The following is a 57,671-nucleotide window of genomic DNA, read 5'->3' on the forward strand; positions in this document are numbered from 1 at the left end:
ACCGAGAGGTCGACGATGGTCGGCGCTGGCAGGTGATCGGTGGTGGCGGCGCTCATGTCTTCCGTCGGTCGGGGGCGGCCGACGGACCTGCGCCTGCCCGCGGGATCGCGGATCCGGTCGACATGTCGGTGGCTCGCTCTATAGTCGGTGGCAATGGAATTGTTCGAATGCCTGTTCGATCTGCTGTCCATCCGGGCTGCTGCTCAGCCCCTGTCAGCACGATAGTCCAGGTGCGCGACTGTGGAGGGACCGCTGATGTCCGACGGCAATCGAACCGCCTCCGGCATGGGTGCTTCGGCCAGGGCCCGGGCCGGGATGGGGCCGCCCACCGGTGATTCGTCCGCGCGGCGCGGCCGGGCGGGCAGCCTGCTGCGGAAGGCCGACGGCCTGCTCATGGCCGCGGCGGGCGAGCCGGACCCGAGGGAGTGCTTCCGCACCGCCTACCTGGCCGCGCTGCGTGGCGCGGGCGCGGTACTCGCTTACACCGGCGCCGACACCGCGCCGCGGGCCCGCTCCCGCAATGCCTGGGTGCTGCTGCAGCGCGCCGCCCCCGAGTTCGTCATGTGGGCCGATTACTTCAGCGCGCACTCCGAACTGCGGGCCGCACTCGAGGCCGGGCTCGACCGCGAGATCGGCAGGCAGGAGGCGGTCGAGTTCCATTCCCGGGTCGGCGCCTTCCTGCACGACGTGGAAGATCTGCTGGCCAGCGCGGCCCGGCTGCGCCCCGCTCCGGGCTGGACCGGGGGAATGTCGGCCTGACCCGCCGCGGTGGTTGTGGCCGACACCCTGTGGTTATGGCCGAGTAGGTGGTACGCCCCTGATCGAACTCGTATCATGGGTAGCGGACAGCCGCCAAGGTCGGCTATCTGTCGCCTACGCACCGTCCGGGTAGGCGACCGCCACGCCCTAGTGCCGGGGGAGGTACCGTGCCACTCTCCGAGCACGAGCAGCGCATGCTCGAACAGATCGAGAGCGCGCTCTATGCTGAGGATCCGAAATTCGCGTCGTCCGTCCGCGGCGGGCGCCTCCGCACAACGACGAGCCGCCGCAGACTGCAGGCCGGAGCGCTCTTCGTGCTCGGGCTCGTCCTGCTGATCGCCGGCATCGCCATTCCGGTCCGGCCGGGCGGGTTCCCCGTCATCAGCCTGGTCGGTTTCATCGTCATGTTCGGCGCGGGTGTCCTGCTGCTGGTCGGGGGCTCCCGGGCGGCAGCGCGGGCCGAGGGAACGGAGGCGGGCGGCGGTGCCGCCGGTGGCCGCGCCCAGCCCCGCGGCGGTCGGCAGCAGCGCCGCTCCGGCGGCTTCTCCGAGCGCATGGAGGACCGCTTCCGCAAGCGCTTCGAACAGGACTGACGCTCCGCCCCTCCGCGCACATCGAACGATGACGGCGGCGCCGCACCCCCCGGGTTGCGGCGCCGCCGTCATCGACGTGTCCGCGGCGCGCCGACATTTGCCGCCTGATCCGGAGCGCCCCCGGCCTGCCCCGCGCGCCATCTCCCACTCCGCTCCACGGGCCGCCCCACCCGTCCCCACCGGCGCGCCCGGCGATCTTCGCAACCCTCGCACCAGGGCGTTTGCTGAGCGTTTCCCGGCCATAGCCGAAAGGAATCGCCGGGCCGGGTCGAACACGTATTGCACCCCCCACTCCGGTGATAGCTGGAGTGACCTGCGCGAACCGTTTTCCGGGGAGCCAGATCACCTCCGGTTTCGATTGAAAGTGGGGGAAAGTGGGGTAATGTGGAGCGCGCACTACAGGAGGCCATCCGGTTGCTTCGGTAGGGAGGTGTCGAAGTGTTCTTCGGTACCTACACCCCGCGGCTGGACGACAAGGGGCGACTCACGTTGCCCGCGAAATTTCGAGACGATCTGGCGGGAGGGTTGATGGTCACGAAGGGTCAGGACCACAGCCTTGCCGTCTATCCGCGGGAGGCGTTCGCGGAACTCGCGCAGCGCGCCGCGGCGGCGTCCCGCACCGATCCGCAGGCGCGCGCCTTCGTGCGCGCACTGGCGGCGGGCACCGACGAGCAGCGTCCGGATGCCCAGGGTCGCATCACCCTCTCGGTCGATCATCGCCGCTACGCCAACCTCAGCAGGGACTGCGTGGTGAACGGGTCGATCGAATTCCTGGAGATCTGGGACAAGCAGGCGTGGGAGTCCTACCTCGCCGATCACGAGGAGGACTACGCGCAAGGGAGCAACGAGTCGCTGGGCACGATCTTCTAGCCCCCGGAGCAGGCGAGTGCGCCGCGGCCTCTGCCCGGACGTGGACCCTGACGTACTTCCCCGACGCCAGGTGCCGCGCCTCGGTCAGAGACCACGGCGCATTCGCCGCCGACAGCGCTTCTCAGCCGGAATCCAGGAGGTCGAGGTGCACGACGCACAGCCAGGCCCCCGGCACGTGCCGGTGCTGCTCCGGCGGTGTGATTCCCTCCTCGGCCCCGCGCTCGACGCCCCCGGCGCCGTCTACCTGGACGCCACCCTCGGCCTCGGCGGGCACGCCGAGCACTTCCTGCGCGAGTACCCGGAGCTCCGGCTGGTCGGGCTGGACCGGGACACCACCGCGCTGGAACTCGCGGGCGCCCGGCTCGCGCCCTACGCCGACCGGGTCACCCTGGTGCACACCCGCTACGACGGCATCCCGGAGGCGCTGGAGCGCGCCGGGGTCGGCAGCGGCGGTGTCTCCGGAATCCTGATGGACCTCGGCGTCTCGTCCATGCAGCTCGATCTGGCCGAGCGCGGTTTCGCCTACTCCATCGACGCGCCGCTCGACATGCGGATGGACCCGACCACCGGCCCCACCGCCGCCGACGTGCTCAACACCTACAGCCACGGCGACCTGGCCCGGGTGCTGAAGACCTACGGCGAGGAGCGCTTCGCGGGCAAGATCGCCTCCGAGGTGCTGCGCCGCAGGCAGCAGCGGCCGTTCCGGACCAGCGCCGAACTCGTCGAACTGCTCTACGCCACCATCCCCGCCGCCACCCGCCGCACCGGCGGGCACCCGGCCAAGCGCACCTTCCAGGCCCTGCGGGTGGAGGTGAACGCCGAACTCGACTCGCTGCGGGCCGCGCTGCCCGCCGCGCTCGACGCGCTGCGGGTCGGCGGGCGGCTCGTCGTGCTCGCCTACCAGTCGCTGGAAGACCGCGTGGTCAAACAGGAACTGGCGAAGCACACGGTCTCCCGCACCCCGGCCGGGCTCCCGATGGAGCTGCCCGGCATGGGCCCGACCTTCCGGCTGCTCACCCGCGGTGCGGAGAAGGCCACCGACGCGGAGATCGAGGAGAATCCGCGCGCCGCCCCGGTGCGGCTGCGTGCGGTGGAGCGGATCGAGGAGGGGCCCATCTCATGAGTGTGCGGGCGCGGGCGGCGGAGGCGCCGGGGCGGCTCGCCCGCCGGGTGCAGGCGGCCGAGCGGGTGAAATCCGGTGCGGCGCAGCGGGCGTACACGCGCAGGCGGCTGCGGGCCGAGCAGCTCGGGCTGCTGCCCGCCGCCTCGGCGGTGCGCAGCGCGGCGGCGACCGGGCGGATTCCGTTCGTGATCGTCATCCTCGTGCTGCTCGGCTGCGGGCTCGCCTGCACGCTGCTGCTCACCACCCGCGCCGCGGAGGACAGTTACCAGCTCAGCGATCTGCGCGCGGCGAACCAGAAGCTGCTCGACGAGCGGGCCGCGCTGCTGCGCGAGGTCGAGGCGGCGGATTCGGCGCCCGAACTCGCCAATCGCGCACGGGAACTCGGCATGATTCCGGCGATCGATCCGGCTCGGTTGGTGCTCGCGCCGGACGGGACGGTCACCGTGGTCGGTGAGCCGACGGCCGCGCAGGGTGCTTCGGTGCCGCCGCTGAACAACAACCGCGGTGAGCGGGTGGTCCCGGTGACCGCGCTGCCGCTCCCGGGTTCGGGGCCCGCCCCCGCTCCCGCGCCCACCGCGGCGCAGCCGGGTGCCGCGCCCGGCGCCGGGGTCGGCACGCTCGGCGTCCCGATCGACCCCGCCACCGGCGGCCCGGTCCCCGAGGGCGCGAACGGAACCGGCGCGACGGCTCCCGGGGCGACCGCTCCCGGGGCGACGGCTCCCGGCGCGGCGGCTCCCGGTGCGGCGGCTCCCGGTGCGACGGCTCCCGGTGCGACGGCCCCCGGCGCGAGCGCGCCTGCGCCCGGCACCGTGCCGGATCCGGCGATCTCCCCGCTTCCCGGCGCGGGCGACCCCGCCGCGCCCGGCCCAGGTACTCCTGCCGCGGGCGACGCCACCGCGCCCGGCCCCGGTACTCCCGCCGCGCCCGGCGGTGCTGCCGCGCCCGGCGCGGGCGATCCCGCCGCAACCGACCCCGTCGCCCCCGGAACCGGCGACATCGCCGCTCCGGGCACCGTGGTCCCCGCCCCCGGCGCCACCGGCCTCACCCGCCCCGATGCGGACGACCGGTGAGGGAGAACAGGGGCGGCCGCTCGCCGCGGGCCCGGACCCCGTCCGGCCCGCAGCGCCGCTCCGGCTCGGCCGCCTCCCGCCCCTCCGGCTCCGCCGCCGCCCGCCCCACCGGCGCCCCGCGCGACGCCACCAGCGGTGCCACCCGGCTCGGCGCCGACCGCTCCTCCCGGCTGCGGCTCGGCGCGGGCCGGATCGCCATGCTGGTGGCGCTCGCCGTGGTCGCGCTGCAGCTGCTCTGGGTGCAGAGCATCGCCGCGCCCGGACTTTCCGCGCAGGCCGCGAGCCAGCGCACCACCAGGCAGATCGAGCCCGCCACCCGCGGCCCGATCGTGGACCGCAACGGGAAGCCGCTCGCCTTCACCGTGACCGCGAAGGCGCTCACCTTCCAGCCGGTCCGGGTGCGCCAGGAGCTCGCCGCCGCGCGCGAGAAGGACGACACCGCCCCGGAGCCGGACAAGCGGCTGCTCGAGATCGCGGACACCGTCAACGCCAAGCTCGGCCCCGCGGGCCCATCGGAGAAGGAGCTGCTGGCCAAGCTGCGCGGCGACGAGACCTTCGTCTACCTGGCGCGCGGCGTCGACCCGCGGATCGCCGCCGAGCTCAAGCTGAAGTTCCCCGAGGTCGGCACCGAGCGGCAGGACCTGCGCGAATATCCGGGCGGGGCGCTCGCCGCCAACCTGCTCGGCGCCACCGGGTGGGACGGCCACGGCCAGATCGGGCTGGAGTCGTCGATGGACTCGCTGCTGGCCGGCACCGACGGCTCGCACACCTACGACCGCGGCTCGGACGGCGCGGTGATCCCGGGCAGCTGGCGCGACCGGCAGCCCGCGGTGAACGGCAACACCGTCGAGCTGACCCTTGACCAGGATCTGCAGTACTACGTGCAGCAGCAGGTGCAGCAGGCCAAGGAGCTCTCCGGCGCGCAGGGCGCCTCCGCGGTGGTGCTGGACGCGCGCACCGGCCAGGTGCTCGCCATGGCCAACGACAACACCTTCAACCCCGCGCTCGGCCCGCAGTTCTGGTCGAACGCGGACATGAGCAACCCCTCGGTGACCGAGCCCTTCGAGCCCGGCTCGGTGAACAAGATCATCACCGCGGCCGCGGCCATCGAGTACGGGCTGACGACCCCGGACGAGGTGCTGCAGGTGCCCGGCGAGATCCGGATGGCCGGGGTCACCGTGAACGACGCCTGGGAGCACGGCGTCGCGCCGTACACCACCACCGGAATCTTCGGGAAGTCGTCCAATGTCGGCACGCTCATGCTGGCGCAGCGAGTCGGCGAGGACCGCTTCGCCGACCTGGTGGGCCGGTTCGGGCTCGGCAGGCGCAGCGGCGTCGGGCTGCCCGGCGAGAGCGCGGGGCAGGTGCCCGCGCGGGACCAGTGGTCCGGCGGCACCTTCGCCAACCTGCCGATCGGCCAGGGCCTCTCGATGACCACGCTGCAGATGACCGGCATGTACCAGGCCATCGCCAACGACGGCGTGCGGATTCCGCCGCGCGTCGTCAGGGCCACCATCGGGCCGGACGGCGCGCGCACCGACGAGCCGCAGCCGGACGGGGTGCGGGTGGTGAGCCCGGCGACCGCGGCCACGCTGCGCACCATGTTCCAGTCGGTGGTGCAGCGCGACCCGCGCGGCGTGCAGATGGGCACCGGTGCCTCCGGCGCCGTCACCGGGTACCAGATCGCGGGCAAGACCGGCACCGCGCAGCAGATCGACCAGCAGTGCAAGTGCTACTCCAGCTCCAGCTACTGGATCACCTTCGCCGGGATCGCGCCCGCCGACGACCCGCGCTACGTCGTCGGGATCATGCTGGACAATCCGCAGCGCAGCTCGGACGGCGGCGGCGGGCAGTCGGCGGCGCCGCTCTTCCACAACATCGCCTCCTGGGCGCTGCAGCGCGACGCGGTCCCGCCGTCGCCCGCGCCGCCGGGGCCGTTCGTCCTGCAGGCGTCCTGAAGCGGTGGGAACCCCGGGTGATCTGCGACGACCAGCGGGTTCGGCGACGGCGGGCGGCCGGTCGCGGCGGGCGCGCGGCCGGGCCGGAGCGGTAACCAGAGGCGCGTTGCTCGGGCCGGGGCGCGCGTCGGTAACCTGACTCCCCGTCCCAGTCGTGTTCGTACGCGGCATGTTCGATCGGACATGTCCGCCCCGAGAGAAGGAGCAAGGTGGCTGCGCAGTCCAGCCCGCAGACGCTCCGGCCGGCCCAGCCGCCGTCGACGCCGTTGCCCGTCCTGCTGGAAGCCACCGGAGCACGTTCGGCGGACCCGACCGCCGATGTCGATCGGGCCACGCCGACGGGGGTGACCGTCACCGGTATCGAGCAGCGCTCGAACGCGGTGCTGGCCGGTGATCTGTTCGCCGCGCTGCCCGGCGCCCGCGCGCACGGCGCCCGGTTCGCCGCGGACGCGGTGGCGCGCGGCGCAGTCGCGATCTTCACCGACCCGGCGGGCGCCGCCGAACTGGGCGACCTCGGGGTGCCGGTGCTGGTGCGCGAGGAGCCGCGCGCGGTGCTCGGCGAGCTCTCCGCGCTGATCTACGGCCACCCGTCTCAGCGGCTGACGATCGTCGGCATCACCGGCACCTCCGGCAAGACCACCACGTCGTACCTGGTCGAGGCGGGGCTGGCCGCGGCCGGGCTCGCCACCGGGCTGATCGGCACCATCGAGACGCGGATCGGCGGGCGGCGGGTGCCGAGCGCGCTGACCACGCCGGAGGCGCCGCAGCTGCACGCCATGTTCGCGGCCATGGTCGAGCAGGGGGTGGATGCCGTGGTGATGGAGGTGTCCAGCCACGCGCTCGCGCTCGGCCGGGTGGACGGGGTGCGCTTCGACGTCGGCGCCTTCACCAACCTCTCCCAGGACCACCTGGACTTCCACGCCGACTTCGAGGACTACTTCGCCGCCAAGCGCAGGCTCTTCGAGGTGGGTTCGCCGATCGCGGCGCGGACCGCCGTGGTCTGCGTGGACCAGGAGTGGGGTCGGCGCCTCGCCGCCGCCCTGCCGAACCCCGTCACGGTCCGCACCGAGCCCGCATCCCCGGCCGGGGCGGAGGCAGCGAAGCCTGCCGCCGCTGCCGCGACGGACTCCGCTCGGCCGACCGAAGATCCGGCCGCTGTGGCGGCCGACTGGACTGTCGCCGGTGACGTCACCACGATCGCCGGCGGCGAGCAGGAGTTCGTCGCCGCGGGGCCGGACGGCCGGATCCCGGTGCGGCTGCGCCTGCCCGGCCGCTACAACGTGGCGAACGGACTGCTCGCCGTCGCGGTGTGCGCCGCCGCTGGCGTGGACGCGGCACAGGCCGCCGCCGCGCTGGCATCGGTCGACGTCCCCGGCCGCATGCAGAGGGTAACGCGCGGCCAAAACTTCCTCGCCGTCGTCGACTACGCGCACAAGCCTGCCGCGGTGGAGTCGGTCCTCGCCACGCTGCGCGCCCAGACCTCCGGCCGGGTGGCCGTCGTGGTCGGCGCCGGTGGCGACCGGGACGCGGGCAAGCGCCCGCTGATGGGCGCGGCCGCCGCGCGCGGCGCCGACCTGACCGTGATCACCGACGACAACCCGCGCAGCGAGGACCCGGCCACCATCAGGGCCGCGCTGCGCGCGGGCGCGCTCGCCGTGCCGGAGGCCGAGCGCGGCGAGGTGCGCGAGGTCGGCGACCGCGCCGCCGCCGTCGCCGCCGCGGTGCGCTGGGCGCGCGCGGGCGACGTGGTGCTGATCGCGGGCAAGGGGCACGAGACCGGCCAGGAGATCGCCGGGGTCAAGCACCCCTTCGACGACCGCGAGGTGCTCGCCGCCGCGCTGGCGGCGATCGGCTCGACGACAGAGGACTCGAGAGTTCCATGATCGTGATGACACTGCGGGAGATCGCGGAGATCGTCGGCGGCACGCTGCACGACGTCCCCGACCCCGAGGCGGCGGTGACCGGCGGCGTCGAGTTCGACTCGCGCAGGATCGGCACCGGCGATCTCTTCCTCGCCCTCCCCGGCGCCAGGTCGGACGGCCACGACTTCGCGGCGGGCGCCGTCGCGGACGGCGCGGTCGCGGTGCTCGCGGCCCGCCCGGTCGGCGTTCCCGCCGTCGTGGTCGAGCCGCGGCCGGGTCAGGTCTCCGCGGGCGCGATGGTGGTCGAGCACGACACCGACGGCTCCGGCGCCGCGGTGCTGGCCGCGCTCGGCGCCCTGGCCAGGGCCGTCGTGCAGCGGCTCAGCGCGGCGGGCTCGCTCACGGTGGTCGGCGTGACCGGCTCCTCCGGCAAGACCTCGACCAAGGATCTGCTCGCCGCCGTGCTGCGCCCGCTCGGCAGCGTGGTGGCCCCGCCCGGCTCGTTCAACAACGAGCTCGGCCACCCCTGGACGGCGCTGCGCGCCACCGCCGACACCCGCTTCCTTGTCCTCGAGCTCTCCGCGCGCGGCCCCGGCCACATCGCCGCGCTGGCCGAGATCGCCCCGCCCGCCATCGGCGTGGTGCTCAATGTCGGCACCGCGCACCTCGGCGAGTTCGGCAGCCGCGAGGCCATCGCGAAGACCAAGGGCGAGCTGGTGGAGGCGCTGCCCGCCACCGGGCTCGCCGTGCTGAACGCCGACGACCCGCAGGTCGCCGCCATGGCGGCGCGCACCGCGGCGCGGGTGGTCACCGTCGGGCAGGCGAGCACCGCCGCGATCCGGGCCACCGAGGTCAGGCTGGACGAGCACGCGCGCGCCGCCTTCACCCTGCACACCCCCGGCGGGGAGGTGCCGGTGCGGCTGGCCGTGCACGGCGAGCACCAGGTGGGCAACGCGCTCGCCGCCGCCGCCGTCGCGCTGGAGTGCGGCGCCGACCTGAATACCGTCGCCGCCGCGCTCGGCGGCGCCGCCGCCGCCTCCGCGCGCCGGATGGACGTGCGGACGACGGCGACCGGCGTCACCGTCGTCAACGACTCCTACAACGCCAACCCCGATTCCGTGCGGGCCGCGCTCAAGGCCCTGGTCACCATGGCCAGGACCGACGACCGGCGGCGGCGCAGCTGGGCCGTGCTCGGTGAGATGGGCGAGCTCGGCCCGGAGTCGGTGGTGGAACACGATGCGATCGGACGGCTCGCGGTGCGGCTGGATGTGGACCGGCTCGTCGTGGTCGGGACCGGAAGGCCGCCCCGGGCCATGCACCAGGGAGCGGTGATGGAAGGCTCGTGGGGCGAGGAATCGATCCTCGTACCCGATATCGGTGCGGCGATCGCCCTGCTCGACGCGGAGGTCGAACCGGGTGACGTGGTACTGGTGAAGGCGTCGCAATCGGTCGGCCTCTGGGAGGTCGCCGACCATTTGACAGGGGGATCGGCAGTGCCGCCGGACGCACCTGCGGGAAGCACGGAGGCAACCCGATGAGACAGATCCTGTTCGCGGCGGCCATCGCGCTGACCGTATCGATCCTGCTCACACCGCTGCTGATCTCGATCTTCGCGAAGCGCGGCTTCGGCCAGGAGATCCGGGTCGACGGCCCGGCCAGCCACCAGGCCAAGCGCGGGACGCCGACCATGGGTGGCATCGCCATCGTGATCGGCATCTGGGCCGGATACCTCGGCTCGCACCTGATCGGCATCGGCTACGACGCCGAGGGGCCCTCGGCCTCGGCGCTGCTGGTGCTCGGGCTGGCCACCGCGCTCGGCCTGGTCGGCTTCCTGGACGACATGATCAAGCTGCGCAAGCAGCGCAACCTCGGCCTCACCGCCGCGGGCAAGTACATCGGGCAGATCTCCGCCGCGATCCTCTTCGGCATCCTCGCGTTGCAGTTCAAGGGCGCGAACGGGCTCACCCCGGCGAGCAGGCACCTCTCCTACGTCCGCGACATCACCACCGTCTCGATGGGCGTCGTGGTGTTCCTGGTGTTCGTCTGCCTGGTGGTGGTGGCCTGGTCCAACGCGGTCAACCTGACCGACGGGCTGGACGGGCTCGCCGCCGGGTCGATGAGCCTGGTGCTCGGCGGCTACGTGGTGATCACCTTCTGGCAGTACTACCACGCCTGCTCGACCAAGCCGGAGACCGGCTGCTACAACGTCCGCGACCCGCTGGACCTGGCCCTGGTCTGTGCCGCGGGCGGCGCGGCCTGCGTCGGCTTCCTCTGGTGGAACGCGGCGCCCGCCAAGATCTTCATGGGCGACACCGGCTCGCTGGCGCTCGGCGGGCTGATCGCCGGGCTCTCCGTCGTCACCCGCACCGAGCTGCTCATGATCGTCATCGGCGCGCTCTTCGTCGCCGAGGCCATGTCGGTGATCCTGCAGGTGGTCGTCTTCCGGACCACGCGGAACCGGCTGTTCAAGATGGCGCCCTTCCATCACCACTTCGAGTTGAGCAAATGGGCGGAGACCACCGTCATCATCCGGTTCTGGCTGCTCGCCGCGATGGCCTCGGCCTTCGGGCTCGGGCTGTTCTACAGCGAATACCTCTCCCAGGTCGGCTGAGCGGAATGGTCGAGCACTCTCCGCGCGCCCTGCGCTCACCCGGCCCCATGCTGGAATTCCTGCGCGGCCGCGACGTCCTCGTCGCAGGCTGGGGCGTCTCCGGCCGCTCGCTGGTCGAGCCGCTGCGCGACATCGGCGCGCACCCGGTGGTCACCGACGCGGGCGCGGCCGCGCTCGCCGAGGCGGCCGGACTCGGCCTGGAGGTGGCAACCAGCGTCGAGCTGGAGACCGCCGACCTGAGCCGGTACGCCCTGGTGATCACCTCGCCGGGCTGGCGCCCGGACTCGCCGGTGCTGGTCAACGCCGTCACCGCGGGCATCCCCGTCTGGGGCGACGTCGAGTTCGCCTGGTGGGTGGACCAGGCCAGGCTGTACGGGCCGGTGCGCAAATGGCTGGTGATCACCGGCACCAACGGCAAGACCACCACGACCAACATGACGCACGCCATCCTGCGCGCCGCCGGGATCCCCAGCGTGGCCTGCGGCAATATCGGGCTGCCGATCCTGGACGCGCTGCGCCGCAACCCGGGCCCGCAGGTGCTCGCCGTCGAGCTCTCCTCGTTCCAGCTGCACTGGGCGCCGTCGGTGCGGCCGGAGGCGGGCGTGGTGCTGAACGTCGCCGAGGACCACCTGGACTGGCACGGCGGGCTGGACGCCTACGCAGCCGCCAAGGCCCGCGCGCTGGTCGGGCGGGTCGGGGTGGTCGGGCTGGACGACCCGGTGGCCGCCGCGCTCGCCCGCAAATCGAAGGCGCGGCGCACCGTCGGCTTCCGGATCGGCGTCCCCGCCGACGGTGAGCTCGGCGTGGTCGACGGCAAGCTGCTGGACCGGGCCTTCACCAAGGCCGCCATCCTGGCCGAGGTGGGCGACATCAGCCCGCCCGGGCCGTCCGGGGTGGCCGACGCGCTGGCCGCGGCGGCGCTCACCCGCTCGATCGACGTGGCGCCGCAGTTCGTGCGCGAGGGGCTGGTCGAGCACCGGGTCGGGCCGCATCGGGCCGCGTTCGTCCGGGAGCTGGCCGGGGTCGAGTTCGTCGACGACTCCAAGGCCACCAACCCGCACGCCGCGCGGTCGTCGATCCTGGCGCACGCCTCGGTGGTGTGGGTCGCGGGCGGGCAGCTCAAGGGCGCCGCCGTCGAGGATCTGGTCGAAGAGGTCGCCGAGCGGCTCGTCGGGGCGGTGCTGATCGGGGTGGACGCGCCGGTCATCGCGGCCGCGCTGGCGCGACACGCCCCGGAAGTCCCCGTGGTCGAGGTGCAGGCGCGAGACGATGCCACCATGAAGGCGGATGCGGTGATGGCCGAGGCGGTGCGGCTGGCCGCCGGGCTCGCCGACTCGGGCGACGCCGTGCTGCTCGCCCCCGCCGCCGCCTCGCTGGACATGTTCGCCGACTACACGCACCGCGGCCGCAGCTTCGCCGAGGCCGTCAACGCACTGCAGGAGAGCGATATCGGGCGGCGCTCGTGACCACGGCGACCCGGCGGGCGGAGAGCACGGCGACGCGCTTCGGCGCCTGGCTGGCGCGCCCGCTGGCGTCGTTCCACCTGATCGTCACGATCGCCACCCTGCTCACCGTGCTCGGGCTGGTCATGGTGCTCTCGGCCTCCAGCGTCGAGGCGTACGCCGACGGCGGCTCGGCCTACTCGCTCTTCGCGCAGCAGGCCATGTTCGCCGGGATCGGGCTCGTCCTGTTCTACCTGGCGCTCCGGATTCCGCTGCGCAGGCTGCGGCAGTGGTCCTTCCCGGTCTTCGCGCTCTCGGTGCTGGCGCTGCTGCTGGTGCTGCTGCCCGGGATCGGCTCCGAGGTGCAGGGCGCGCGGCGCTGGCTGGTGATCGGGCCGATCTCCATCCAGCCCTCCGAGGTGATCAAGGTCAGCCTGGTGGTGTGGGGCGCGCACCTGCTCGCCTCGCGCCGCTCCGAGCGCGCCACGCTCAAGGAGCTGCTGGTCCCGCTGGTCCCGGCCGGGCTGCTGGTCTGCCTGCTCGTCGTGCTGCAGCCCAACCTCTCCACCACCATCGCGCTCGGCATCGTGCTGATGGCGCTGCTCTGGTTCGGCGGGCTGCCCGCCCGGCTCTTCGTCACCATCGCCGCCTCCGGCGTGGTGGCGGCGGTCGTGCTCGCGCTCTCGGCCGGCTACCGCTCCGACCGCATGCGCGCCTTCTTCAACCCCGGCGACGACCCGCAGGGCATCGGCTACCAGGCCCGCCAGGCCATGTACTCGCTGGCCGACGGCGGCATCTGGGGGCGCGGGCTCGGCCAGAGCCGGGCCAAGTGGAGCTACCTGCCGAACTCGCACAACGACTTCATCTTCGCCATCATCGGCGAGGAGCTCGGCTTCCTCGGCTGCATGCTGGTCCTCGGGCTCTTCGCGCTCTTCGTCTACACCGGGCTGCGGATCGCGACCCGCTCGGCCGACCCCTTCCTCAAGATCCTGATCGCCACCGCGACCACCTGGATCACCAGCCAGGCGCTGATCAACATCGGCTACGTGGTCGGGCTGCTCCCGGTCACCGGGTTGCAGCTGCCGCTGGTCTCCGCGGGCGGGTCGTCGCTGGCCATCACGCTGTTCATGTTCGGCATCATCGCCAATGCCGCCAGGCACGAACCCGAGGCCGTCTCCGCGCTGAACGCCGGGCAGGACGGCCGGGTGAGCAGGCTGCTCCGGCTGCCGAAGCCCGAGGTGTACTCGCCGGTGCGGGCCGAGCAGGCGCGGGCCCGGTCGGTGAACCGCCGCGGCCCCGGCCGTCCGCCCAACGGCCGCGGCGGCGCCGAGGGCGGCCGCAAGGGCCGCGGCAGGCCCGCCGACCTTCCGGAGCCGCCGCGCAGGCGCTCCGGGGAATCCCGTGGCACCGGGTCGCTCCGCGCGACCAGGGCCTGGGAGCCGAGCTATCCCATGCCCCATGCGAGAGAACGAGGTAGATCCAGGTGAGTGACGTGCGACCCGCGCGGCGATCCGGGCTTTCGGTGATCGTGGCGGGAGGTGGCACCGCCGGCCACATCGAGCCGGCACTCGCGGTCGCCGACGCGCTGCGCAGGCAGGACGAGACCGTGCGGATCACCGCACTCGGCACCGAGCGCGGCCTGGAGACCAGGCTGGTGCCGGAGCGCGGCTACCGGCTCGAGCTCATCCCGCCGGTGCCGCTGCCGCGCAAGCCGACCGCCGACCTGCTCCGGCTGCCCGGCCGGGTGCGCGCGTCGGTGGCCCGCACCCGCGCGGTGATCGACGAGGTCGGCGCGGATGTGATCGTCGGGTTCGGCGGCTACGTCGCGCTCCCCGCCTACCTGGCGGCCGGGCGCGGGGTGCTCGGCAGGCGCCGGGTGGTGCCGGTGGTGGTGCACGAGGCCAACGCCAAGGCGGGTATCGCCAACAAGATCGGCGCGCGCCTGGCGACCCGGGTGCTGGCGGCGGTGCCCGGCTCCGGGCTCGACGCCGAGGTGCTCGGCATCCCGGTGCGCACCTCGATCACCTCGCTGGACCGCGCCGCGCTGCGCGCCGAGGCGCGGGCGCACTTCGGGCTGCCCGCGGACGGGCCGGTGCTGCTGGTCTTCGGCGGGTCGCAGGGCGCGCGGACGCTGAACGAGGGCGTCTCCGGCGCGGCCGCGCAGCTCGCCGCCGCCGGCATCGCGGTGCTGCACGCGCACGGCCCGAAGAACACCGTGGACGTGTCCGAGCCCGGGTATGTGGCCGTGCCGTACCTGAGCCGGATGGACCTCGCCTACGCCGCCGCCGACGCGGTGGTCTGCCGCTCCGGCGCCATGACGGTGGCCGAGGTCTCCGCGGTCGGGCTGCCCGCCTTCTACGTGCCGCTGCCGCACGGCAACGGGGAGCAGGAGCTCAACGCGCGCCCCGTCGTCGCCGCCGGTGGTGGCAGAATTGTCCCCGATTCGGAGTTGACGCCGAAGTACGTGATCGACGAGGTGATTCCGCTGCTCCAGGACCCCGCACGCCTGACCGGGATGGGCCGCGCCGCGGCCGGCGCCGGACATCGCGACGCCGCCGACGAGGTCGCGCGCATCGTCCGCGAGGTGGCGGCCCGATGACCGAGCCGGAAGCCGCGCGCTCCGCGCTACCCGCGGAACTCGAGCGGGTGCACATGGTCGGCATCGGCGGTGCCGGGATGTCCGGCATCGCGCGCATCCTGCTCGCCCGCGGCGGCGCCGTCTCCGGCTCGGACGCCAAGGAGAGCCGCGGCGTGCTCGCGCTCCGGGCGCGCGGCGCCGAGGTGCGGATCGGGCACGACGCGAACGCGCTCGACCTGCTGCCCGGCGGCCCGACCGCCGTCGTCACCACCTTCGCCGCCATCCCCAAGACCAACCCCGAGCTGGTCGAGGCGCGCCGCCGCGAGATCCCGGTGCTGCTGCGCCCCGCCGTGCTCGCCGCGCTCATGCGCGGGCACCGCACGCTGCTGGTCTCCGGCACGCACGGCAAGACCTCGACCACCTCCATGCTCATCGTGGCGCTGCAGCACTGCGGCTTCGACCCGTCCTTCGCGGTCGGCGGCGAGCTGAACGAGGCGGGTACCAACGCGCACCACGGCACCGGCGGCATCTTCGTCGCCGAGGCGGACGAGAGCGACGGCTCGCTGCTGCAGTACGACCCGGACGTCGCGGTGGTCACCAACGTGGAATCCGACCACCTCGACTTCTTCGGCACCCCGGAGGCCTACACCCAGGTCTTCGACGACTTCGCCGACCGCCTCGCCCCCGGCGGGCTGCTCGTGGTCTGCCTGGACGACCCCGGCTCGCGCGCGCTGGCCGAGCGGGTCGCCCCCCGGCTGGCCGAGCGCGGCATCGCGGTGCTCGGCTACGGCTCCGGCGAGCTCGCCGACGCCCCGATCCCGGTCGGGGCCAGACTGCAGAGCTGGGAGCCGCGCGACGTCGGCGGGCTCGCCCAGTTCCAGCTGGACGACGAGCCGACGCCGCGCGCGCTGCGGCTCGCGGTGCCAGGTAGGCACATGGCGGCCAACGCGCTGGCCGCGCTGCTGGCGGGCCGGGCGGCAGGCGCCGACGTGGACGAGCTGATCCAGGGGCTGGAGGGGTTCGGCGGGGTGCACCGTCGGTTCCAGTTCGCCGGCAGGGAGAACGGCGTCCGGGTCTTCGACGACTACGCGCACCACCCGACCGAGGTGCGCGCCGTGCTCGGCGCCGCCGCCGAGCTGGTGCGGCAGGAGGCCGCCGACGGCGCGCGGGCGCGGCCGGGCCGGGTGATCGTGGTCTTCCAGCCGCACCTCTACAGCCGCACCGCCGCCTTCGCCGCCGAGTTCGGCACCGCGCTCAGCCTGGCCGACGAGGTGGTCGTGCTCGACGTGTACGGGGCTCGGGAGGAGCCGCTGCCGGGGGTGAACGGCGCGCTGGTGGCGCAGTCGGTCACCGTCCCGGTGCACTACCAGCCGGACATGTCCCGGGTCGGCAGGCAGGTGGCCGCGCTGGCGCTGCCCGGCGACGTGGTGATCACCATGGGCGCGGGCGACGTCACCATGCTCGGCGGGCAGATCCTCGACGGGCTGCGGGCGCGCCCGCACGCCGGACGGTGAGGTGGGTGCCCGCGTGGCCCGGCCGGTTCGCCCGGCCGGGCGGGCGGCGGCCGGGCGATCCGCGCCCGGCGGGCCGCCGCGGGCTGCCGGGGGTGCCGGTCCGGGTCGCGCTCGGGGTCGCGGTGCTGGTCACCGCCGTCGCCGTCGCGTACTTCACACCGGTCTTCGCGGTGCGGACGGTCCGGGTGGACGGCGCGGCCGCGGTGCCGGAGGACCAGGTGCGGGCGGCGCTCGGGGTGCCGGAGGGCCGCTCGATGCTGCGCATCGATACCACGGCCATGGCCGCGCGGGTGGCGAGCATCCCGAAGATCAGCACCGCCAGGGTGCAGCGGGTCTTCCCCGGGACCGTCCGGGTGACGGTGCGGGAGCGCACGCCGGTGCTCTGGTTCACCGGCCAGGGCGGCGCGCACCTGGTGGACGCCGAATCGGTCGAGTACGCGGTCGAGCCCGCGCCACCGGGTGTCCCGGAGCTGGCCGCTGCCGGTGCGGCGCCTGCGATCCGTCGAGTGGCCGTGACGGTGCTGACCGCGCTGCCGCCCGCACTCACCGCCGAGGTGGCGAAGGTGGAGGCGCGCACGGCATCGGACATCGTGCTGACCCTCCGGGACGGCCGTACCGTATTGTGGGGCGGCGCCGACGACGCCGCCCGCAAGGCGGCCGTGGTCGGGCCGCTGCTCACCCGGGACGGCACGATCTTCGACGTCTCCAGCCCGAACCTGGTGACCGTTCGATGACGCGGGCGCCCGGTACCGAGCCTGCTCCACGCTCCGGACCTGCGCTGTCTGCCCGGCCCGAGCGTCGGGGGCATGGCGCGGGATACGGTGTGGGGTGCGCCGCGGCCGGTGGGATCGCGACACAATCCGGATCCGGAACCGGCGCGCCTGCGAGCGGATCGCGAGCACGGCGAATAGCGTTCCGTACCAGTCGGAGACTTGACATAACGCTAACCCTATGGTTCAGCTTTATGGTTTGCCCGGAGGGCGGCCCGTCCTCCGGGACGGCCCGCTTGCCGGGTGCCCGGACAGCGCCGCCCCACGTCCGGGATCCGTACCAGACAGGCTCGAGATCGAAGGAAGGCGAGAGCTCATGACGCCCCCGCACAACTACCTTGCTGTGATCAAGGTCGTCGGCATCGGTGGCGGCGGCGTGAACGCCGTCAACCGAATGATCGAACAGGGACTCAAGGGAGTCGAGTTCATCGCGGTCAACACCGACGCGCAGGCGCTGCTGATGAGCGACGCCGACGTGAAGCTCGACGTGGGCCGCGAGCTCACCCGCGGGCTCGGTGCGGGCGCCGATCCCGAGGTGGGCCGCCGGGCCGCCGAGGACCACAAGGACGAGATCGAAGAGGTGCTCAAGGGCGCCGACATGGTCTTCGTGACCGCGGGCGAGGGCGGTGGTACCGGCACCGGCGGCGCCCCGGTCGTGGCGAGCATCGCGCGCAAGCTCGGCGCGCTGACCATCGGCGTCGTCACCCGGCCGTTCTCCTTCGAGGGCAAGCGCCGCGGCAACCAGGCCGAGACCGGCATCGCCGCGCTGCGCGAGTCCTGCGACACCCTGATCGTCATCCCGAACGACCGGCTGCTGCAGCTCGGCGACGCGGCGGTCAGCCTGATGGACGCCTTCCGCTCGGCGGACGAGGTGCTGCTCAACGGTGTCCAGGGCATCACCGACCTGATCACCACCCCCGGGCTGATCAACGTCGACTTCGCGGACGTCAAGAGCGTCATGTCCGGCGCGGGCAGCGCGCTCATGGGCATCGGCTCGGCGCGCGGCGAGGGCCGCTCGGTCAAGGCGGCGGAGTCGGCGATCAACTCGCCGCTGCTGGAGGCGTCGATGGACGGCGCGCACGGCGTGCTGCTCTCGATCGCGGGCGGCTCCGACCTCGGGCTCTTCGAGATCAACGAGGCGGCCTCGCTGGTGCAGGAGGCCGCGCACATCGAGGCCAACATCATCTTCGGCACGGTGATCGACGACTCGCTCGGCGACGAGGTCAGGGTCACGGTGATCGCCGCAGGCTTCGACAGCGGCGGCCCGACCAAGCGGGTCTTCGACCCGGGGTCGGTGCGCGGCACCATCGGCTCCGGCCGGGCCGGCGAGATCGGCCAGCGCGGCAGCAGCGATTCGCCCGCGCGCGGGGTCGACCCGCCGTCCTACGACAGTGGCCGCGGCGCGGTGCCGAACTACCGGGAACCCGACCGGCTCCGCCCGGCCGCCGAGCCGAGCCTGCGGGACAGCTCGCGCACCCGCATCGACCCGCCGGACGACGACGACGTCGACGTGCCCGACTTCATGCGGCACTGACCACGCCCGCGGCCCCCGCCTCCGCCCCCGGAGCCGGGGGCCGCGCGCGTCCGGCGCACCGATCGCCCCGCGCGGGCGCGGATTAAGCTCGGAGCCATGACTTCCGCTCCCGCGCTCACCGTCCGCCGGGTCACCACGACGCGCACCGGCGGATTCTCGGCCGCGCCCTACGACAGCTTCAACCTCGGTGACCACGTCGGCGACGATCCGGCGGCGGTGCGGCGGAACCGGGAGCGGCTGGCCGACGGCATCGGCCTCGCCCCGGAGCGGCTGGTCTGGATGGAGCAGATCCACGGCCGCTCGGTCGAGATCGTCGACGGCCCGCGCGCCGAGCCGGTGCCCGCCACCGACGCGCTGGTGACGACGGTGCCGAACCTGGCGCTGGTGGTGCTCACCGCCGACTGCGTCCCGCTGCTGCTCTCCGACGACGAGGCGGGCGTGATCGCCGCCGTGCACGCGGGCCGGGTCGGCGCCAGGATCGGCATCGTGCCCCGGGTGCTGGCCGCCATGACCTCGGTGGGCGCGCGGGTCGAGCGGATCGGCGCCTTCCTCGGCCCGGCCGCCTCCGGCAGGCAGTACGAGGTGCCCGCCGCCATGCGCGCCGATGTCGAGGCGCACCTGCCGGGCAGCGCGGCCACCACCGTGCGCGGCACCCCCTCGCTCGACCTGCGGGCAGGCATTCGCAGGCAGCTGACGGCCGCCGGGGTCGCCGGGGTCGCGGTCGACCCGCGCTGCACCATCGAGGACAGGGCGCTCTTCAGCCACCGGCGCGGAGCGCCGACCGGCCGCATCGCCGGAGTGATCTGGATGCAGGCGGGCTCGTGAGCGGCAAGGGCCCCGAAACGGCACCCGCGCGCGATGCCGGCCGCACGGCGACGGCGGGCACCGCCCGCGCCGACGAGCTCGCCACCCGGCTCGCGGCCGTCACGGCCAGGATCGAAACCGCCCGTCTCGCCGCCGGCCGCGAACCGGGCGCGGTGCGGCTGCTGCCGGTGACCAAGTTCCACCCGGCCACCGACATCGCCCTCCTCTACGACCTCGGCTGCCGCGCCTTCGGCGAATCCCGCGAACAGGAGGCCACCGCCAAGGTCGCCGAGCTGACACCGGAGCTCGCCGAGCCGGTGGCCTGGCACATGATCGGCCGGCTGCAGCGCAACAAGGCGAAGACCGTGGCCCGCTGGGCGCACACCGTGCAATCGGTGGACAGCGAACGGCTCGCCGCCGCGCTGGAGACCGCCGCGGCCGCCGCGCTGGACGCGGGGGAGCGCACCGCCCCGCTGCGGGTGCTGCTCCAGGTGAGCCTGGACACCGACCCGGGAAGGGGTGGCGTCGCCCCCGCGGATCTGTCCGCACTCGCCGACCGCGTCGCGGCCGCCCCGGCGCTGGAACTCGCTGGGCTGATGGCGATTCCGCCGCTCGACGCCGAGCCGGAGGCGGCCTTCGCGCGGCTGGCGGGGCTGCACGCCGGGGTGCGGGCCGACCACCCGGGCGCGAGCGAACTCTCGGCCGGCATGTCGGGCGATCTGGAATCAGCTGTGGCACACGGTTCCACCTGTGTGCGTGTCGGTACCGCGCTCCTGGGTACACGCCCGATAACCTCGGGCTAGCAAAGAAACCTCATCAGTCACATTCGACACATATGCTGGGGACTGACGAGGGGTGCTGAGCAAGACTTCAACACCCGGCCGCCACCGGGGCCGAAGGAAGGTCGACCAGATGAGCACGCTGCACAAGTTCAAGGCGTACTTCGGCATGGTTCCACTCGACGAGTACGAGGACGACTATGTCGACGACCGGGCCCCGCACGGCATCGACGACCGCGGCCCCCGGCGCTCTCGCGCGCGTGAATTCGACCGGGAGTACGGCGCGTACAGCCGCTACGGCTCCCCCTCCGACGGCTACGGCGACGAGCACTACGCCGCCGACTCCGACTACCCCGAGCCCGCCTACAAATCGCCCTACTCCGGCGGCTACCCGCCGCTGCCCCGGCGCGAGGAGTACGCCGACGAGGGGTACTCCGACGACCGGTACGAGCCGCCACCGCGCCGCCCGACGAGGATCGACTCCGCGGCGGCGGGGCGGTTCCGCGCGGCGGGCGGCGGCGCTCCGATGATGCGGGGGGCCACCCGCGGCGCGCTCGCCGTCGATCCCGAGGCGGAGGAGCGCCGGCTCGAGGAGCGCATGCGCCCCGAGCCGGTCGCCGCCAGGCGGCCGGGGATCTTCGAGGACGGAGGTCCCTTGTCCAAGATCACCACCCTGCGCCCGCGGGACTACAGCGAGGCGCGCATCATCGGCGAGCGCTTCCGCGAGGGCAACCCGGTGATCATGGACCTGGTCGACCTGAGCAACGCCGACGCCAAGCGGCTGGTCGACTTCGCCGCCGGGCTGGCGTTCGCGCTGCGTGGCTCGTTCGACAAGGTGGCCACCAAGGTGTTCCTGCTCTCACCGGCGGACGTCGACGTCTCGGCGGAGGAGCGTCGCCGGATCGCGGAAACCGGCTTCTACAACCAGAAGTAACGGCGTTGCCAGCGGGCACCGCGCCGGTCCGGCCGAGCCGGACCGGCGCGGTCGTTTTGCGCGTCGCCGATTTTCGGGCAGAGTGATGTCGTGGTGGTCTTCGCGGTGCTCTACTTCGTCCTGTTCATCTTCTGGTTGCTGCTGATCAGCCGGGTGATCGTGGAGTTCATCCGCAGCTTCGCCCGTGACTGGCGCCCGACCGGGTTCGTGGTGGTCGTGCTCGAGGTGATCTTCACGATCACGGATCCGCCCGTGAAACTGCTGAGGCGCTTGATACCACCGGTGTCGCTGGGGGGAATTCGGCTCGATCTCTCGATTATGGTCCTGCTATTCATCGTGTTCATCCTGATGTCCATCGTGGGCAGGCTCGGGCAGCCCGTAGCTCCCGTGTGACAGAATGGTCCGGGAACGAGATGACAGATCTGCCAGATCTCCAAAAGACGCGTGAAGGGATCCTTCGATGCCGCTGACCCCAGCTGATGTGCACAACGTCGCGTTCAGCAAACCGCCGATCGGGAAGCGCGGCTACAACGAGGACGAGGTCGACGCGTTCCTGGATCTGGTGGAGCAGGAGCTGTCGCGGCTGATCGAGGAGAACGCCGATCTGCGGCAGCGGGTCGCCGAGCTGGACGCCGAGCTGACGGACGCCAAGAAGAACCGCGGCCCCGGCCCCGGCATCGCGAAACCCCCGGTCCAGCAGGTGCCGCCGCCAGAACCGATCAAACAGCCGGTGCCACCCGCCCCGCAGCCGCCGATGCCCGCGGTACCGGCTGCGGAGAGCCAGGGCGTCGACGCGAACCTGCAGGCGGCGAAGGTGCTGAGCCTGGCCCAGGAGATGGCCGACCGGCTCACCAGCGACGCGAAGAGCGAGGCGGAGAACCTGCTCTCCAATGCGCGAGCGAACTCCGAGCGACTCGTCGCCGACGCCCGCAACCGCTCCGACTCGATGATCGCGGACGCGCGGCAGAAGTCCGACGCCATGCTCTCCGACGCGCAGACCCGTTCGGACAACCAGCTCCGCCAGGCCAAGGAGAAGGCGGACGCGCTGCAGTCCGACGCCGAGCGCAAGCACACCGAGATCATGGCCACCATCACCCAGCAGCGCAGCGTGCTGGAGAGCCGGATCGAGCAGCTCAAGACCTTCGAGCGGGAGTACCGGGTGCGGCTGAAGTCCTACCTGGAGTCGCAGCTGGAGGAGCTGGAGAACCGCGGCTCGGCGGTCCCGGTGGACGACGGCGGCTTCGACACCGGTGCCAACGGCCTCGCGCCCGCCTCCTTCGCCAAGGGTGGCAAGTAGACTTGTAGCAGGGTCCGTTCGGTAGTTGCCGAGCGGTAGCGCGTCCTGTCGAGTCTCCACTGGGGGTCACCGTGCTGGTATTGACGCTGGTGCTCGCGGCGATCGGCTTCGCCCTGCTCGTGACGGCCCTGACCACCGGCTCGGTGCTCTGGGCCTGGGGCTGCATCGTGGTGTGCGTGCTCGGCGCGGTGCTGTTGCTGGCGAGTGCGCTCGCGGGCGGGCGGCCCGAAGAGGGCGATCGCGAACCCGCTCCCAAAAGAGTTGACCGCCGCCGATAGACTGAAACCTGTACGGCATCGATCCGGCCATCACCGGGGAGCCTTCGGAAGAACGGCGCGCTCCGCGCGCCAAGTAGAACCGAACGGGTGAGCCCGTCACAGCTCGCAACGAGAGGTCCGGCCGCAGCGCGGCCAGGGCAAGCGGGGTGGTACCGCGGTCTCGGCGCATCCGCGCCGTGGTCGTCCCCGTGCCAGCGAACCGCGCCGATGGGCGCGGCGGCACGGAGGAGACCCGACACCGCCATGGCGGACGACACTTCCCGCAGCGCGTACCCGCGCGTCGACCTCGCCGCGGGCGCGGGCTCGGCGTTCCCGGAGCTGGAGCGCCGCGTGCTCGACGCGTGGGCGGCCGACGACACCTTCCGGGCGAGTATCGAAAACCGTTCCGGGGCACCGGAGTTCGTCTTCTACGACGGACCGCCGTTTGCCAATGGGCTGCCGCATTACGGCCATTTGCTCACCGGATACGTGAAAGACCTCGTTCCGCGTTTCCGGACGATGCGCGGAAACCGCGTCGACCGGCGCTTCGGATGGGACTGTCACGGGCTGCCCGCGGAAATCGAAGCGGAAAAGCAGCTCGGTATCACGGACAAATCACAGATCGATGCCATGGGGCTCGCCGAATTCAATGCGGCGTGCAAGTCCTCGGTGCTGCGCTATACCGGGGAATGGCGCGACTACGTCACCCGCCAGGCCCGCTGGGTCGACTTCGACAACGACTACAAGACGCTCGATCTCGACTTCATGGAGTCGGTCATGTGGGCGTTCAAGACGCTGTACGACAAGGGGCTGATCTACCAGGGCTTCCGGGTGCTGCCGTACAGCTGGTACGAGCAGACGCCGCTGTCGAACCAGGAGACCCGGCTCGACGACGCCTACAAGATGCGCCAGGATCCGGCGGTCACCGTCGACATGGTGCTGCGGGTGCCGGACGACCATCCGCTGCGCGAACTCGACGGCGCCGCCGCGGTCATCTGGACGACGACGCCGTGGACGCTGCCCTCGAACCTGGCGATCGCGGTGCACCCCGACCTCACCTACGTGCACCTGCGCGGCGCCGACGGCAAGCGCTACGTGCTGGCCGCGGAGCGGGTTTCGCACTACGCGCGCGAGCTGGGCGAGGAGCCGGAGGTGCTCTCCGAGCACGTCGGCGCCGCGCTGGTCGACCTCGCCTACACCCCGGCCTTCGACTTCTTCGCCGGCCATCCGAACGCGCACCGGGTGCTCGCCGCGGACTACGTGACCACCGATTCCGGCACGGGCGTCGTGCATCTCGCGCCCGCGTTCGGCGAGGAGGACATGGACGTCTGCGTCGCCAACGGCATCGAGCTGGTGCAGCCGCTCGACCAGGGCGGCAAGTTCACCTCGATGGTGCCGCCGTACGAGGGGCTGATGGTCTTCGACGCCAACCCGGTGATCATCAAGGATCTCAGGGCGGCCGGAAAGCTGCTGCGGCACGAGACGATCGAGCACTCCTACCCGCACAGCTGGCGCTCCGGGCAGCCGCTCATCTACATGGCGGTGCCGTCCTGGTTCGTCGCGGTGACGAAGTTCCGGGACCGGATGGTCGAGCTGAACAAGCAGATCACCTGGGTGCCCGAGCACATCAGGGACGGCCAGTTCGGCAAGTGGCTGGAGGGCGCGCGGGACTGGAACATCAGCCGGAACCGCTACTGGGGCAGCCCGATCCCGGTCTGGAGCTCGGACGACCCGGCCTACCCGCGGCTCGACGTCTACGGCTCGCTGGACGAGCTGGAGCGCGACTTCGGCGTGCGCCCGGACGACCTGCACCGGCCGATGATCGACGAGCTGACCCGGCCCAACCCGGACGACCCGACGGGGAAGTCCACCATGCGCCGGGTGCCGGAGGTGCTCGACTGCTGGTTCGAGTCCGGCTCCATGCCGTACGCGCAGGTGCACTACCCGTTCGAGAACAAGGAGTGGTTCGACGGCCACTTCCCCGGCGACTTCATCGTCGAGTACAACGGGCAGACCCGCGGCTGGTTCTACACGCTGCACGTGCTGGCCACCGCGCTCTTCGACAGCCCGGCCTTCGCCACCGTCGCGGCGCACGGCATCGTGCTCGGCGACGACGGGCTCAAGATGAGCAAGTCCAAGGGCAACTACCCGGACGTCAAGGAGGTGTTCGACCGGGACGGCTCGGATGCCATGCGCTGGTTCCTGATGAGCTCGCCGATCCTGCGCGGCGGCAACCTCATCGTCACCGAGCGCGGGATCCGCGAGGGGGTCTCGCACGCGCTGCGGCCGCTCTGGAACGCCTGGACCTTCCTGCAGCTCTACGCCACCGAGCCGGGCACCTGGCGCACCGACTCGCCGCACGTGCTCGATCGGTACATCCTGGCCAAGCTCGCGGCCACCCGCGACGCGGTCACCACGGCGCTGGAGGAGTACGACATCGCCGGCGCCTGCGACGAGCTGCGCACCTTCGCCGACGCGCTCACCAACTGGTACGTGCGCCGGAGCCGGAACCGGTTCTGGAGCGAGGACCGCGATGCCGTCGACACCCTGCACACCGTGCTCGAGGTGGTGACCAGGCTGGCCGCGCCGCTGCTGCCGCTGATCACCGAGGTGATCTGGCGCGGGCTCACCGGCGGGCGCTCGGTGCACCTCACCGACTGGCCCGCCGCCGGCGAGCTGCCGCACGACGCCGAGCTGGTCGCCACCATGGACGAGGTGCGGGTGGTCTGCTCCACCGTGCTGAGCCTGCGCAAGGCGAAGAAGCTGCGGGTGCGGCTGCCGCTCTCCGAGGTGACGATCGCGGCCGCCGACGCCGAGCGGCTGCGGGACTACGCCGACGTGATCGCGGACGAGGTGAACGTCAAGCAGGTGACGCTCACCACGGACGTGGACGCGCACGGGCGCTTCGAGCTCACCGTGAACGCGCGGGTCGCCGGGCCCCGGCTCGGCAAGCGGGTGCAGACGGTGATCAAGGCGGTCAAGGCGGGCGACTGGGCCGAGGACGCCGACGGTGTGGTGTGCGCGGCCGATGTCGCGCTGCTGCCGGAGGAGTACAGCAGGCGGCTGGTCGCGGCCTCGCCGGAGTCGACGGCGGCGCTGCCGGGGAATGCCGGGCTCGTCGTGCTGGACGACACCGTCACCGAGGAGCTGGAAGCCGAGGGGTGGGCGCGGGATCTGATCCGCGATCTGCAGGAGACGCGGAAGTCGCTCGGGCTCGAGGTCTCCGATCGGATCAGCGTGACGCTGGATGTGCCCGCCGAGCAGCGGGCGTGGGCCGAGCGGCATGCCGCGTTGATCGGCGGCGAGATCCTCGCCACCTCGCTCGACTTCGGTCCGGCCGGGGATGACGCGCCCGTCGTCTGCGGTGGGGTCCGGGTGGCTGTCGCCAAGGTGTAGAAGGGGGTTTCCGGGGGGACCGACGTCCCCCCGGACCCCTGCTCAGTCCTGCGGGACGCAGAGGTCGCGCAGCAGCGCACCGTACTCGGGGTGCGCCAACGCGGAGGCGAACTGCGCGACCAGGTAGTCGGCCGGGTTCCCGGTGTCGTACCAGCGCCCCGAGATCACCTGGCCGAACACCGGATTCGCCGCGGCGTAGGTATTGATGGCATCGGTCAGGTAGATCTCCCCGGTCCGGTGCTGATACCAATCCCTGGTCTGCGCCCGCAGCTCGTCGACGATCCCCGGCGTCACCACGTACCCGCCGATCGCGGCGAACGAGGAGGGCGCGTCCGCGGACTTCGGCTTCTCCCGCAGCCCGGTGATCCGGAGCAGCCCGGCCCCCCGATCCTCGGCGACCACCGGAACCCCGTAGCGCTGCGAATCCGCCGGATCCATCGGCAGCAGCGCGAGCACCGGCGCCCCGGTGCTCTCGTAGGCGTCGATGAGCTGCTGCGCCCGCGGCACCTCGGCGACGAAGACGTCGTCCGGCCAGAGCACGAGCATGGGCTCGTCGCCCGCGTGCCGCGCGGCGTTCAGCACCGGCGTCCCGTTGCCGTACGGCCCGTGCTGGTCCAGGTAGGTGATATGCCCGTGCCGGGAGAGCTCCCCGACCTCCTCGACGGCGTCGGCGAACGCGGTCTTCCCGTCCGAGCGGAGCTGCGCGACGAGCGCGGGGTTGGGGCGGAAGTGGTCCTGGATCAGCGACTTCCCACCGCTGACCACGATGGTGATGTCGGTGATGCCCGAGGCGACCAGCTCGCGCACGGTGTGCTCGATGACCGGCTTGTCGCCGACCGGGAGCATCTCCTTGGGGATGGCCTTGGTCAGCGGCAGCAGCCGGGAGCCGATTCCGGCGGCCGGAATCACGGCCTTGCGGATCTTCATGCGCCGATCATCACACAGCGACCGCCGGTCGGGGCGGAGCCCCCGATCCGGGCGGGGATTCGGCCCCCGCCCCCGTTTTCCGGCCTGGTCACGGCGTTCGCTGTCGGTGGGCGGGCGTAGATTCCGGCGGGTGAGTACCGTCCCCGCGCGCGCGGCCGCCGGGCCGCAGGGGCAGTCGGCCCGGCGCTGGGTGCTGCACATCGATATGGACGCCTTCTTCGCGTCGGTCGAGCAGCTCACCCGGCCGACGCTGCGCGGGCGCCCGGTGCTGGTCGGCGGGGTCGGGCAGCGCGGGGTGGTGGCGGGCGCCAGCTACGAGTCCCGGGTCTTCGGCGCGCGCTCGGCCATGCCCATGCACCAGGCCCGCAGGCTGGTCGGCGGCGCCGCGGTGGTGCTTCCGCCGCGCGGTGCGGTGTACGGCACCGTGAGCGGGCAGGTCTTCGACGCGCTGCGCTCCCGGATCCCGGTGCTGGAGACGCTCTCCTTCGACGAGGCGTTCGGCGAGCCGGCCGAGCTGGCCGGCGCGAGCGCCGCCGCGGTGACGGAGTTCTGCGCGGAGCTGCGCGCGCTGGTCCGCGAGCGCACCGGGCTGGTCGCCTCGGTCGGCGTCGGCACCGGCAAGCAGCTGGCGAAGATCGCCTCCGGGCTGGCCAAGCCGGACGGCATCCGGGTGATCGCCCCCGCCGAGCAGGACGCGCTGCTCGCCGCGCTGCCGGTGCGCAAGCTGTGGGGGATCGGGCCGGTGGCGGACGGCAGGCTGCGCGCGGCCGGGATCGAGACGGTCGGCGCCTTCGCGGCGCTGCCCGAGCAGGAGGCGGCCGCGCTGCTCGGCGGCAGCGTCGGCGCCGCGCTGCACCGGCTGGCCCGCGGCATCGACGACCGCCCGGTCGCCGAGCGCGCCGAGGCCAAGCAGATCAGCGCCGAGACCACCTACGAGCACGACCTGGTGACGCTCGCCCAGCTGCGCCCGGCCATCGACACCATGGCCGCGGCCGCCTACAAGCGGCTGACCAGGGACGGCAGGGCCGCGCGGACCGTCGTGCTCAAGCTGCGGAAGGCGGACATGAGCATCGTGACCCGCTCGGTCACGCTGCCCTACGCCACCACCGATGCCGCCACCCTGGCCACCGCCGCGCAGCGCTCGGCCATCGATCCGATGGAGCTGGGGGCGGTCCGGCTGGTGGGGGTCGGGTACGCCGGGCTCTCCACGGTGCGGCAGGAGTCGCTCTTTCCCGAGCTGGACCGCGACCTGCCCGCGTCGGCGGCGCCGGACGACGCCGAGCCCGGGTACTTCCCCGGTGGTGCTGTGCCGCAACCCCTTCCGGTCGCGGCGCGGGACCCGGCGGCGAACGCCGCGCTGCCGCACTGGTACCCGGGGCTGGACGTGGCGCACCCCGAGCACGGGCACGGCTGGGTGCAGGGGGCGGGGCACGGGCGGGTGACGGTGCGGTTCGAGACCCGCTCGACAGGCCCCGGCCCGGCGCGTACGTTCGCTGCCGACGACCCGAGGCTGTCCCGAGCCGACCCGCTCGGCAGCCTCCGCTGACCGGTAGCCTGGGTGGCTCGTGCAGCGAACTCCCCGAGATGTGAAGGACGAGCAGTTGAAGCTTCGTAAGACCGGAAGAATCGCGATCGCGGGTCTCGCCATCGTCGCGTCGCTCGGCCTGACGGCCTGCGGCGGCGACGACAACGAGAGCAAGCCCGCCACCACGACCAGCAAGAGCGCCGCGGCGAGCACCTCCGCGTCGGACGCCGCGCTGCCCCCGGTCCCGACCGTCGAGCAGCTGAACTCCCAGCTCGGCACCGCGCTCGATCCGTCGATCCCGAGCTCGGAGAAGCTGGAGCTGGTGCAGGGCATCGAGGCCGATCCGGAGCTGCCGAACCGGCTCGCCGAGGCCGCCAAGGCCGCCGGTGTCGCGGTCACCGTGACCGACGTGACCTCGTTCGGCGAGAGCGTCAACGCCAAGGCCAACTTCGTGCTCAACGGCCAGGCCAACGTGGTCGACGTGCCGTTCGTCGCCGAGAACGGCACCTGGAAGGTCCAGAAGCAGTGGGCCTGCCTGATGCTGACCAACCTGGGCCAGCAGTCGGTCGCCTGCACCGCCTGATCGCCGTCGTGACCCGTTCGGCCGGTCACCCCGTTTCCCCGGGGTGACCGGCCGAACGGCGTTTCGGAGCCGGACCCGGGGCCGGGGCGGCGGATCGCGCGTGGCACGATCGAGCCCCGTGGCCGAAACGATGGTGCGGGCCGGGCGTGCGCCCTCCGTGAACGATCCGGACCCCGCGCGGTCTCCCGGCAGCGCCCGTCGATGGGCCGCTCCGGTCGCCCTGATCGCCGGATTGTTCGGCATGCTCTGCGCCGTCGCGGTTCCGCTGCTGCCGGTGCGGGTGGACGTCACCACGCTGGAGTGGCCGCAGGCCGGAACGCCGGGTTCGGTGGAGGCGCCGCTGGTGGCCTACGCCCCGCTGACCTTCGACGCCACCATCCCGTGCGCCGCCGTCGAGCAGCTGCCCGAAGGCGGGGTGCTCGCGGCGACCGCGCCGGTCGGGGCGCCCGATCTGGAGCGCTACGGCTTCATCGCCCAGGTGCGGCCCGGCCCGACCCCGCCCGGCGCCGCGACGCCCGGCGGTGCCGACACCTCGGCGCCCGGCGCCGACACCTCGGTGCCCGGTGTGGACGGTTCCGGTGCGAACGGGGCGGACGGTTCCGGCGCGACAGCGAACCCGGCGGGTGCACCGGCGCCCGCCCGGCTCGATGTCGTCCTGCGCAACCAGGCCCTGCTGAGCACCCCGGTCACCGAGCTGCCGCCGGGCTGCGTGCTCACCCTGCACGCGGACGGCTCCGCCGCCACCTTCACCGGCGCGGGCGGCACCGAGGCCACGCTCGCCGGTGACTTCCGCCCGCAGGTGGCCGGGCTCTTCAGCGATCTCCCCGACCCGGCGGGGGCGAGCATGCGCGCCGAGGTCGACTCCCGCTTCTCCTCCACCCCGGGCACGCTCAAGCTGCTCGCCATCTGGGGCGCCGCGCTGAGCACGGTGCTCGCGCTGGCCGCGCTCTCCGTCCTGGACCGGCGCGACGGCCTGCGCCCGCGCCGGGTGCTGCCCGCCCGCTGGTGGCGGTGCACCCCGCTGGACGGCTTCGTCGCCGCGGTCATGGTGCTCTGGTACTTCATCGGCTCCACCACCTCGGACGACGGCTACCAGTTCGGCATGGCCCGCACCTCGGGCACCTCGGGGTACATGGCGAACTACTTCCGCTACTTCGGGGTGCCGGAGAACCCGGTCGGCACGCCGTACTACGACCTGATCCGGATCCTGGCCGAGATCAGCACCGCGAGCCCGTTCGTCCGGCTGCCCGCGCTCCTCGCCGGGCTGCTGATCTGGCTGCTGATCAGCCGCGAGGTGATCCCGCGGTTCGGGGTCGCGGTGCGGCACCACCGGGTCGCGCGCTGGACCGGCGCGCTCGCCTTCCTCGCCGTCTGGCTGCCCTACGACAACGGCCTGCGCCCGGAGCCGGTGGTCGCGCTCGGCATCGTGCTCACCTGGTGCTCGATGGAGCGCGCGATCGCCACCCGGCGGCTGCTGCCCGCGGCGATCGCGGTGCTGGTGGCGGCCTTCGCCTGCACCGCGGGGCCGTCCGGGGTGCTCTGCGTCGCCGCGCTGCTGGCCGGGCTGCGGCCGCTGGCGCAGATCGTCCGGCGCCGGGCGGCCGGGCCGCGCCGCTTCCTTGCCGGGCTCTCCCTGGCCGCGCCGATCGGCGCCGCGGGCACGCTGGTGCTCGCGGTGGCCTTCGCCGACCAGCCGCTGAGCGCCATGCGCGAGATGCAGCGGGTGCACGCGATCGCCGGCCCGGACGTCAAGTGGTTCCAGGAGTACCTGCGCTACCAGTACCTGCTGCAACCGGAGGTGGACGGCTCCTTCGCCCGCCGCGCCGGGATCTTCCTGCTCTTCGCCGGGGTGCTCACCTGCGTGCTGGTCCTGCTGCGCAAGGGCGGGCGGATCCCGAGCACGGCCGCGGGGCCGACGCGCCGCGCGCTCGGCACCGCGGTCGGCACGCTGCTGCTGGTGATGGTCACGCCGACCAAGTGGACGCACCACTTCGGCGTCTTCGCCGGGGTCGCGGGCATGGTGGCGGTGCTGGCCGCGGTGGCGGTGGCGCCCGCGGTCATGAAGGCGCCGCGCAACCGGGCGCTCTTCGCCGCCGTCGTCGCCTTCCTACTCGCGCTGGCCTTCACCGGCGACAACGGCTGGTGGTACGTCTCCTCGTACGGGATCCCGTGGTGGGACAAGCCGGTCTCGCTCGCAGGCATCCAGCTCAGCACGGTGTTCCTGCTGCTCGCGGCCGGGTTGCTCGCGGTGGCCGCGTGGTGGCAGGTGCGGGCCCCGGAGCCGGGGACGCCGCACCACATCTCCGGGTTCGCGCGGCGGCTGTCGGCGACGCCGGTGCTCGCGCTGGCGCTGGCGCTGGCGGTGCTGCTGGAGGTGGCCTCGTTCGGCAAGGCGACGATCAGCCGGTATCCGGCGTTCACGCTCGGCAGCTCGAATATCTCGGCGGTGCTGGGCGAGCCGTGCGGGCTGGCGAACGAGGTGCTGGTGGAGACCGATCCGAACGGGTCCGTCCTGCCGCCGCTCACCGGCGACGCGGCGGCCGCGCTGGCGGGGACCGGGGCCGGGTTCGTGCCCGGCGGGGTCGCCGCCGACCTGCGCCCGGACGACGAGAGCAGCGCCTCCGGGAGTATCGCGGACGCGCTCAGCGGTACCACCAACTCCGACACCGCCAACGGCACCCGCTCCGCCGCGCTGCCCTTCGGGCTCGACCCGGCGCGGGTGCCGATGCTCGGCAGTTACGGCTCCGGTGACGCGGGCCCGGCCGAGCTGACCACCGGCTGGTACCGGCTGCCCGCGGAGCGGGACGGGATCGTCGCCATCGGCGCGGCCGGGCGGATCCGCTCGGTGGACAGCGACGGGGTGGTGACGCCGGGGCAGACCGTGGAGCTGGAGTGGGGGACCGCCGACGGGGTTCCCGGCGGGCGGGTGCTGCCGATCGATGTCGGGCCCGCGCCGTCGTGGCGGAATCTGCGGGTGCCGCTCGCGGATATCCCGGCCGAGGCCGCTGTCGTCCGGATCGTCGCCGCCGACCGGGACCGCAATCCGGCCCAGTGGATCGCCCTGACGCCGCCCCGGGTGCCGCGCACCTCGACGTTGAACGAGGTGGTCGGGTCCGAGGCGCCGGTGCTGCTCGACTGGATGGTCGGGTTGCAGTTCCCCTGCCAGCGGCCGTTCGACCACCGGCACGGGATCGCCGAGGTGCCCGAGTACCGGGTGCTGCCGGATCGGCCCGGTGCCGAGATCACCAGTCTCTGGCAGAACCACGATGGCGGGGGGCCGCTCGGGTGGACCGGGCTGCTGCTGCGGGCCGAGACGTTGCCGACCTATCTCGCGCACGACTGGCGGCGGGACTGGGGTGAGTTGCAGCGGTTCGGCCGGATCGATCCGGGTGCTGTTCCGGCTCGGGCGCAGGTGGTGCAGGAGAGTCGGTCCGGGCTCTGGAGCCCGGGGCCAATCCTCACCGGTTACTGATCGCGCGCCCGTATGTCGCCTGCTTCGCGCTCGACTGATCTGCTCGATGAGCGGGGGGTGGCGCTGCCTGCGGATTCGGCGGGGGTGGGGTTGCCGGCGGAGCCCGCGGGGTGATCCGGCGGGGGGCTCGCGGTGCGGCGGTTGGTGCGGGCGCGGAGCAGGGCGTTGGTGCTGAAGACGAGGAGGGCGCACCAGATGAGGGCGAAGCCGGCCCAGCGGGCGGGCGGCATGGGTTCGTGCAGGACGGCGACGCCCCAGAGCAGCTGGAGCGCCGGGGTGAGATATTGCAGCAGGCCCATGGTGGAGAGCGGGACCCGCTGCGCGGCGGTGGCGAAGAGCAGCAGCGGGACCAGGGTGACCGGGCCGGTGGCGACGAGCAGGGCGGTGTGCCCGATCCCGTCGCCGAAGGAGCTCTCGCCGCGCACCGCGAGCAGCACCAGGAAGGCCAGCGCGAGCGGCGCGCCGACCACCCCCTCGGCCGCGACGCTGCGCAGCGCGTCCAGCCGGATCACCTTCTTGACCAGCCCGTAGAGCGCGAACGAGCAGGCGAGGACCAGCGCGATCCAGGGCGGGCGGCCCAGGTCCACGGTCAGGACCAGCACCGCGAGCGCCCCGAGCCCGAGCGCCACCCACTGCGCCGCCACCAGCCGCTCCCGGAAGATCAGCACCCCGAACGCCACCGTGACCAGCGGGTTCACGAAGTAGCCGAGCGCGCACTCGACCACGTGCCCGGAGAGCACCCCGAAGACGTAGACACCCCAGTTCACCGAGATGGCCAGCGACGCGGCGGCGGCCAGCCGCCAGGTGCGGGCGTCGATCCCGCGCAGCTGCCGCAACCGCCCGGTGACCGCCAGCACGATCACCACGACGACCAGCGTCCAGACGATCCGCTCGGCCAGCACCTCGACCGCGTCGGCGAAGGCCAGCAACCCGAAGAACGCGGGGAAGAGCCCCCACAGCAGATACGCCGAAGCGCCGAACGCCGCCCCGGGTACCGACCGCTTCCGCCACACCCGATCCACGGTAGTTCGCCGCGCCGCGCCGCGTTGCGGGCCGGAGGCAGTACCCCCGTAGCCTTGCGGCATGTCTGTTTCCGTCCGAGCGGATGCCGCGACCGGGCTGACCGTGGCCGAGGTCGAGCAACGCCGCAGCGACGGTCGCACCAACGACGTCCCGGCCCGCGCCTCGCGCTCGGTGCGGGAGATCGTGCGCGCCAACGTCTTCACCAGGATCAATGCCATCCTCGGCGTGCTCTTCGTGCTCGTGCTGTCCGCCGGGTCGCCGATCGACGGCATGTTCGGGCTGCTCATCGTGGCCAACAGCGCGGTCGGCATCATCCAGGAGGTGCGCGCCAAGCGCACCCTGGACGAGCTCGCCATCGTCGGCCAGGCCCGCCCCCGGGTGCGCCGCGACGGCGTCGCCGCCGAGGTGCCGCCCGGCGAGGTGGTGCAGGACGACCTGATCGAGCTCGGCCCCGGCGACCAGATCGTGGTGGACGGCGAGGTGCTCGAGGCCGAGCTGCTCGAGGTGGACGAATCGCTGCTCACCGGCGAGGCCGACCCGATCGAGAAGAAGACCGGCGCCGAGGTGCTCTCCGGCAGCTTCGTGGTCTCCGGCTCCGGGGCGTACCGGGCCACCAAGGTCGGGCGCGAGGCCTACGCCGCGCGGCTCGCCGAGGAGGCGAGCAAGTTCACCCTGGTCCACTCGGAGCTGCGCAGCGGCATCGACCGGATCCTGCGCTTCATCACCTTCCTGCTCGTCCCGGCCGGGCTGCTCAGCATCTACAACCAGCTGTTCTCCAGCCACCAGGGCTGGCAGCCCGCGGTCACCGGCATGGTGGCCGCGCTGGTGCCGATGGTGCCGGAGGGGCTGGTGCTGATGACCTCCGTCGCCTTCGCGGTCGGCGTGGTCCGGCTCGGCAGGCGGCAGTGCCTGGTGCAGGAGCTGCCCGCGATCGAGGGGCTGGCCAGGGTGGACGTGGTCTGCGCCGACAAGACCGGCACGCTCACCGAGAACGGCATGCGGCTCGCCGACGTCGAGAGCCTGACCGGCGGCGACGACGGCGCCGCGCGCACCGCGCTGGCCGCGCTCGCCGCCGACGACCCGCGCCCGAACGCCAGCGTGCAGGCGCTGGCCGAGGCGCTGCCGGAGCGCCCGCAGTGGCGCTCCACCGCGGTCGCACCCTTCTCCTCGGCCACCAAGTGGAGCGGCCACTCCTACGGCGAGCACGGGAACTGGCTGCTCGGCGCCCCCGACGTGCTGCTCGACCCGCGGTCGGCGGGAGCCCGAAGGGCCGAGGAGCTCGGCGCCGCCGGGCTGCGGGTGCTGCTGCTCGCCCGCGGCGACCGCGCGGTGGACGCGCCGGGCGCCCCCGGCGAGGTCACCCCGGAGGCGCTGGTCGTGCTGGAGCAGAAGGTGCGCCCGGACGCCCGCGAAACCCTCGACTTCTTCGCCAAGCAGGACGTCGCCATCAAGGTGATCTCCGGCGACAACGCGGTCTCGGTCGGCGCCGTCGCCACCTCGCTCGAGCTGCCCGGCGGCGACCACGCCGTCGACGCCCGCACGCTCCCCGACGGCCGCGACGAGCTGGCCGACCTGCTCGACCGGGAGACCACCTTCGGCCGGGTCCGCCCGGACCAGAAGCGCGCCATGGTCGGCGCGCTGCAATCCCGCGGCCACACCGTCGCCATGACCGGCGACGGCGTGAACGACGTGCTCGCGCTGAAGGACGCCGACATCGGCGTCGCGATGGGGTCGGGCAGCCCGGCCACCCGCGCGGTGGCGCAGATCGTGCTGCTCGACAACCGCTTCGCCACCCTGCCGTACGTGGTGGGCGAGGGCCGCCGGGTGATCGGCAATATCGAGCGGGTCTCCAACCTCTTCCTCACCAAGACCGTCTACTCGGTGCTGCTCGCCTTCCTGGTCGGGCTGGCCGGGGTCGGCTCGCAGATCTTCGGCTACGACCCGATCGCCTACCCGTTCCTGCCCAGGCACGTGACGATCGCGGCCTGGTTCACCATCGGCATCCCGGCCTTCGTGCTCTCGCTGGCGCCGAACAACGAGCGCGCCCGCACCGGCTTCGTCGCCAGGGTGATGAAGCTGGCCATCCCGTCCGGGGTGGTCATCGGTTTCGCCACCTTCGTGGCCTACCTGATCGCCTACGCCGGGCCGGACGCGAGTGAGCAGCAGAAGATCCAGGCGGGCACCACCGCGCTGATCACGCTCATCGTGATCGCGGTGTGGGTGCTGGCGATCGTGGCGCGGCCCTACGTGTGGTGGAAGGTGCTGCTGGTCGCCACCTCGGTGCTGGCCTACGTGCTGCTCTTCTCGCTGCCGCTCACCCGGGAGTTCTTCCTGCTCGACCCCTCGAACCCGCGGCTCACCGCGGCGGCCTTCGGCTGCGGCGCGGTCGGTGTGGTGCTGGTCGAGATCGCCCAGTGGCTCGGCCGCCGCAGCGCCGCGAAGTAGCCCGGAAGCGCCACCAGAAACCTTGCGGCAAGCGGGCATTCGCGCCCGGTGTACCTTCTGGAGCCATGGAGGTACTGCTGCACCAGATCGACGCGTTCGCGGAGGCGCCGTTCACCGGGAATCCGGCCGCGGTGATGCCGTTGACCGCGTGGTTGCCCGACGGGCTGCTGCAGCGGCTGGCCGAGGAGAACAACCTCTCCGAGACCGCCTTCCTCACCCCCGCGCTGCCCGCCGCCGCCGGGGCGCCGCCCGCCGGCCTGCCCGCCTTCCACCTGCGCTGGTTCACCCCGGCTGCCGAGGTGGCGCTCTGCGGGCACGCGACCCTCGCCGCCGCCGCGCAGGTGCTCGAGGACCTGCACCCCGGCCTCGACGCGGTGTCGTTCTGGACCAGGAGCGGCTGGCTGCGGGTGGAGCGCACCGACGACGACGAGTACGTGCTCGACCTGCCCGCGCAGGGGTCGGTGCCGGTGCCGGTGGACCCGGCGCTGGCGGCGGCGCTGCGGGCCGAGCCGGTGGCGGCGTTCTCCGGGGCGGACGAGGTGCTCGTCTTCGGCAGCGAGGCCGAGATCCGTTCGTTGCGGCCGAATTTCGGGGCTTTCCCGGCGGTGCCGCGCGGGGTGGTGGCGACGGCGCCCGGTGCCGCGGTGGAGTTCGTGTCGCGGATGTTCGCGCCGGGGATCGGGGTGCCGGAGGATCCGGTCACCGGCTCGGCGCATGCCCAGCTCGCGCCGATCTGGGCGGAGCGGTTGGGGCGCACGGTGTTCCGGGCCAGGCAGTTGTCGCGGCGCGGCGGGGCGCTGCGCGTCGAGCTGGCGGGGGAGCGGGTGCTGCTGGCCGGGCGGTGCAGGCGCTACCTGGACGGGGTGGTCCAGGTGCCGGACGGGTACGTCACGGCGGTGCAGGGGGATGGTGCGGGCTGAGCGGCCCCCGCGCCGCGCGGGAAGCCGACCGCGGTGCGGCCGCGGTGCGACGGGGGTGCGGCGGCGGGGCGACCGGGGTGCGGCCGCCGGGCTTCCGGCGGCGCGCGGCGGCCGGTGTACTCGGGCAGCGTCCGCGACCGCCAGCCGGGGCCAATCGGCCGGGGTTCAGCGCGGGGGAATCCGGCCGTCGTCCGGCTCCGGGCCGACCGTTCCGGTGGTGCCGGGCAGCAGCGGGGTGACCGCGAAGCGGTCGGCGACGGTGTCGGCGGGGAGCGCCTCGACGGCGCGGACATCGCTGTGCGCGGCCAGTTCCCGCAGCGCGGCCGGGGCGGCGCGCACCACGAGCCCGGCGGTGCAGGCGCAGCCGGCGCGCAGCCGGGCCACGGCCACCTCGTGAACCTGCGCGGCGCGCTGATCCAGCGGCTGGCGGTCGAGCCGGTCGCGCAGGATATCGGCGGCGGCCGCGGCGGCGCCGGTGATCGCGCTCGCGGAGTCCGGGACCGGGATCGCGACGATCGGGGTCTGCACCCGGTCGAGCGGGACGTGCTCGAGCACCCTGGCCACCCTGACCTCGCCCGCGAGCGCCGGAACCCGATCCACCGGAAGGTATTCGGTGAACGAGACCAGCGCCCAGCGCGGCGCGTCGTCGCTCCGCTCCAGGGTGGCGCGCGCCCTGGTCAGGTACTCCGAGACCGGCTCGCCCTGCTCCGGCCCCACCCGGTCGGTGGAGATGCCGGTCGAGCGCGGCGGGGTCTGCGCCCCGATCCCGACCCCGGCCAGCACCAGCAGCCCGATCGCGCCGGCGATCAGCCCCCTGCGCCAGCGCGGATCCAGGGGTTCCGAGTCCGGAACCCCCGCGCCCCCGCCGGGCTCAGGCATCCCGGAGGACGTCGAGCGCGTTCCGCAGATCGTCCGGGTACTCGCTGGTGATCTCCAGCCAGCGCCCGTCCGCCGGGTGGTGGAACCCCAGCGCCCGCGCGTGCAACCACTGCCGCTGCAGCCCGAGCCGCTCGGCGAGCCGCGGATCGGCGCCGTAGGTCAGGTCGCCGCAGCAGGGGTGCCTGATGGCCGAGAAGTGCACCCGGATCTGGTGCGTGCGCCCGGTCTCCAGGTGGATGTCGAGCAGGCTGGCCGCCTGGAACGCCTCCACCGTGTCGTAGTGCGTCACGCTCGGCCGCCCGTCCGCGGTGACCGCGAACTTCCAGTCGTTGCCCCTGGCCCGGCCGATCGGCGCGTCGATGGTGCCGCTGGACGGGTCCGGGTGCCCCTGCACCAGCGCGTGGTACCGCTTGTCCACCGTGCGCTGCTTGAACGCCCGCTTGAGCACCGTGTACGCGTGCTCGGACTGCGCGACCACCATCACCCCGGAGGTGCCGACGTCGAGCCGGTGCACGATGCCCTGCCGTTCGTGCGCGCCGGAGGTGGAGATCCGGTAGCCTGCCGCGGCCAGCCCGCCGACCACGGTCGGGCCGCTCCAGCCGACCCCGGTGTGCGCGGCGACGCCGACCGGCTTGTCCACCGCGACGATGTCGTCGTCGGCGTAGAGGATCCGCATCCCGTCCACCGGCTCGGCCTCGACGGTCAGCTCGCGGCGCGGCTCGGGGAACTCGACCTCCAGCCAGGCGCCCGCGATGAGCCGATCGGACTTGCCCGCCGCGATGCCGTCCAGCTGCACCGAGCCGTCGGCGGTGAGCGCCGCAACGGCGGTGCGGGACAGCCCGAGCAGCCGGGAGAGCCCGGCGTCCACCCGCATGCCGTCCAGCCCGTCCGGAACCGGCATGGACCTGGTCTCCCTCACGCTGCATCCTCTCGCATGATCGAGGGCCCTCCGTGGCCACGCTGCGCTACCGCCTCCGGGCCTGACTCGCTCATGCGGCAGATCCCTTCCCCGCGGCAGCCTTGCCGGTGCTCCTGGTGCCGTCCGGCTCGAAGCCGAAGACGGTCAGCGCGACCAGCAGGATCGCGCCGCACACGATGGCCGAGTCGGCGACGTTGAACACCGGCCACCAGCCCACCGCCATGAAGTCGACGACGTGCCCCTGCAGCGGGCCGGGCGCGCGGAAGAGCCGGTCGGTGAGGTTGCCGAGCGCGCCGCCGAGCACCATGCCGAGCCCGACCGCCCACCACGGCGAGCGCAGCGTGCTGCCGATCCGGATCACCGCGACCACGACGCCCGCCGCCACCAGCGTGAGCAGCCAGGTCATCCCGGTGGCCATGGAGAAGGCGGCGCCGGGGTTGCGCACCAGGGAGAACCGGACGACGTCACCGATCAGGTACACCGGGTCGCCCGGCGTCAGCTTCGCCACGGCGATGCCCTTGGTGAGCAGGTCGAGGCCGTAGAGCGCGGCGGCCAGGATCAGCAGCAGCGGCAGCCGCTTCGGCCCGAGCCCGGAGGCTGCGGGTTCGGCGCTGGCGGGGCTGTCGCCGGCGGTGGCGGGCTCGTTGTCGGCGGGGCGGTCGTCGGTCACGACCACCATCATCGCTCGAGCGGGCCCGGCGATTCGCCCCGGATGTCCCAGGCTGCGCTCAGGAACCGGTCGTACGCTGATGCACGTGACGGTGTTGTCTTCTCCCCTGGCGCCCCGGGCGACCCGCTCGGGGGTGTTTCTGATGGTGCTCGCGGTCGGGCTCTCCGCGCTCGGCATCGGGTGCGGCGACGGCGGGGAAACCGGCAGCGACCTGGAAGCCACCGAGCCGCTCGGCTACGGCAAGGAGGTGACGGTGCCGATCTCGGCGGCCGTCACCACGCTGGTCTACCCGGGCGAGGAGCCGCGCGCCCCGCTGCGCCCGCACTACGCCGTCGGCACCGTGCAGCAGGTGACGCTGCGGACCGACCACAACATCGAGCAGATCATCAACGACCAGCAGCCGCGCGACTTCTCCAACCCGGAGATCACCATCCCGATGACCGCCGAGGCGGGCTCGGACGGCATCGACCTGGTGCTCGGCAACGTCACCACCGACGACCCGGTGCTGGCCAAGGCGCTCACCGACGCGGGCGGATCGCACGCCGGCTTCGAGATGAGCGAGCTCGGCGCGATCACCGCGCTCCGCCTCGCCCCGTCCCCCGACACCTCGAACACCGCGCGCGCCGCGCTGGAACAGGCTTTCTACCAGGCGGTGTACCGCTCGGTGGCCTTCCCGGACGAGCCGGTCGGCGTCGGCGCCATGTGGACCGTGCGGCAGGAGGTGACCGGCGGCGTCCTGCTCGACCAGGTCACCACCGCGACGCTCACCGAGCGCGACGGCGACCGGCTCACCCTGCAGCTCGACGTCTCGCAGACGCCCAAGTCGGCGGTCTGGTCGCTGCCGAACGACGCGGGGACGCTGCAGATCGAGGACTACCGGATGACCGGATCCGGCACGATCACCGTCGACCTCGGGCTGCCGCTGCCGGTGGCCGGCTCGATCACCGTCGGCGGGCACCAGGCGTACCGGGACGCGCGCAGCGACAGCATGCTCCAGCAGACGATCAATACCCAGGTCTCGTGGGGCGAGTGAGGCAGGCGGGTATGCCCGCGTTCGTCCGGCGGGCGGGTCGTGCGGTGCGCGGGCCGGCCGGTGTCGTGCTCGTAGCGCTGGTCGTGGCCGGGTGCGGGGACGACGAACCGGCGGCTCCCGCACCGTCCGCCGGGCTGCCGTCGTTCGGCGCCCCCGTCACCGCGGCGCCGGTCACCGGCCCCGGCCCCGCCGGGTCGGCGGAGCTGCTGAACCGGCTGCTCTCCAGCACCGACCTGCCCGGCAGCTTCACCCCGCTCCCGGCGCGCGACTCCGGAACCGGCGCGAGCACCGACGCCACCGACCCCGCCGCCTGCGTCGCCGTGCTCACCCCCGTCGCCGCGCAGGCGCCTGGCGCCCGCGCGGACGCCGCGGTGCAGTACGCGGGCCCGGACTTCTCCAGCATCGATATCGACGCCGCCGCCTACCCGGCCGACGGGGTCGGCCCCGCGCTGGCAACGGTGCAGCGCACCCTGCGCGAATGCGTCGGCTTCACCGACGCCACCCCGCCGGAGAACGCGGACGACCCGTCGATCACCTACGAGGTGGCCCCGTTCGACCAGCCCGCCGCAGGCGACAGCAGCACCGCCTACCAGGTGCTGGTCCGCGCCGACGAGCTGACGCTGCACTCCGCCGTCGCCCTGGTGCAGGTCGGCGACACCCTGACCCAGATCGCGGTCACCGCCCCCGAATCGGTCCAGCCGGAGGTGCTGAGCGCGCTCACCGCCCAGCAGGTCCGCAGGTTGCGCGGCATCGAGGGCCCGTAGCGCCGGCCCGCGGCGTCCGCGCGGCCGGCTCGCACCCGGCCGCGGGCACGGTGCCGCGAGCGCGGCGGGTTCGCCGGTCCGGTGCCGCGCCACCCGCGGGGTCGTTCCGGGCCGGGCACCTCGCCGCGGCTCAGCCGGCGACGATGGAATCGCCCTCGACCCGCACCGCCTTCGCGGCCAGGGGCTTCTTCGCCGGTCCCGCCACCGCCGTGCCGTCCAGCGCGAACTTGCTGCCGTGGCAGACGCAGTCGATGGCGCCGTCCTGGATCTTGGTCACCTTGCAGCCCGCGTGCGTGCAGGTCGTCGAGAGCCCGACGTAGTTGCCCGGCGTGGGCTGGGTGATCACGGTGTCACCGACGATCACCCCGCCGCCGACCGGCACCTCCGCGGTCTTGGCCAGCGCCGGGGTGGGCGCGCCGGGCGCGGCGGTGCCCGGCGCGGGGGAGGCGGGCGCGGCGGTGGGCTCGTCACCGTAGGTACTGCACCCGGCGACCGCGACGGCCGCCGCCGCGACCCCGGCGCCGAGCACGACGCCGCGCCTGCTCACGGTGGGAGATGTGGTCATGGGAAGCTCCATTCGGATCAGAGGACGAGGCCGTTGTTCTGGAAGAACCACAGCGCGGAGGTGAGCCAGACGCCGACCAGCCCGGCGAAGAGCAGGCCACCCGCGACCGGGATCACCCACCCGGGCAGCCCCTTACGGGTGAGCAGCAGCATCTTGGCGACGAAGGCGCCGTAGAAGAAGCAGCCGAACAGCGAGTGCGCCAGCACCCGCGGCTCGGCGTGCTGGAAACCGAGCGCGTACAGGCAGTGCACCGCCACCGGGGTGGCGGCGAGCACCGCGAGCCGCCCGGACCAGGCGTGCGCCGCGCCGAACCAGCCCGGCGCGGTGAACCCGGGGATCCGGCCGTACATCGCGGCGGCCGAGCCGAGCTGGAAGACCGCGAGCACCGTCGCCAGCGTCGCCAGCCAGGACTTCACCGAGGTCGGGCTGGAGAACCCGGCGACGTTCACCGAGAAGAACCGGGGGTCGTGCAGGGTGCCGTACGCCCCGAGCACGACCGCGACGGCGGCGCCGATCAGCACGGCGCCCATGATGACCACGCTCGGGGAGCCGGTGCGCTGCTCAGCCCGCATTGTCGCCACCTTCGATCCGGGTCGCGGTGGCGGGCAGTGGCCCCGCGGGGGCGGTCGCGCCGTCGGCGCCGCGGCGGACGCCGGTCACGCCGCCGGAACCGTCGACGATCCAGCTCTGCCTGACCCCGCTGTCGGTGCTGGCGTAGAGCCCCGCCTTTCCGGTGACGACCGGTGCGGTGAACTCCCAGCTCTTGTCGCCGATCCAGAGCGTGCCGCGCACCGCGCCGCCGCCCGCCCTGCCCTCCAGCCGGGCGCCGTCCTTGCCTTCCAGCCTGGCGACGTCGTCGGCCACCCGGCCCTGCAGCCAGGTCTCGACGGCCGCGCCGTCGCAGGCGTACGCGGTGACCGCGCCGTCCTCGACGGTGATCGCGAGGGTGAGCGGCGGGCCTGCGGCCCTGGTGATCGTGCCGACGTAGTCGGCCTTCGCCGGGAAGGGCGCCGCGGCAGGCGTCGGCGCGGTCGCCGCCGCCGGGCTCGGCGCGGCGGTGGGCGGCGCTGTGGTGGGCGGCGTGGCGGTGGGCGGAACCACCGACGCCGCGGGCGCCGGTGCCGCGGCGGGCGCCGGCTCCTCCTTGGACATATTGACGCCGAGCAGGGCCAGGCCCAGCACGGCGGCCGCTGCGAGAGTCAGCAGCGGGCCACGACGTGTCATCGTTCGCTCCGATCAGGGTTCACGAGCGCGGAGTGAGCCGGTGCCTAGGGGCTGGGCACCGGTACCGCGTTTCGCCCCGACCACGGCGCGACCGCCCCGGACGGTTCACCGCGAACCGGAATTCGCTCCGAGACCGGCGTGTCGTCGGCGTGTCCCCGAAAAGCAGCGGCCCGGCCACCTCTCATCGGTAGCCGGGCCGTGCGCGAATCGGTCAGTCGCCCTTCGCCTCCGCGATGGCGGTGAAGACGGTGGGGTCGACCAGGGTGCTGGTGTCGCCCAGCTCCCTGCCCTCCGCGACGTCGCGCAGCAGCCTGCGCATGATCTTCCCGCTGCGGGTCTTGGGCAGCTCCGGCACGATGTGGATCTCCCGCGGCCGGGCGATCGGGCTGATCTCCCTCGACACGTGTTTGCCGAGCTCGGCGGTGAGCGCGGCCCCGGTGTTCTCGGTGGTCGCCCGCAGGATGACGAAGGCAACGATGGCCTGCCCGGTCGTCGCGTCGCTCGCGCCGACCACCGCGGCCTCGGCCACCCCGGAGTGCCCGACCAGCGCGGATTCCACCTCCGCGGTGGAGATCCGGTGTCCGGAGACGTTCATGACGTCGTCCACCCGGCCGAGCACCCAGAGGTCGCCGTCCGGGTCGAGCCGGGCGCCGTCGCCCGCGAAGTACCAGCCCCGATCGGCGTACCTGGCCCAGTAGGTCTCCCGGAAGCGCTCGTCGTCGCCCCACACCCCGCGCAGCATGGACGGCCAGGGCTGATCCAGCACCAGGTAGCCGTTGGCCTCGGTCTCGCCGAGCAGCACCGGGTTGCCCTCCTCGTCCACCACCCGCGCCGAGATCCCCGGCAGCGGGGTCATGGCCGCGCCCGGCTTGGCCGCGGTGACCCCGGGCAGCGGGGAGATCATGATGGCGCCGGTCTCGGTCTGCCACCAGGTGTCCACGATCGGGGTCCTGCCGTGCCCGAGCACCTCCCGGTACCAGCGCCACGCCTCGGGGTTGATCGGCTCGCCCACGCTGCCGAGCACGCGCAGCGAACTCAGGTCGTGCGCGTCCGGAATCTGCCTGCCCCACTTCATGAAGGTGCGGATCAGGGTCGGTGCGGTGTAGTAGATGGAGACGCCGTAGCGGTCGATGATGTCGAAGTGCCGGTGCTCGTCCGGGGAGTTCGGGGTGCCCTCGTAGACCACCTGGGTGGCGCCGTTGGCCAGCGGCCCGTACACGATGTAGGTGTGCCCGGTGACCCAGCCGATGTCGGCGGTGCACCAGTAGACGTCGCGCTCCCGGTCGAGGTCGAAGACGTAGTGGTGGGTGTAGGCGGCCTGGGTGAGGTAGCCGCCGCTGGTGTGCAGGATGCCCTTCGGCTTCCCGGTGGTGCCGGAGGTGTAGAGGATGAAGAGCGGGTGCTCGCTGTCGAAGGACTCCGGGGTGTGCTCGGCGGGCGCCTGCCCGACGGTCTCGTGCCACCACTGGTCGCGGTCCGCGGTCATCGGGGTCTCCTGGCCGGTGCGGCGCACCACCAGCACGTGCTCCACGGTGTGCCCTGGCGCCGAGAGCGCCTCGTCCACCGCGGGTTTCAGCCCGGCCGGGGCGCCGCGGCGGAACTGGCCGTCGGTGGTCACCACCAGCCTGGCCGCGGCGTCGTCCACCCGGGAGCGCAGCGCGGCGGGGGAGAAGCCGGCGAAGACCACGGAGTGGGTGAGGCCGAGGCGGGCGCAGGCCAGCATGGTGATGATCGCCTCCGGGACCATCGGCATGTAGATCGCCACCCGGTCGCCGGGCACCAGCCCCAGGGCGTTCAGGTGGTTCGCCGCGCGGGAGACCTCGGTGCGGAGGTCGGCGTAGGTGAGGTCGCGGGTGTCACCGGGTTCGCCGACGAAGTGGATCGCGACCTTGTCGCCCCTGCCCTCGTGGACGTGGCGGTCCACGCAGTTGTAGGCGACGTTCAGGCGGCCGCCGGTGAACCACCGGGCGAAGGGGGCGTTCGACCAGTCGAGGACGTCGGTCCACTTCTGCTCCCAGTGCAGCCGGTCGGCCTGCTCGGCCCAGAACGCGAGCCGATCCGCCCGCGCGCGTTCGGCCAGTTCGGGGCCCGCGTTCGCGGTGGCGGCGAACTCCGCCGTCGGCGCGTAGGTGGTGGGCAGCTCGGGTGCGCTGGTCACGAGGGTTTCCTTTCTAACGCCGCAAGCGGCTTCGTCGGTGGGGCGGGCGCGGGGATCGGCCGCTTCCGGCCGCTCGCCGCCGCCAAACGGCTTCGTTCGGCGCGGTGGGCAGGCCGCCTCGCCGTGCTGGAACGGGGCCGCGGGCCGGTGCTCGGGCGCGCCGAAACACGCGCCGCGCGAGAATGTCTCGCGCGGCGCGTGCCAGGGATCAGTGCGAGATCGCCTTCTCGGCGCCGACGCCGGTGAGCGACCGCACCTCCATCTCGGTCGCCTTGGCCGGATCCTCGTCGTCCTTGCCGAGGAAGGTGCCGACGATGCCGAGCACGAAGGCGAGCGGAATCGAGACGATGCCGGGGTTCGACAGCGGGAACCAGTCGAAGTCGGCGTCCGGCAGCATGGCCGTCGCGCTGCCGGAGACGGCGGGGGAGAAGACGATCAGCACGATCGTCGAGATCAGCCCGCCGTACATGCTGGCCAGCGCGCCGGTGGTGTTGAAGCGCCGCCAGAACAGCGAGTACAGGATGGTCGGCAGGTTCGCCGCCGCCGCGACCGCGAAGGCCAGCGCCACCAGGAAGGCGATGTTCTGCCCGTTGGCCAGGATGCCGAGCCCGATCGCGAGCACGCCGATCACCACCGCGGTGATCCGCGAGACCCGGACCTGCTTGCGCTCGTCCACCTCGCCCTTCTTGATGACGCTCGCGTAGATGTCGTGCGCGAACGAGGCCGACGCGGTGATGGTGAGCCCGGCGACCACCGCGAGGATGGTCGCGAAGGCGACCGCGGAGATGACGCCGAGCAGCACGACGCCGCCGAGTTCGAAGGCGAGCAGCGGGGCCGCCGAGTTCTGCCCGCCCGCGGCGGCCAGGATCTTGTCCGGGCCGACGATGGCCGCGGCGCCGTACCCGAGCACCAGGGTGAACAGGTAGAAGGCGCCGATCAGGGCGATGGCCCAGACCACCGAGCGCCGCGCCTCCTTGGCGGTGGGCACCGTGTAGAAGCGCATCAGCACGTGCGGCAGCCCGGCGGTGCCGAGGACCAGCGCCAGCCCGAGCGAGACGAAGTTCAGCTTGGACGTCTCGCTGCCGCCGTACTGCGCGCCCGGCGCGAGCACGTCGCGCGCGGCGACCTTCTCGTTCGCCGACCCGCTGACCGCCTGCTGCGCGCTGCCGAGGATCTCGGAGAGGTTGAAGCCGAACTTGGCGAAGACCATGACCGTCATCAGCGCGGCGCCGGTGATCAGCAGCACCGCCTTGATGATCTGCACCCACGTGGTGCCCTTCATGCCGCCGACCAGCACGTAGACGATCATCAGGAGGCCGACCACCGCGATCACGATGGACTGCCCGGTGCGATCGGAGATGTCGAGCAGCAGCGCGACCAGCCCACCGGCGCCCGCCATCTGGGCGAGCAGGTAGAACAGCGAGACGGCGAGCGTGGTGAGCGCCGCCGCGGTGCGCACCGGCCCCTGCTTCAGCCGGAAGCTGAGCACGTCGGCCATGGTGAACTTGCCGGTGTTGCGCAGCATCTCGGCGACGAGCAGCAGCGCGACCAGCCAGGCCACCAGGAAGCCGATGGAGTACAGGAAGCCGTCGTAGCCGTAGACCGCGATGGCGCCCGCGATGCCGAGGAACGACGCCGCGGAGAGGTAGTCGCCCGCGATGGCGATGCCGTTCTGCGGGCCGGAGAAGCCGCGGCCGCCGGTGAAGTAGTCGGCGGCGGTGGCGTTGTTGCGGCTGGCCCGGATCACCACCACCATCGTCACCGCGACGAAGACCGCGAAGATGGCGATATTCGCGACGGGGTTGCCGACGGTGTTCGAGGCGGCCAGCAGGGTAGCGGTGCTCACGCCCTTTCTCCTTCCAGCTCCGCGCGGATGGCGGCCGCGCGCGGGTCGAGTTCGCGGTTGGCGAACCGCACGTACAGCCCGGTGATCAGGAAGGTGGTGACGAACTGGGCGAGGCCGAGCAGCAGCCCGACGTTGATATTGCCCACCACCGTCGTCGCCATGAAGTCGTGCGCGTAGGCGCCGAGCAGCACGTAGGCGAGGTACCAGATCAGGAAGAGCGCGGAGACGGGGAACACGAAGCGCCGCAGGCGGCTTCGCAGCTCCTGGAACTGGGGGCTGGAGTGCGCCGCGGCGAACTCGGCCGGGGTCGGCGGCTGTACGCCGCCGAGGTCGGTACTGGTCATCCGGGGGGAGTCCTGTCGTGTGACGTGGCTGACAGCGGATGACCGTATCTCCGGTGCGGGGGTGTCCGGGGCGTGTGGCCCAGATCACTCCGTGAAGGGGTGGGATCGTGCGGTGAGCGGTCGGCGGCGCGCGGCGAGCGGTCAGCCTCCGGCGGGGTCGCCGGGCTCTTTTCCGACGGTTCGGCCGGAGCGCCCGCCGGGCTCGCGGTCGGGGGCGGGGGCGTCCTCCGGCCCGCCGGGCACCTGCCCCGCGCCCATGCCGTGCTCCCGGTCCGCGCCCATGCCGAGCTTCTCCGGCGCGTGCATCCGGACGAAGATCCGCCCGACGGTGCGCGGGTCCTGCCCGCGGGTCGCCAGGCTCACCAGCACCATGGCGGCGAAGGCGATCGGCACGCTGATCGCCGCGGGGTAGCCGAGGATATCCGCGGGCCAGCCGCCCGCCCACTCGGCGTCGACGCCACCGGTCACCGAGACCACCGTGGCCGCACCGGCCGTGAGCCCGCCCGCGCTCAGCCCGGCCGCCGCCCCGGCCGCGGTCAGCCCGCGCCACCAGATGCCGAGCACCAGCAGCGGGCAGAGCGTCGAGGCCGCCACCGAGAAGGCCAGCGCCACCGTCCGGGAGAGGTCGAGCGAGACGACGGTGAGCGAGAGCAGCAGCGGCACCACCCCGGCCACCACCGCCGCGAACCGGAAGTCGCGGACCCGCCCGCGCAGCACGTCGGTGCCGAGCACGCCCGCGATCCCCACCAGCAGCCCGGACGACGTCGAGAGGAACGCCGCGATCGCCCCCGCCGCCGCCAGCGCCGCGAGCAGCTGCCCGGGCAGCCCGCTCAGCACCGCGCCGGGCAGCAGCACCACCGCCGCGTCCGAGGTGCCGGTGATCAGCAGCTGCGGCACGTACAGCCGGGCGAAGACCCCGAGCAGCACCGGGAACAGGTAGAAGACGCCGAGCAGCCCGATCACCGCGAGCGCGGTGCTGCGCGCCGCCCGCCCGTCCGGGTTGGTGTAGAAGCGAACCAGCACGTGCGGCAGCCCCATCGTGCCGAGGAAGGTCGCGATGATCAGCGAATACACCTGGTACGCCGGGTGCGTGCCGCCGAACCCGCCGCCCGGCCGCAGCCAGCCCGCACCGTCCGCGGGCGCGCCTGCCACCACCGGGACCGCGCTGCCCGGCTCCAGCACCAGGTCGGTGCCGGCACCGAGTTCGTGGTCACCGGGGGTGAGTTCGACCGGGCCGTCCACCGCGGCGCCGTCCAGCGTGCCGCGCACCGTGGCCGCGGTCACCCCGGCCACCTGCACCACCACGTCGGTGCTGATGTCGACCGTGGTGCGCTCGGCGAGCACCGGCGGCGCGGGCGAGCCGAGCGGCCGCTCCTCCGCGAGGAAGTGCCCGGCCAGCACCAGCGCGGGCAGCGCGACCGCGGTGAGCTTGAGCCAGTACTGGAAGGCCTGCACCAGCGTGGCCGAGCGCATGCCGCCGCCCGCCACGTTGCCGATCACGATCACCCCGACCGCGACCGCGCCCACCCACCCCGGCCAGCCGAGCAGGATCCGCAGGGTGAGCCCGGCGCCCTGGAACTGCGGGATCAGGTACACCGCGCAGATCAGCACCACCACCACCGCGGCCAGCCTGCGCAGCCGCGCCGAGCCGAGCCGGAACTCCGCGAAGTCCGGCACCGTGTAGGCGCCGGAGCGGCGCAGCGGCGCGGCCACGAAGAGCAGCAGCCCCAGGTACCCCGCGGTGAACCCGACCGGGTACCAGAGCGCGTCCGCGCCGTACTTGGCGATCAGCCCGGCGACGCCGAGAAACGAGGCGGCGGAGAGGTACTCGCCGGAGATGGCGGCCGCGTTCCAGCGCGGGCCGACGCTGCGGCTCGCGACCAGGAAGTCGGAGGTGGTGCGCGCCAGCCGCACCCCGTACACCCCCAGCGCTACCGTGACCAGTGCCGCGAGCAGCAGCGCGGCCACCGTGAGCAGCGGGGCGGTGCCCGGCACCTCAGTCCCCGGCCAGTTCCAGGAAGTCCTGCTCGTTCCGCTCGGCCAGCCGCCGGTACAGCCGGCCGGCCCCGTAGAGCAGCGGATACGCCACCGCGCCGAGCAGCAGCCAGGGCAGCCGCACCCCGAACACGGTGAGCGTGGCCGGGGCGCCCGCCGCGAAGAGCATCGGCAGCGCGCCGAGCGCGAGCGCGACGACCAGCCCGATGCGAAGCGCCAGCCCGAGCTGCGCCCGGATCAGCCCGTTGATCAGCACCGCACCGATCTCGGTCTGCTCGGCGACCTCGCTGCGGGTGCGCACCCGGCGGGCGCCGCGCCGCTCGGCGAGCACCACCCGCTGCCGGGCGGCGGGCCGCGGCGGTCCCACCGGGTGGCGCGGCGGCTCGGGCCGGGGCCGCGGGTTCTCCGGGCCGGTCACCGGCCGGTCCAGTTCTGCCGCGGACCGTGCACGAGGCGGTTCTTGAGTTCGCGCAGCTGCCTGCGGCTGACCGGCAGCTCCACCGCGGCCGCCGCGCCCTCGGCGCGCAGGCAGACCAGCGTGGCCCCGCTCGCGGTGCGCAGCCCGGTCACCAGCCGCAGCGCGATCAGGTAGGAGCGGTGCACGCGCAGGAAACCGGCGTCCCGCCAGCGGGTCTCGAGGGCGGAGAGCGGAATCCGGACCAGGTGCGAGCCCGCGCTGGTGTGCAGCCTGGCGTAGTCGCCGTCGGCCTCGACCCAGTTCACGCTGCTCCGGTGCACCAGCGTGGTCACCCCGCCCAGCTCCACCGGGATCACCTCGGCCGGGTCGGCGCGCTGCGCGGCGGCCCGGGGAGCGGCGGCCGAGCGGGCTGTGGTGATCCGGCGCACCGCCTCCGCCAGCCGCTCGGTGCGCAGCGGTTTGAGCAGGTAGTCCACGGCGCCGAGGTCGAAGGCGGCGACCGCGCGGTCGTCGTGCGCCGTCACGAAGACCACCGCGGGCGGGTGCGCGAACTCGCGCAGGATGCCCGCCAGCTCCATCCCGTCCAGCCCCGGCATGTTGATGTCGAGGAAGACCGCGTCCACCGGGTGCTGCCGCAGCAGCCGCAGCGCCGCCGTCGACTCCCTGGCCGCGTGGATCTCGCCCACCTCCGGCTGCGCCCGCAGCAGGTAGACCAGCTCGTCCAGAGCCGGTTTCTCGTCATCGACGGCGAGCACGCGCAGGGCGGCGCCGGGTGGGGTGGTGGCGGTCACAGCGGTCCCATCGTAGAAGGCGACGGGTCGGAACCGCCCGGTACTCCCGGCATCAGGCCCGCACGCCCGGCCGGAACTTCGGCACCCGCAGGCTCACCTTCGTTCCCGCGCCCGGCGCGGTCTCCACGATCAGCCCGTAGTCGTTGCCGAAGGCCGCGCGCAGCCGGTCGTCCACGTTGGCCAGCCCGACGTGCGCCGACTCGCCGGTGGTGACGGCGTCCAGCTCGCCGGAGCGGAGCAGCTCCGGGTCCATCCCGGCGCCGTCGTCCTCTACGCTGATCAGGCACTCGGTGCCCGCGTCGGCCGCCACGATGCTCACCGTCCCGCCGTGCCCGGCCCCGGCCAGGCCGTGCCGCACCGCGTTCTCCACCAGCGGCTGCAGCGCGAGGAACGGCAGCACCACGCCGAGCACCTCCGGCGCCACCCGCAACCGCACCTGCAGCGCGTCCCCGAACCGGGCCCGCTCCAGCGCCAGGTAGCGCTCGATATTGCGCAACTCGTCGGCGAGCACGGTGAACTCGCCCGCCGCCCGGAACGAGTAGCGGGTGAAATCGGCGAACTCCAGGATCAGCTCGCGCGCCCGATCCGGGTCGGTGCGCACGAACGAGGCGATGGTGTTCAGCGCGTTATAGATGAAGTGCGGGCTGATCTGCGCGCGCAGCGCCCGCACCTCGGCCCGGTCCAGCCGGGCCCGCGAGGCGTCCAGCTCCGCCAGCTGCAACTGGCCGCAGGCGTACCGCGCCACCTCCGCCAGCGCGCCGAGCATCCCCGGCCCCGGCGGCTCCTCGGTGACCACCCCGAGCACCCCGGTGACCTCGTTGTCCGGCAGCAGCATCGGCTGCGCCACCAGCGTCCGCCCCGCCTGCTCGCCCGGCCCCGCCACCAGCACCGCCCGCCCGCCCGCCGCCGCCCGCGCCGCCGCCTCCCCGAACGTCGCCCCGAGCGCCGCGTGCGGGCCGTCCCACGCCAGCACCGTTCCCCCCGGGTCCGCCACCCCCAGCGCCGCGCCACCGGTCAGCGCCCGCAGGTGCGGCGCCGCCTCGGCCGCCGACTCCTCGGTCAGGCCACGGCGCAGCGGGACCGCGGCCAGCGCCGCGGTGTGCAGGGCGGAGTGCACCGCGCGCTCGGCGGGGGTGGTGACCACGCGGCGGGTTCGCGGCCACAGCAGCAGGGCGCCGGCAAGGAGGGCCGCCGCCACCACGATCGCCACCGCGGTGGGGTTCATCGGGTGGGTTCCATGGGGTCGATTATGCGGGTGGGCTTGGGCGCACACTGTTCGGTGACGCCCAGGGACACTCCGAAGGACTTGCGCCGCACCTGGAGACCTGTGCGCCGTTTCCGCTTCCTGCCGTCCCAGGGCCGAGCAGTGAGCCCGGTTTACTCCGACCCCGCCCGGGGCAATCTTTGGCAGCCCCTCCCGCCGACCCGAGAAGGACCCATGAGATCAGCCAGACCCGTGCTCGCTGTACTGGCCACCGCCGTGCTCGCGACGGCCGCGCTGGTCGTGTTCGCCACCCCCGCCGTGGCCAACCCCGCCACCACCGGCGGCCCGTTCACCCCGGTGGTCTCGCTCACCGACGGCCCGTGCGTGGCCTACGTGGACACCGCGGTCACCGGGGACGCCTACCCGGAGCATGCCGCCTTCACCGTGGCGGCGACGCTGGTCGGCGTCGGCCCCTGCTCGCTGCCGGTCACGCTGACCTGGCGCAATGTCGATACCGGGGAGACCGGGGTGGTGACGAAGACGGCCAGGGGGCCGGGGTACTGGAGCACCAGCGGGCGGGACGCGCTGTTCCACGCCGGGATCGGCCGCTTCGACGGCACCGTGACGATCGGCCCCGCGCACCTGCCGGAGCCGGGCACCGTCGACTTCACCGTCACCCGCTACCAGGGCTGACCGAGCCGGACCGCCGGGCACGCCGAATTTCCGTCGGCGGACGGTGCCGGATTCGAGCCCCGGCATCGCCCGCCGCTCGAAATCGGGATGCGCCCGGCCCCGCTGCGGCGCTACCGCCCGCGGGTGATCGATTACTTCGGGGAGGCGGTCGCGCGACCTACGACCGGAATGTGGCGGAGCAGTTCGCGCCGGAACCGGTGACGTCGACCGTCGACGTGCTGGCCGAATTGGTCGGCGAGGGTGGGCTTTGGAACTCGGAATCGGGACGGGGCGGATCGCGCTGCCGCTGGCCGCGCGCGGAGTTCCGGTGCACGGCATCGAACTCTCCACCGCCATGGCCGCCCGGCTGCGGACGAAACCGGGGCGGCGCCGAGATCGGCGTCACCATCGGGGATTTCGCGACCACCAGGGTGGGCGGCGACTTCACCCTCGCCTACCTGGTCTTCAACACCATCATGAACCTGACCACGCAGGACGCCCAGGTCGCCAGCTTCCGCACCGTCGCCGAGCAGCTCGCGCCCGGCGGCTGCTTCGTCGTCTGCCACTACCTCGACATCGCGGGCGGCACGCACCGCAGCATCCCGTTCCGCTACGTCTGGCCCGCCGAACTCGACCTCATGGCGCGGCTGGCCGGGCTCGAGCTCCGGCACCGCTGGGCGGACTGGGAGCGGCGGCCGTTCACCGCGGAGAGTGGGCAGCACGTCTCGGTCTGGGCGAAGGCCGGCTCAGGACAGGGCCCGGGCCGGTAGCGGCTCGGTCCGCGCCGACTACTCGGCGGGCAGGCCGCGTCGCTCGTTCCGGCTCAGTTCTGGCAGACCGGGTAGACGGCCGCGGGGTGGCAGTGCGCGGGGCAGGCGAGCAGGTAGACCATGTTGCCGAGCAGGAATCCGTCGTCGAGGGCGATGGCCTCGGCCGCCTGGGCGGTGTCGTTCCGGAAACCGCCGAAGTCGTAGTTCTCCGCGACCTGGCCGAGGAACACCAGCTCTGCGCCGCAGGGGCAGCGCAGGTGCTCGGCGCCCTGGAACCAGTGCGGGGAGCCGCCGACCTTGAAGTCCTGCAGCGGGCCCTCGTAGCCCGGGGTGTCGTCGTCGTCCACCGCGCGCTCCAGCGTCAGCCGGTGCGGGCGCAGGTGCGGGTCGAGCTCGGCGACCTCGGTGGCGTTGCGCTGCAGCAGGATTCGCCAGTGCGCGTGGTCGTTGGCCGGTGGGTGGTCCCAGAACTCGGGCGGTAGCTGTCCGGTGGCCTGGAAGCAGGCGTCGCTCTCGACGGGGCACTGGAAGGCCAGCAACTGGTCGCCGGCGAAGTGCGCGACGTCGGCGGGGACCAGGAGCTGGAAGTAGAGCGCCATCCGGGCGCCGCACGGGCACACCGGCCACGGCTGCCCGGCGTCGAGAACGGGCCACCCGCCGACGGTGTCGCGATCGCCCGCGGCGGCGGGGTCGCCACCCGCTCGGATGAGGTAGGTGTGCGCGTCCACCGTCTGCTTCCCCTCCGCTGTCAGTGTCCGGCCTCGGTCTCCCTGCCGAACGATGCCATGGCGTCGAGCGCGGCGCTCAGCTCGGCGAGCGCCGGCGCCATCGCGTGAACCTCCACCCGCCCGGGGAGCGCTCAGTTGTCGAGGGTCAGCACGACCAGCGGAATCGGCCGGGAGACCTTGGACTGGAAGTCCGCGAGCAGCGGGTTGTTCGCCAGGACCCAGCTGGCGAACTCGTCGTACTCCGCGCCCTCGAGCACCCGGCCGGTCGCGCGGTGGGTCTGGTCCCGGTGCTCGACGGTGACTTGCGAATTCGCCCTGATGTTGTGCCACCAGGCGGGGTACTTGTCCTCGATGAACGAGCTGACGTACAGGGTGTCGCCGCGGTAGAGGGGGCCGAGCGGGGTCGTGTGCGGCTTGCCGCTCCTGGCGCCGGTGGTGGTGAGCAGGATGAGGTCCCCGCCCGCGTAGGCGCCACCCACCCTGCCGGAGTTCTCCCTGAACTCGGTGATCACGTCGTCGTTCCAGCCGGTGATGCCGCCCTCCTGATCCCACGCCTGGTTCCACGGCGCGTTCGGGTCGTCGTAGTCGGTGATGTCGGCCGGATCCGTGTCGTTCATGATTCGAGTATCTCGGGCGGTTAGGACAGCTAGCGTCCTAACTGGGAACGGCGCGCACGGTCGTTCCCTCTAGCACGAGGGTATGACAGACTCGAAAGTATGTTCGAGTGGAGCCGTCGATGAGCGCTCGCGACCGGCTGGACCCGGAGCGCCTCGCCGCGATGTCGAAGGCCGAGCGGGTGGCCGCGCTGCGCGACGTCATCGACCGGGTCCCCGGCCCCGCGCTCGCGCGCACCCCGGTGCTCGCGGTGCCCACGGCGCTCGGGCCGATCTTTCCGGACGGCGGGCTGACGAAGGGGTCGACGGTGACCTACGCCGGGACCAGCACGGTGCTGCTCGGGTTGCTGGCCGCCGTCACGGCGGAGGGGTCGTGGGCCGCGCTGGTCGGCGGCGGGCGGCGCGGGCTGCTCGCCTTCCACGAGATGGGCGGTGACCTGGAGCGGCTTGCCGTCATCCGGGACCCAGGGCAGGACCCGCTCGGCGTGGTGGCGGCGCTGACCGACGGGATCGACCTGATCGTGCTGGATCACCGGGTCGGCGTCCCGCCCGCCCGGGCCCGCACTCTGGAGGGGCGGGTGCGCGGTCAGAAGGCGGTGCTGCTGGTCGCGGGGCAGGACTGGCCGCACCCGGACCTGCGGATTCGCAGCCACCTGGCCGGGGCGCACGGCCTCGGCGCCGGGCGCGGGCGGCTGCGGGGGCTGGAGGTGGAGGTGGCGACCCAGGACCGGACGGGCCGGGTGCGTGCGGTGACCGCGGTGCTGGACGGGGTGGGCGGGCGCACCGGCTGGACCGCCGCGGAGGAGGGGCGCGACGCCGCGGCGGCGGCTCCCCCGATCGGTGATCAACGGACCGGGTGAGCGGTGTGTCGCCGCCGGCGCCGCCCGGGTCCGGGAGCGCCTCTGCCGGGAATTCGCTGGTACCGATGGGTGCGGCGCCGCCAGGCCGGAGAAGCGGCGGATCGCGACGCGCCCGAGCGACTTTCCGAGGCTTCGCCGATCCGAACTTCGGGCCTAAACTCGACCGTCTCGGGGCCGGAAAACCGGCGAGGCGGGTGGGCCGTCTCGCTGAAACAAACGCGTCCCGATCCCGTCGCCACCCTGGGAGGTAGGACCGTTTTGGCCGAGTCCGGTTTCGTTCACCTGCACAACCACACCGAGTACTCGATGCTCGACGGCGCGGCCAAGATCTCGCCGCTCTTCGCCGAGGCGAACCGGCTCGGGATGACCGCGGTTGGCATGACGGACCACGGCAACATGTACGGCGCCTCCGAGTTCTACAACTCGGCGAAGAAGGCCGGGATCACCCCGATCATCGGGATCGAGGCGTACATCGCGCCCGGTTCCCGGTTCAACACCAAGCGGGTGCAGTGGGGTGATCCGAGCCAGAAGGGCGACGACGTCTCCGGCTCCGGCGCCTACACGCACATGACGATGGTCGCGGAGAACGCGACCGGGCTGCGCAACCTGTTCAAACTCTCCAGCCTGGCCTCGATCGAGGGCCAGCTGGGCAAGTGGGCGCGGATGGACGAGGAGATCATCGCCGCGCACGCCGATGGCATCATCGCCACCACAGGCTGCCCGTCGGGCGAGGTGCAGACCAGGCTCCGGCTCGGCCACGAGCGCGAGGCGCTGGAGGCGGCGGCGAAGTGGCAGGAGATCTTCGGCCCGGAGAACTTCTTCCTCGAGGTGATGGACCACGGCCTCTCCATCGAGCGCCGGGTGCGCGAGGGGCTGCTGATGATCAGCAAGCAGCTCGACATCCCGCCGATCGCCACCAACGACTGCCACTACGTCACCAAGGACCAGTCGACCAACCACGAGGCGCTGCTCTGCATCCAGACCGGCAAGACGCTCTCGGATCCGACCCGGTTCAAGTTCGACGGCGACGGCTACTACCTCAAGTCGGCCGCCGAGATGCGCGCCATCTGGGACGCCGAGGTGCCGGGCGCCTGTGACAACACGGTCCGCATCGGCGAGCGGGTGCAGCCCTACGACGAGGTCTGGCAGCACCGCGACCGGATGCCGGTCTTCCCGGTGCCCGAGGGCGAGACCGAGGCCAGCTGGCTGCGGCGGGAGGTCCTGCGCGGCCTGGACCAGCGCTTTCCCGGCGGCCCCCCGCGCGATTACGTGGAGCGCGCCGAGTACGAACTGTCGGTTATCAACCAGATGGGCTTCCCGGCCTACTTCCTGGTCGTCGGCGACCTGATCAAGCACGCGCGCGAGGTCGGCATCCGGGTCGGCCCGGGCCGCGGCTCGGCGGCCGGTTCGCTGGTGGCCTACGCCCTGCACATCACGAACATCGACCCGATCCCGCACGGCCTGCTCTTCGAGCGCTTCCTGAACCCCGAGCGCGTGTCGATGCCCGATATCGACATCGACTTCGACGATCGCCGCCGCGGCGAGATGGTGCGCTACGCCACCGAGCAGTGGGGCACCGACAAGGTCGCCCAGGTGATCACCTTCGGCACCATCAAGACCAAGGCCGCGATCAAGGACTCGGCGCGGGTGCTCTTCGGCCAGCCCGGCTTCGCCATCGCCGACCAGATCACCAAGGCGCTGCCGCCGCCGATCATGGCCAAGGACATCTCGGTCTCCGGGATCACCGACCCGAACCACGAGCGGTACAAGGAGGCCGCCGAGGTTCGCGAGCTGATCAACACCAACCCGGACATCGCCAAGATCTACGAGACGGCGCGCGGCCTGGAGGGGCTGATCCGCAACGCGGGCGTGCACGCCTGCGCGGTGATCATGTCCTCGGAGCCGCTCACCGACGCCATCCCGGTGTGGCGGCGGGCCCAGGACGGCGCCATCATCACCGGCTGGGACTACCCGTCGTGCGAGGCCATCGGCCTGCTCAAGATGGACTTCCTCGGGCTGCGCAACCTCACCGTGCTCGGCGACGCCATCGACAACGCCAGGCTCAACCGCGGCATCGAGATCGACCTGGACGCGCTGCCGCTGGACGACAAGCTCACCTACGAGCTGCTGCAGCGCGGCGACACGCTCGGCGTCTTCCAGCTGGACGGCGG

At 73.1% G+C, this 57,671-nt stretch carries 51 protein-coding genes (2 of these 51 running past the window's edge); 33 read left to right on the forward strand and 18 right to left on the reverse strand.

Annotated features, from left to right (window positions below; all coding sequences use genetic code 11):
• On the reverse strand, positions 1-56 hold the beginning of the coding sequence (locus LTT61_RS26610) for a GNAT family N-acetyltransferase (RefSeq protein WP_233016752.1). 556 nt of this gene lie to the left of the window's left edge; 56 of the gene's 612 nt are visible here — the first part of the coding sequence; it begins with the start codon at positions 54-56; its stop codon lies off the left edge, out of view.
• Positions 57-315: 259 nt separating this feature from the next.
• Between LTT61_RS26610 and LTT61_RS26615 the strand changes: the two genes are divergently transcribed.
• The 22 genes from LTT61_RS26615 to ileS all read left to right on the forward strand — a co-directional run bounded on the left by LTT61_RS26615 (position 316) and on the right by ileS (position 26,151).
• A complete protein-coding gene (locus tag LTT61_RS26615) occupies positions 316-759 on the forward strand; it encodes an SAV_6107 family HEPN domain-containing protein (protein ID WP_378649580.1) in 444 nt (147 codons plus the stop codon).
• Between the two features lie 167 nt (positions 760-926).
• On the forward strand, positions 927-1,352 hold the full coding sequence (locus LTT61_RS26620) for a DUF3040 domain-containing protein (protein ID WP_233016754.1): 426 nt from the start codon (positions 927-929) through the stop codon (positions 1,350-1,352).
• Between the two features lie 438 nt (positions 1,353-1,790).
• Entirely contained in the window at positions 1,791-2,222 is a 432-nt protein-coding gene (mraZ, locus tag LTT61_RS26625) for a division/cell wall cluster transcriptional repressor MraZ (RefSeq protein WP_233016755.1), read from the forward strand.
• A gap of 145 nt (positions 2,223-2,367) precedes the next feature.
• Positions 2,368-3,345, forward strand: a complete 978-nt coding sequence (rsmH, locus tag LTT61_RS26630; RefSeq protein ID WP_233016756.1) for a 16S rRNA (cytosine(1402)-N(4))-methyltransferase RsmH — start codon at positions 2,368-2,370, stop codon at positions 3,343-3,345.
• Positions 3,342-4,415 (forward strand): hypothetical protein, encoded by a 1,074-nt coding sequence (locus tag LTT61_RS26635; protein ID WP_233016757.1) that lies wholly within the window; start codon positions 3,342-3,344, stop codon positions 4,413-4,415. The genes rsmH and LTT61_RS26635 overlap by 4 nt, the downstream gene beginning before the upstream one ends.
• Positions 4,416-4,612: 197 nt before the next feature.
• Entirely contained in the window at positions 4,613-6,373 is a 1,761-nt protein-coding gene (locus LTT61_RS26640; RefSeq protein ID WP_233021211.1) for a peptidoglycan D,D-transpeptidase FtsI family protein, read from the forward strand.
• A gap of 209 nt (positions 6,374-6,582) precedes the next feature.
• A complete protein-coding gene (locus LTT61_RS26645) occupies positions 6,583-8,256 on the forward strand; it encodes a UDP-N-acetylmuramoyl-L-alanyl-D-glutamate--2,6-diaminopimelate ligase (RefSeq protein ID WP_233016758.1) in 1,674 nt (557 codons plus the stop codon).
• Entirely contained in the window at positions 8,253-9,773 is a 1,521-nt protein-coding gene (locus LTT61_RS26650) for a UDP-N-acetylmuramoyl-tripeptide--D-alanyl-D-alanine ligase (protein ID WP_233016759.1), read from the forward strand. The genes LTT61_RS26645 and LTT61_RS26650 overlap by 4 nt, the downstream gene beginning before the upstream one ends.
• Positions 9,770-10,846 carry a phospho-N-acetylmuramoyl-pentapeptide-transferase gene (gene mraY, locus LTT61_RS26655; protein ID WP_233016760.1) on the forward strand — a complete coding sequence of 359 codons (1,077 nt, stop codon included), beginning with the start codon at positions 9,770-9,772 and terminating at the stop codon, positions 10,844-10,846. Before LTT61_RS26650 ends, mraY begins: the two co-directional genes overlap by 4 nt.
• A gap of 47 nt (positions 10,847-10,893) precedes the next feature.
• Positions 10,894-12,312 carry a UDP-N-acetylmuramoyl-L-alanine--D-glutamate ligase gene (murD, locus tag LTT61_RS26660; RefSeq protein ID WP_233021212.1) on the forward strand — a complete coding sequence of 473 codons (1,419 nt, stop codon included), beginning with the start codon at positions 10,894-10,896 and terminating at the stop codon, positions 12,310-12,312.
• Complete coding sequence (gene ftsW, locus LTT61_RS26665; protein WP_233016761.1) at positions 12,309-13,775, forward strand: putative lipid II flippase FtsW; 1,467 nt, start codon at positions 12,309-12,311, stop codon at positions 13,773-13,775. The genes murD and ftsW overlap by 4 nt, the downstream gene beginning before the upstream one ends.
• A 5-nt stretch (positions 13,776-13,780) precedes the next feature.
• The gene (murG, locus tag LTT61_RS26670; protein WP_233021213.1) at positions 13,781-14,887 is read left to right on the forward strand and encodes an undecaprenyldiphospho-muramoylpentapeptide beta-N-acetylglucosaminyltransferase; all 1,107 of its coding nucleotides are present in this window, start codon (positions 13,781-13,783) and stop codon (positions 14,885-14,887) included.
• Complete coding sequence (murC, locus tag LTT61_RS26675) at positions 14,884-16,380, forward strand: UDP-N-acetylmuramate--L-alanine ligase (protein ID WP_233016762.1); 1,497 nt, start codon at positions 14,884-14,886, stop codon at positions 16,378-16,380. Before murG ends, murC begins: the two co-directional genes overlap by 4 nt.
• 5 nt (positions 16,381-16,385) lie before the next feature.
• Positions 16,386-17,114 carry a cell division protein FtsQ/DivIB gene (locus LTT61_RS26680; RefSeq protein WP_332909209.1) on the forward strand — a complete coding sequence of 243 codons (729 nt, stop codon included), beginning with the start codon at positions 16,386-16,388 and terminating at the stop codon, positions 17,112-17,114.
• 352 nt (positions 17,115-17,466) lie between these two features.
• Positions 17,467-18,684 carry a cell division protein FtsZ gene (gene ftsZ / locus LTT61_RS26685; RefSeq protein WP_233016763.1) on the forward strand — a complete coding sequence of 406 codons (1,218 nt, stop codon included), beginning with the start codon at positions 17,467-17,469 and terminating at the stop codon, positions 18,682-18,684.
• A gap of 96 nt (positions 18,685-18,780) precedes the next feature.
• Entirely contained in the window at positions 18,781-19,509 is a 729-nt protein-coding gene (pgeF, locus tag LTT61_RS26690; RefSeq protein WP_233016764.1) for a peptidoglycan editing factor PgeF, read from the forward strand.
• Positions 19,506-20,291, forward strand: a complete 786-nt coding sequence (locus LTT61_RS26695) for a YggS family pyridoxal phosphate-dependent enzyme (RefSeq protein WP_269821803.1) — start codon at positions 19,506-19,508, stop codon at positions 20,289-20,291. The genes pgeF and LTT61_RS26695 overlap by 4 nt, the downstream gene beginning before the upstream one ends.
• Before the next feature lie 109 nt (positions 20,292-20,400).
• A complete protein-coding gene (locus LTT61_RS26700; RefSeq protein ID WP_233016765.1) occupies positions 20,401-21,201 on the forward strand; it encodes a cell division protein SepF in 801 nt (266 codons plus the stop codon).
• A 90-nt stretch (positions 21,202-21,291) separates the two neighbouring features.
• Complete coding sequence (locus tag LTT61_RS26705) at positions 21,292-21,594, forward strand: YggT family protein (protein WP_067655253.1); 303 nt, start codon at positions 21,292-21,294, stop codon at positions 21,592-21,594.
• Between the two features lie 67 nt (positions 21,595-21,661).
• On the forward strand, positions 21,662-22,498 hold the full coding sequence (locus LTT61_RS26710) for a DivIVA domain-containing protein (RefSeq protein WP_233016766.1): 837 nt from the start codon (positions 21,662-21,664) through the stop codon (positions 22,496-22,498).
• Between the two features lie 71 nt (positions 22,499-22,569).
• Entirely contained in the window at positions 22,570-22,776 is a 207-nt protein-coding gene (locus LTT61_RS26715; protein WP_233016767.1) for a hypothetical protein, read from the forward strand.
• Positions 22,777-23,019: 243 nt separating this feature from the next.
• Positions 23,020-26,151, forward strand: a complete 3,132-nt coding sequence (gene ileS / locus LTT61_RS26720; protein ID WP_233016768.1) for an isoleucine--tRNA ligase — start codon at positions 23,020-23,022, stop codon at positions 26,149-26,151.
• 42 nt (positions 26,152-26,193) lie between these two features.
• Here ileS and LTT61_RS26725 read toward each other — a convergent pair whose 3' ends face one another.
• Positions 26,194-27,078 carry a UTP--glucose-1-phosphate uridylyltransferase gene (locus tag LTT61_RS26725; protein ID WP_233016769.1) on the reverse strand — a complete coding sequence of 295 codons (885 nt, stop codon included), beginning with the start codon at positions 27,076-27,078 and terminating at the stop codon, positions 26,194-26,196.
• A 205-nt stretch (positions 27,079-27,283) separates the two neighbouring features.
• Here LTT61_RS26725 and LTT61_RS26730 point away from each other — a divergent pair, with 205 nt between their 5' ends.
• The 3 genes from LTT61_RS26730 to LTT61_RS26740 all read left to right on the forward strand — a co-directional run bounded on the left by LTT61_RS26730 (position 27,284) and on the right by LTT61_RS26740 (position 32,658).
• A complete protein-coding gene (locus tag LTT61_RS26730; protein ID WP_233021216.1) occupies positions 27,284-28,624 on the forward strand; it encodes a DNA polymerase IV in 1,341 nt (446 codons plus the stop codon).
• Between the two features lie 55 nt (positions 28,625-28,679).
• Complete coding sequence (locus tag LTT61_RS26735; protein ID WP_233016770.1) at positions 28,680-29,186, forward strand: hypothetical protein; 507 nt, start codon at positions 28,680-28,682, stop codon at positions 29,184-29,186.
• A 118-nt stretch (positions 29,187-29,304) separates the two neighbouring features.
• A complete protein-coding gene (locus LTT61_RS26740) occupies positions 29,305-32,658 on the forward strand; it encodes an arabinosyltransferase domain-containing protein (RefSeq protein WP_233016771.1) in 3,354 nt (1,117 codons plus the stop codon).
• Here LTT61_RS26740 and rarD read toward each other — a convergent pair.
• Positions 32,652-33,671 (reverse strand): EamA family transporter RarD, encoded by a 1,020-nt coding sequence (gene rarD / locus LTT61_RS26745; protein WP_233016772.1) that lies wholly within the window; start codon positions 33,669-33,671, stop codon positions 32,652-32,654. The two genes, LTT61_RS26740 and rarD, sit on opposite strands and share 7 nt — an antisense overlap.
• A gap of 70 nt (positions 33,672-33,741) precedes the next feature.
• On the opposite strand from rarD, the gene LTT61_RS26750 reads away from it, so the two are divergent.
• Both LTT61_RS26750 and LTT61_RS26755 read left to right on the forward strand, forming a co-directional pair.
• Positions 33,742-36,126 (forward strand): cation-translocating P-type ATPase, encoded by a 2,385-nt coding sequence (locus LTT61_RS26750; protein ID WP_233016773.1) that lies wholly within the window; start codon positions 33,742-33,744, stop codon positions 36,124-36,126.
• Positions 36,127-36,191: 65 nt separating this feature from the next.
• Positions 36,192-37,046 carry a PhzF family phenazine biosynthesis protein gene (locus tag LTT61_RS26755; protein ID WP_233016774.1) on the forward strand — a complete coding sequence of 285 codons (855 nt, stop codon included), beginning with the start codon at positions 36,192-36,194 and terminating at the stop codon, positions 37,044-37,046.
• Between the two features lie 165 nt (positions 37,047-37,211).
• Here LTT61_RS26755 and LTT61_RS26760 read toward each other — a convergent pair whose 3' ends face one another.
• From LTT61_RS26760 to lspA, 3 genes are all read right to left on the reverse strand, one after another.
• On the reverse strand, positions 37,212-37,925 hold the full coding sequence (locus tag LTT61_RS26760; RefSeq protein ID WP_233016775.1) for a hypothetical protein: 714 nt from the start codon (positions 37,923-37,925) through the stop codon (positions 37,212-37,214).
• Positions 37,918-38,844 carry an RluA family pseudouridine synthase gene (locus LTT61_RS26765; RefSeq protein ID WP_233016776.1) on the reverse strand — a complete coding sequence of 309 codons (927 nt, stop codon included), beginning with the start codon at positions 38,842-38,844 and terminating at the stop codon, positions 37,918-37,920. Before LTT61_RS26765 ends, LTT61_RS26760 begins: the two co-directional genes overlap by 8 nt.
• Positions 38,845-38,914: 70 nt before the next feature.
• Positions 38,915-39,523 (reverse strand): signal peptidase II, encoded by a 609-nt coding sequence (gene lspA / locus LTT61_RS26770; protein ID WP_233021217.1) that lies wholly within the window; start codon positions 39,521-39,523, stop codon positions 38,915-38,917.
• Positions 39,524-39,656: 133 nt separating this feature from the next.
• Here lspA and LTT61_RS26775 point away from each other — a divergent pair, with 133 nt between their 5' ends.
• Together LTT61_RS26775 and LTT61_RS26780 are read left to right on the forward strand one after the other, a co-directional pair.
• A complete protein-coding gene (locus LTT61_RS26775; protein WP_233016777.1) occupies positions 39,657-40,547 on the forward strand; it encodes a hypothetical protein in 891 nt (296 codons plus the stop codon).
• A gap of 11 nt (positions 40,548-40,558) precedes the next feature.
• Positions 40,559-41,311: a hypothetical protein gene (locus LTT61_RS26780; RefSeq protein ID WP_233016778.1), complete on the forward strand. Its 753-nt coding sequence runs from the start codon at positions 40,559-40,561 to the stop codon at positions 41,309-41,311.
• Between the two features lie 130 nt (positions 41,312-41,441).
• On the opposite strand, the gene LTT61_RS26785 is transcribed toward LTT61_RS26780, so the two are convergent.
• From LTT61_RS26785 to LTT61_RS26830, 10 genes are all read right to left on the reverse strand, one after another.
• Entirely contained in the window at positions 41,442-41,876 is a 435-nt protein-coding gene (locus tag LTT61_RS26785; protein ID WP_233016779.1) for a ubiquinol-cytochrome c reductase iron-sulfur subunit, read from the reverse strand.
• Between the two features lie 17 nt (positions 41,877-41,893).
• Complete coding sequence (locus LTT61_RS26790) at positions 41,894-42,448, reverse strand: DUF6529 family protein (RefSeq protein WP_233016780.1); 555 nt, start codon at positions 42,446-42,448, stop codon at positions 41,894-41,896.
• A complete protein-coding gene (locus LTT61_RS26795; RefSeq protein ID WP_233016781.1) occupies positions 42,438-43,100 on the reverse strand; it encodes a hypothetical protein in 663 nt (220 codons plus the stop codon). The genes LTT61_RS26790 and LTT61_RS26795 overlap by 11 nt, the downstream gene beginning before the upstream one ends.
• A gap of 211 nt (positions 43,101-43,311) precedes the next feature.
• Positions 43,312-45,258, reverse strand: a complete 1,947-nt coding sequence (gene acs, locus LTT61_RS26800) for an acetate--CoA ligase (RefSeq protein ID WP_233016782.1) — start codon at positions 45,256-45,258, stop codon at positions 43,312-43,314.
• Between the two features lie 208 nt (positions 45,259-45,466).
• Positions 45,467-47,104: a cation acetate symporter gene (locus LTT61_RS26805; RefSeq protein WP_233016783.1), complete on the reverse strand. Its 1,638-nt coding sequence runs from the start codon at positions 47,102-47,104 to the stop codon at positions 45,467-45,469.
• Positions 47,101-47,448, reverse strand: coding sequence for a DUF485 domain-containing protein (locus LTT61_RS26810; RefSeq protein WP_233016784.1), 348 nt, complete (start codon positions 47,446-47,448; stop codon positions 47,101-47,103). The genes LTT61_RS26805 and LTT61_RS26810 overlap by 4 nt, the downstream gene beginning before the upstream one ends.
• Before the next feature lie 141 nt (positions 47,449-47,589).
• Positions 47,590-49,443, reverse strand: a complete 1,854-nt coding sequence (locus LTT61_RS26815; RefSeq protein ID WP_233016785.1) for a cation acetate symporter — start codon at positions 49,441-49,443, stop codon at positions 47,590-47,592.
• Position 49,444: 1 nt separating this feature from the next.
• Positions 49,445-49,777, reverse strand: coding sequence for a hypothetical protein (locus tag LTT61_RS26820; RefSeq protein WP_233021218.1), 333 nt, complete (start codon positions 49,775-49,777; stop codon positions 49,445-49,447).
• 80 nt (positions 49,778-49,857) lie between these two features.
• Entirely contained in the window at positions 49,858-50,652 is a 795-nt protein-coding gene (locus LTT61_RS26825) for a LytR/AlgR family response regulator transcription factor (protein ID WP_233016786.1), read from the reverse strand.
• Positions 50,653-50,704: 52 nt separating this feature from the next.
• Positions 50,705-51,877: a sensor histidine kinase gene (locus LTT61_RS26830; protein ID WP_233016787.1), complete on the reverse strand. Its 1,173-nt coding sequence runs from the start codon at positions 51,875-51,877 to the stop codon at positions 50,705-50,707.
• A gap of 213 nt (positions 51,878-52,090) precedes the next feature.
• On the opposite strand from LTT61_RS26830, the gene LTT61_RS26835 reads away from it, so the two are divergent.
• Both LTT61_RS26835 and LTT61_RS26840 read left to right on the forward strand, forming a co-directional pair.
• Positions 52,091-52,549, forward strand: a complete 459-nt coding sequence (locus LTT61_RS26835) for a hypothetical protein (protein ID WP_233016788.1) — start codon at positions 52,091-52,093, stop codon at positions 52,547-52,549.
• Positions 52,550-52,719: 170 nt separating this feature from the next.
• Positions 52,720-53,298, forward strand: a complete 579-nt coding sequence (locus LTT61_RS26840) for a hypothetical protein (protein WP_233016789.1) — start codon at positions 52,720-52,722, stop codon at positions 53,296-53,298.
• A gap of 53 nt (positions 53,299-53,351) precedes the next feature.
• Here the strand turns inward: LTT61_RS26840 and LTT61_RS26845 are convergent, their stop codons facing one another.
• Both LTT61_RS26845 and LTT61_RS26850 read right to left on the reverse strand, forming a co-directional pair.
• Positions 53,352-54,026 (reverse strand): hypothetical protein, encoded by a 675-nt coding sequence (locus LTT61_RS26845; protein ID WP_233016790.1) that lies wholly within the window; start codon positions 54,024-54,026, stop codon positions 53,352-53,354.
• A 131-nt stretch (positions 54,027-54,157) separates the two neighbouring features.
• A complete protein-coding gene (locus LTT61_RS26850; RefSeq protein WP_233016791.1) occupies positions 54,158-54,643 on the reverse strand; it encodes a nitroreductase/quinone reductase family protein in 486 nt (161 codons plus the stop codon).
• A 119-nt stretch (positions 54,644-54,762) separates the two neighbouring features.
• On the opposite strand from LTT61_RS26850, the gene LTT61_RS26855 reads away from it, so the two are divergent.
• Both LTT61_RS26855 and dnaE read left to right on the forward strand, forming a co-directional pair.
• Positions 54,763-55,500 carry a hypothetical protein gene (locus LTT61_RS26855; RefSeq protein ID WP_233016792.1) on the forward strand — a complete coding sequence of 246 codons (738 nt, stop codon included), beginning with the start codon at positions 54,763-54,765 and terminating at the stop codon, positions 55,498-55,500.
• Between the two features lie 258 nt (positions 55,501-55,758).
• Positions 55,759-57,671 carry the 5' portion of a DNA polymerase III subunit alpha gene (gene dnaE, locus LTT61_RS26860; protein ID WP_233016793.1) on the forward strand. 1,630 nt of this gene lie beyond the right edge of the window, so only the first 1,913 of its 3,543 coding nucleotides appear in the window; its start codon is at positions 55,759-55,761; its stop codon lies beyond the right edge, outside the window.

The organism is Nocardia asteroides, assembly GCF_021183625.1.
GTDB classification, from domain to species: Bacteria; Actinomycetota; Actinomycetes; order Mycobacteriales; family Mycobacteriaceae; genus Nocardia; species Nocardia asteroides_A.

Excerpts from the sequence above, each read along its gene's own strand:
- LTT61_RS26830 (WP_233016787.1), bottom strand. The coding sequence starts at position 51,877 with ATGAACCCCACCGCGGTGGCGATCGTGGTGGCGGCGGCCCTCCTTGCC.
- LTT61_RS26635 (WP_233016757.1), top strand. The coding sequence starts at position 3,342 with ATGAGTGTGCGGGCGCGGGCGGCGGAGGCGCCGGGGCGGCTCGCCCGC.
- LTT61_RS26710 (WP_233016766.1), top strand. The coding sequence starts at position 21,662 with ATGCCGCTGACCCCAGCTGATGTGCACAACGTCGCGTTCAGCAAACCG.
- LTT61_RS26810 (WP_233016784.1), bottom strand. The coding sequence starts at position 47,448 with ATGACCAGTACCGACCTCGGCGGCGTACAGCCGCCGACCCCGGCCGAG.
- LTT61_RS26725 (WP_233016769.1), bottom strand. The coding sequence starts at position 27,078 with ATGAAGATCCGCAAGGCCGTGATTCCGGCCGCCGGAATCGGCTCCCGG.
- ileS (WP_233016768.1), top strand. The coding sequence starts at position 23,020 with ATGGCGGACGACACTTCCCGCAGCGCGTACCCGCGCGTCGACCTCGCC.
- LTT61_RS26835 (WP_233016788.1), top strand. The coding sequence starts at position 52,091 with ATGAGATCAGCCAGACCCGTGCTCGCTGTACTGGCCACCGCCGTGCTC.
- LTT61_RS26775 (WP_233016777.1), top strand. The coding sequence starts at position 39,657 with ATGGTGCTCGCGGTCGGGCTCTCCGCGCTCGGCATCGGGTGCGGCGAC.
- pgeF (WP_233016764.1), top strand. The coding sequence starts at position 18,781 with ATGACTTCCGCTCCCGCGCTCACCGTCCGCCGGGTCACCACGACGCGC.
- LTT61_RS26780 (WP_233016778.1), top strand. The coding sequence starts at position 40,559 with ATGCCCGCGTTCGTCCGGCGGGCGGGTCGTGCGGTGCGCGGGCCGGCC.
- mraY (WP_233016760.1), top strand. The coding sequence starts at position 9,770 with ATGAGACAGATCCTGTTCGCGGCGGCCATCGCGCTGACCGTATCGATC.
- LTT61_RS26755 (WP_233016774.1), top strand. The coding sequence starts at position 36,192 with ATGGAGGTACTGCTGCACCAGATCGACGCGTTCGCGGAGGCGCCGTTC.
- murC (WP_233016762.1), top strand. The coding sequence starts at position 14,884 with ATGACCGAGCCGGAAGCCGCGCGCTCCGCGCTACCCGCGGAACTCGAG.
- LTT61_RS26855 (WP_233016792.1), top strand. The coding sequence starts at position 54,763 with ATGAGCGCTCGCGACCGGCTGGACCCGGAGCGCCTCGCCGCGATGTCG.
- murD (WP_233021212.1), top strand. The coding sequence starts at position 10,894 with ATGCTGGAATTCCTGCGCGGCCGCGACGTCCTCGTCGCAGGCTGGGGC.
- lspA (WP_233021217.1), bottom strand. The coding sequence starts at position 39,523 with ATGGTGGTCGTGACCGACGACCGCCCCGCCGACAACGAGCCCGCCACC.
- LTT61_RS26700 (WP_233016765.1), top strand. The coding sequence starts at position 20,401 with ATGAGCACGCTGCACAAGTTCAAGGCGTACTTCGGCATGGTTCCACTC.
- LTT61_RS26850 (WP_233016791.1), bottom strand. The coding sequence starts at position 54,643 with ATGAACGACACGGATCCGGCCGACATCACCGACTACGACGACCCGAAC.
- LTT61_RS26730 (WP_233021216.1), top strand. The coding sequence starts at position 27,284 with ATGGACGCCTTCTTCGCGTCGGTCGAGCAGCTCACCCGGCCGACGCTG.
- LTT61_RS26790 (WP_233016780.1), bottom strand. The coding sequence starts at position 42,448 with ATGCGGGCTGAGCAGCGCACCGGCTCCCCGAGCGTGGTCATCATGGGC.
- LTT61_RS26640 (WP_233021211.1), top strand. The coding sequence starts at position 4,613 with ATGCTGGTGGCGCTCGCCGTGGTCGCGCTGCAGCTGCTCTGGGTGCAG.
- LTT61_RS26785 (WP_233016779.1), bottom strand. The coding sequence starts at position 41,876 with ATGACCACATCTCCCACCGTGAGCAGGCGCGGCGTCGTGCTCGGCGCC.
- ftsZ (WP_233016763.1), top strand. The coding sequence starts at position 17,467 with ATGACGCCCCCGCACAACTACCTTGCTGTGATCAAGGTCGTCGGCATC.
- LTT61_RS26760 (WP_233016775.1), bottom strand. The coding sequence starts at position 37,925 with ATGCCTGAGCCCGGCGGGGGCGCGGGGGTTCCGGACTCGGAACCCCTG.
- LTT61_RS26650 (WP_233016759.1), top strand. The coding sequence starts at position 8,253 with ATGATCGTGATGACACTGCGGGAGATCGCGGAGATCGTCGGCGGCACG.
- LTT61_RS26615 (WP_378649580.1), top strand. The coding sequence starts at position 316 with ATGGGGCCGCCCACCGGTGATTCGTCCGCGCGGCGCGGCCGGGCGGGC.
- LTT61_RS26795 (WP_233016781.1), bottom strand. The coding sequence starts at position 43,100 with ATGACACGTCGTGGCCCGCTGCTGACTCTCGCAGCGGCCGCCGTGCTG.
- LTT61_RS26750 (WP_233016773.1), top strand. The coding sequence starts at position 33,742 with ATGTCTGTTTCCGTCCGAGCGGATGCCGCGACCGGGCTGACCGTGGCC.